Raw genomic sequence first — 57,135 nt, forward strand, 5'->3', positions numbered from 1 at the left:
TGGTCTCCAGCGACTGAATCGTCGGGTTCAGACCATAGCGGGTGTAGAGACTGCCGGCGACGCGACCTTCAACGACGTCGAGCACGGCCTGCGTCGAGGGAAAGGCGAAGGTGGTGGTCGTATAGATTGGCGTGTGCGGGCTGCCGTGGGCATCGGTCAGCTCGCCGGCGTGGACGCAGCGGGTGGCCAGGGCGGTCGAAGGAGGTGCGGTCATGGCGGACTCCTCGCGGGACGTCTGGTTGGTGATTCCATGCCTATCCGGTTAGCTCCCAAGATGGTCGATCTTGGGTAGCGTCACTCGTGCCAAACACGGAAATGTGTTCACCCCGCCTCGCAACGCCTTGCATTGGATGTAAGCTCCCGCCCCGCACGGCGGTCCCAAACACATGTCGAGTTCTGGCCATCCGCCAGAAACTTGGCTTGGGAGCTAACCGGATAGGCATGGGTGATTCGATGATGGGAAGGCGCCGATTCGGGCTTGGACCCCTGTCCTGAATTCGGTCACGATGACCGTTGATCAGGATACTGGCAGATCCGATCAAAACCATCAACCAATCGGTTGATGGATTTTGGCAACGAAGCCTGGCCGGTCTCTGGACGGATCTCGGCCGTTGCCGCCCGGAACTGATCGCTTCAGGCCGGATCACGCATCGGCGACCTCGGCTGGGAGTGCATTCGGTGCGTGGTCACTCCCGCCTTTGCCGTCGCGCGCCAGTCGTCATCGGTGCGACACCCGTTCGCTCGAGGGATCGGTCGCGCTAGGGCGCAGGTCCGGCAGATTTGCACACCCGATGACGTGCAGCACGATCCCGCCGCCGATGACGTCGACGAGGTTGCTCCATTCCCTGGCGCGGAGACCTAAACCGGCTCCAGCCACTGAAAGGGCTCGGCAGGCAAGGTCACCCGGATCGCGTCTCCCGTCACGATGGTTCCCCCGCGCATCACCACGCCCATGACCCCGGCCTTGCGGATGAGATGGCCGTCCGGCGCGCGGTCGAGCACGGCCGCCATGAGTCCGGGCCGGTAGGCATCCAGTTGGGAGCAGGGGCTGCGCAAACCCGTGAGCCGGATCACGGCGTCGGTCCCGATGGACAGCTCGGTGCCGCGCGGGTGCGACAGGAGGTCGATGCCCCGCGTGGTGATGTTCTCGCCCATGCCGCCCGAATCGATCAAGAATCCGCGCGCGGCAAGTTCCGCGAAGAGCTCGCTCTGGATCAGATGTACCTGCCGCAGATTCGGCCGGGCAGGATCGCGCCTGACATGGGAGCGGTGCCTGACGCTGGCCCCAGCGTGCGCGTCACCCTCGACCCCGAGTCCCGACAGCACACGAATACTCGGCCGGGTCTGCTTGGAGAATCCATGGCTTGCGTTTACTGCGACGGCGATGACGATACCCTGAGGCGGCTGCTCGATACCCATTGCATTCTCTGACTCGGCGATCAAGCTGGAATAAAAAAGAAGCCGGCAGGAGCCGGCTTTCAAAACGTCTCACTCTAACAGAGACGAGGAGGACGAAAGGTAAAGAGTCGACACCGCGCATGACCGGGCAAGGCGTCTTTGATGGCCTGCATCCGTGGTCTTTGGTGGGCCTCATCGCGACTGTCTAATCTTCTGGCTCCGGTTTGACCATCCGGCTGACCGCGATGTCCGAGGTGAAGACCACGCCCATGTGCCGGTCGAGGAAGGGCGCCAAGCCCTCCAGGATCGGGTCGACCAGACTCGGCGGGACGGCGCTGACGACCATCACCAGCACCGACTCGTCGTTGAACATCAGATGGCCCTTGTGCGCGCCGTGCGTCCCCTTGCCGGAGAGGTTGTGCAGGATGCTGTAGCCGCCCGCGCCGGCGCGTTCGAGCAGGTCGGTGATAAAGCCCTGGTGCTGGCCCTCGACGATGATCTCGATCTTCTTCATGGCGCTCATGGCGAGTGACTTCATGAGGATGTCTCCACGGGAATCGGACGTTTCCGGACTCTCTGGGCCGGCTGAGCGACGATTGGGGGGCTGTCCTCGGGCCGCGTCGCCCAGGGCCGCGCGATCCACTGTCCTTGCTCGAAGAGGTGCGCGGCGCCCTCGGCGCGGTCAATCACCAGCAGGCGAATCCAGCCGTTCTCGACCAGCTCGCGGACCTTGAAGACCCGGCTCAGGACGCTCTGGACGAAGGGCAGCGGGGCCTCGATGACGGTGATCAGGCGCATAGGCTGGTGGTAGGGCCGCTCGCCCTGGCGCACCGTCTGGGCCGGCAGCCCGGTGCGCAGGTCGCTGACGTTGCCGGTCATGACGCCGAAGCGCCCGACGACGTTGTGATAGACCTTGCTGCCGCTGCCGAAGACGGCGTTATCGACCACCGAGAAGTAGTGCTCCAGGTTGATCCACTGGGCGACGATCAAGGGGCCGGAGAGGATGGCTTCGAGCGCCGCGCCGCTCGCGTCCCGACGATGGTCATAGGAGTGCAGGAAGGCCCGCCCCGCGAGATCGACCGCGCGGGTGAGGTCGCGGTGGCCGACGATGAAACTGGCGTTGCCCGAGAGACCCCACTCCGGTCGGACCTGGGTCCAGTCGAGCGCGTTGCGCTTGACCCGGCGCGCGGCGGCCTCGGGTGAGTCGACTCCGGTCTCGCCCAGGGCCGTGCAGCGCTCGCGCGCGCAGAGTCGTCCGGCGGCGGCCAGATCCTCCTGGATGCGCGTCACCTGGGTCAGGCGGCCTGGCGGCAGTTGGTCGAGGTCGTGGAGCTGGGTCTCGTCGGTCGTGGTGTCGTGCAGGGCCGGGATGAACCAGGTGTCCTCCGGGATGCGGAGGCCCTGTCCGGCGAGCCGCTCGCGCACCTCGCGCCGGTTGGCCATGGCGGCGAAGAGGCGGGCGTTCACCAGGCCCTTGTCGCCCCCGCAGGCGCCGCAGTCGAGCGCCGACTCATAGGGGTTGTTCTGGGAGCGGCTGCCGTGGCCGACGACCAGGACGGTGCGGGCGAAGTCCTCGACCAGACCCATGGTGCTCAGTGTATTGCGCACCAGTTGCGCCTGATGCTCGATCCTAAAGCCGATCCGCGCCAGTTGTTCGAGCTGGAGGCGCGACTGGTCGGGGGTCAGCCGGTACTCCAGCCGCAGACGGGTGATGAAGACCGTTTCGGCGGCGCTGTCGAGGTCGAAGCGCCGGGCGAGCTGGCTCGGGGCCGCGGCCCTTCCCAGCGCGATCTCGCGCAGCTCCTGGATCATCCCGGTGGTGACGGCCTCGCGCTTGATCCCGAGCTGCCGATCAAGCGCCCGCACCACCAGCTCGTCCTGCAGGCTCGCGATCAGATCGCGCGCGTCCTCCTCGGAGAGCTTGTCGATCATCAGCCGCGTCGGTGGGCGGCCGTTGTCGAGCCGCTTGCGCCAGCGGTTGTAGAGGGTCGGCGCGAGGGTCTTGCCGACCATGTCGAAGCCGAACAGCAGACCCACCGCCTCGACCGTGATGTAGGGCGCCAGCACCGTGAACTTGAGGTCGTGGACGACCTCGGTGGCGAGATGGAAGAGCGACTGTCCGTGCGGCGCGTGCTCGTGCGGCATCTCCAGAACCACGTTGCGCGGCGTCACGATGGCCGGACAGAGCGCGGTCTCATGACCCTTTCCAAGCTCGATGAAGTTGACCGGAACGCCAAAGAATCCGGCGACGCCGAAGGTCTCGTAGTGGCCGAGTCCTTCGAGCTGGCGGCGCAGCCGCTCGGAGCGGACATCGATGCAGAAGAGCGCCTGGACCTTGGAGCCGGCGACCCCCGGAGCGGTCGCGCCGGTGCGCGCGAGCGCCTCGGCTGGGGTCTCGCGCGGGGCGGCGAGCCGGTCGAGCAACTGACGGATGTAGGTGCGTTCGAGCGCCTGCATCCAGAAGAAGCCCTCACACGCGCGCAGTCCATGGACCGCCTCGATCATCTGGCGGAGCGCCCCCGAGCGTTGCGTGGCCAGCTCCGCGCGCGGGATGCCGGCCAGCTCGCACAGCTCCCGCAGACGCAGGGCGCGACTGCTGGCCTCGCGCGCGGTCTTCTCGTGCTCGTAGTCGAGACAGAGCGCCTCGATCCGCTTAGCGTCGCCGCCGTCGAGCGCGACCTCGACCTGGTGCGCGTAGTCGGGAAGGATAGCCCCGGAATGCAGCTCACGGCGCAGCAGACATTCGTGCGGACGCTCGGTCATGCAACGCACCCAGGCCGGGTAGCGAAAGTCGCGCCGATTGCGGCGCTCCGCCTCCTCGATCAGGGGCAGCGACAGGATGAGACGGATGGCGATGAAGTCGACCAGATCCGCCGGGTTGCGCTCCTGCCAGTAATAGTCCCTGGCCTGGGCGCGCCAGCGCACGAAGCCGGCCCAGCCGTGGAGCTTGGACAGCTCGACGGCGAAGGAGTCCATCCACAGCCGCTCGGGGATCGCAAGCCGGGTCATGACCAGATCGATCGCCGCCTCCGGCTGTTCCACCCGCTCCAGGGTCGGACCCAGATCCAGCCCGCGCAGACGCCAGCGGCGGTTGCGCCGGGCGATTTGACACCAGGACTGGAACAGCCCCTGCCGACGTCCCGGCATCCGCCAGGCGGACTGGCCTTCGTCGAGGAAGTCCAGGCAGCCCTTGATCAGCCACTCGTTCAGGGTGGCGCCGATGCGCTCGCCATGGAGCTGGTCGATGAGGTCGTAGAGCGTCCAGCGCGTGCCGATCTCCTCTGCCGCGAGCCGTTTCATGGGGCCTCCGCCAGCGGGCGCAACCGCGCCAGGATGGCGTCGGTGCTCGGGAAGGCGTTGCCGACGCTGGGCTGATCCATGCGGGTCATGAGGGTGACCAGGATGCGGTGCAGGTCGAGCGCAACGCCGTCCTCGTCCTGGTGCTCCGGGGCGGAAAGGTCCGGGCCTTGGGCCAGCAGGAATTCGGCGACCAGCTCCTCGATCGCCGCCGGATCGATGTGTCCCTCGCGCAGCAGCGCCTGATACTCGGTGCGGCGCAGATAGCCGCGCGCGTGAAAGAGCGCGCTGGCCCGCTCGACCGCCTCCTCGAACGGCAGATGTTCCAGCCCGTGCAGGGGGTTGTGGTGGATGAAATTACGCATGGGCCAGACGAAGGGCAGGAACTCGCCGGCCATCGTGACCATGGAGCGGATCTTGAGTGCGCGCCCCAAGCCTGTCTCGCCCGGCCGCGTCCCAGACGGGTCGGAGGAGGGCGGATGCCGCTCGGGCGGGTTCCCGGTCATAGCGCCACCTCCACCAGCAGGATGCCGAAGAGTCCGAGGGCGATCATGCCCCCGCCGAGTCCGAGCGCCTGACGCGGTTCCAGGTCGCGGTAGGTCAGATCCTCCCTGGGAACGCCCCAGACGATGCCGCTCAGGAGGTTGACGCCGGCCCAGGTCCAGAGCAGCCAGGACAGACAGATCGGCAGCAGGACCACGACCGCGTCCGCCGCGACGCCGCCGAAGGCGAGTGCGGCGAGGGCGAAGAAGGACGGCGAGAAGGGCACGGCGATGGCCGCCAGCACGGCCAGCACGAAGAGGTGCGCCAGCCAGGGCAGGCGGCAGCAGAGCCCCGGATAGAGCCCGCTACGCGCGATGCCGAAGCGCCGGGTCAAGTGGTCCAGCAGGAAGACCAGCGGTAGCAGCGAGATCGACAGACCGATGGCGGGCAGCAGCGAGCTCACCCCGGAGCCAACACCGATCCAGATCAGGGCCAGCGCGGAGGAATAGAGGTGCGAGATCCAGATTTCTCCATCCTTCGCGCTCAGGAGCCGAAAGGCGTAGAGCACCGAGGTCAGTCCGCCCCAGACCGCGAAGAGGGTCGGCCAGCCATCCCCCGCACTCGGCTGGTCCATCGCCAGCGCGAGCAGGCCGATGCCGATGAGCGGAAAGACCAGGATCAGGGTGGCCTTGAATGCCGGGCCGCGCCGCCAATCGCCGTTCGGGAGCGCGCCGTCTTTCACCTGGCCTTGCAGGAGCGCGTTCGGCAGGGCGCTCAGTGGATAGAGCGGCAGAAAGAACCCGGCCATGAGTAGCAGGATCGGCGCCATCTCAGACCCACCGCAGCAGGGCGTTGAGCCGGCGTGAGCGCGCCAGCAGGGCGCTCGCCAGCCGGCCATGGAGGTCCGCGACATAGAACTCGCGCGACATCCAGGCGTAGAGCGAGAGATAGCCGTTACGGTAGCGGCGGGTGAGCGGCTCGCGCCGGGCGGCCGAGCGGAACACCAGCAGCCAGGCCCCCGCGATGGCGGCGACCAGGACCAGCATCAGTACCGTGAACAGCGGCGCCGGCAGGGAGGCCGCGTCGTAGATCGCTTCGCGGAAGGCCGGGTCGGGATAGAGCAGGGTGTCGATCATGTGTCCGGCGAGCACATAGCCCAGGATCACCAGGGCGAAGGAAAGGACCACGTAGCCCAGCAGCCTGAAAGGCCGCTCGCCGCCGATCTTGTAGACGAAAAAGAGGGTCTGGGCGCCGGTGATCCAGCCGAACAGCAGCAGGATCATGGCCCCCTGGTGGCTAAGGAAGCCTTCGTCGATCATCTGGTGGGCGCTGACCACGATCGCCAGCGGCACCGCGATGGTGATCCCGGCGAAGACGATCCAGGACAGCGGCGGCCGGGGCGTCCGGCGCTCGACCATGAACTGGTAGATTTCGCCCTCCGGGATGTTCGAATCCCGGCGCGCCCGGCCGATCAGGCTGCCTGAATCGAGAAACAGGGTCGCCTTGAAGATGCCATGGGCGATCAGATGGAAGATCGCCAGCGAGAAGGCCCCCAGACCGCACTCCATCACCATGTACCCCATTTGTCCCATGGTCGAATAGCCGAGCGAGCGCTTGATGTCGCTCTGCATCAGCATCATCACCGAGCCCATGAGCGTGGTCGTCAGCCCGACCAGCAGGGCGATCTGGAGCACCGAGTCGGTGTGGGCGAAGACCGGCGCGAAGCGATTGATGAGGAATCCGCCCGCGTTGACGATGCCGGCATGCATCAGGGCCGAGACCGGCGTCGGTCCCTCCATGGTGTAGGGCAGCCAGGTGTGGAAGGGGAACTGGGCCGACTTGGCGAAGGCGGCCAGCAGGATCAGCAGCCCGACGGTCTCGCTGACCGGCAACCCCAGGGCACCGGCGCCGTCGGGATCGGCGGCGATGGCCTCGAAGAGGACTGGGATGCTCAGGGTGCCGTAGCTGGAATAGAGCAGGGCGGCGGCGGCCATCAGCGGCAGGTCGCCGATCCGGTGAGTGATGAGGGTCCAGAAGGCGTAGCGGTTGGCGGCCTCGCGCCGGGTGTCATGGTTGAGCAGGAAGTAGAGGATGACGCCCATGGAATGCCAAGCCAGCAGCAGGGTCAGCAGATCTCCGGCCAGCACCATCAGCATGATCATGGCGTTGATGCCGTCGAGCAGCACGAAGAAGCGGGTATGCGCCGGATCCTCGCGCATGTAGCGCACCGAATAGAGATGCACCACCAGGCTGATGGCGCTCACGGCCAGGGCCATGAGGGCGGTGAGCGCGTCGAAATGAATGGTGAAGAGACTGATGCCAAGCGTCGCGAGCTGCCCCTGACCCAAAAAGATCTGTTGCGAGAAGAGACCCAGGGCCACGACGAAGATGACCAGGCTGAAGCCCACGCTCAGACGCGCCACGCGCTCGCCGATCCGCGGGGCTAGGAGCAGCACGGTCAGCGCCGAGATCAACCCCAGCAGCGGCAGCAGATAGGCGATAGAGGCAAGCAAGGCGGCGTGGCTCCCGGTCCGTGTCTGGTCACGAGTCTGAGATGCCACAAGCACATCACGCGCCAGAACGAGGGATGTAGGATGGGCAAATCCCGTGACAAGAAGCCGAGTCTGGCTGCGAGGCTGGTCGGGCGTTCCCATCCTCACCGCTCGGCGTCTCAAAAGACACGGATGGGAAGCGCCTGCCAAACCGAGGATTGGGACAAAACGCCCCGGTCGATGACCGGCGTCGAGACTCTTTGTCCCAGCACGGACGCCAGTTCCATGGGCCGACCTCGGTCGCGAATGGGGGCGCCTGCAACGGCACGGAGCCTGCAAGACGTCAGATGACCTGAGCGGCGCGGAGTCCTACGCGTGGCGCACCGGTCAGGGGTCGCGCGCCCTCCGCGCTCGTCAATCGCCATCAGGAGATCGCGTGAATCGACATCCAACCGCCACACCCGCCGACCCGATCGAACAGCCGGTCGCCAACCTGATCGATCGCTTCGGCCGCCGCATCACCTATGTCCGCTTGTCCGTCACGGACCGCTGCGATCTGCGCTGCGTCTACTGCATGTCGGAGAAGATGACCTTCCTGCCGCGCGCGCAGCTCCTCACCCTGGAGGAGATGGCGCGACTCGGCCGGTTGTTCAGCGAACTGGGCGTGACCAAGCTGCGGGTGACCGGCGGCGAGCCGCTGGTGCGGCCCAATGTGCTCTGGCTGTTCGAGCAGTTGGGCGCGCTGCCGGGGGTGCGGGATCTCACCCTCACCACCAACGCGACCCAGCTCGGACGCTATGCCAGCGCGCTCAAGGATGCCGGCGTGACCCGGATCAACATTAGCCTCGACACCCTGAGTCCCGAGCGTTTTCGTGCCATCACCCGGATCGGCGAGATTGGCAAGACGTTGAGCGGATTGGAGGCGGCGCGTCGCGTCGGCTTCCAGCGCATCAAGCTCAACACCGTGGTGCTCAAGCACCGCAATCATGACGAAGTGGTCGACCTGGTGCGCTTCGCCATCGAGCGCGGGATCGACATCAGCTTCATCGAGGAGATGCCGCTCGGGGTGATCGGCGATCACGATCGGGCCGAGGCTTACTATTCGAGCGACGAGATCCGGCGCGATCTCGCCGGGCACTTCGATCTGCTGCCGACCATCGACGGCACCGGCGGTCCGTCCAAATACTTCCAGATCGCCGGGGAGGAGACGCGCGTCGGCTTCATCTCGCCGCACAGCCACAACTTCTGCGGCGACTGCAATCGGGTGCGGGTCACGGCACTCGGGCGGCTACTGCTCTGTCTGGGTCAGGAGCATTCGACCGATCTGCGGCGTGTCCTGCACGCCAACCCCACGGACGACGAGCGGGTCAAGCGGGCCATCGTCGTCGCCATGGACCTCAAGCCCCGGGGTCATGAATTCGATCTCCAGGCCAAGCCGGTGATCTTTCGTCACATGAACATGACGGGCGGTTGACTGGCATGAGGACCGGGTCCAGGCCGGGCCAAGTCCGCCAGGGGTCGTGCGCGAGCGTCTCGGGGCGCTGGCAAGGTGACGCCGGCGTCACCTCGCGCCAACGCCAGGGCGGCTGGCACGGCCGCGCCTCCAGGCTCGATACCAGGGTCTGGGCAAGCCAATTGTCGTTCTCGTCGAAGACCGGCTCGCGCCGCACCCAGACGCGGAATTCGGTGCCCTGCGCGGAGGTCGACTCCAGCGTCAGCGCGCCCCCGTAGCGGCGGATGAGACCCGTGCTGACCGAGAGTCCGAGCCCCGTCCCGCGCCCCGCGCCTTTGGTCGTGAAGAAAGGCCGGAAGATCCGGTCGACGACATCGGGCGGCACCCCGGGGCCGGTGTCCCGGACTTCGATGAGGATACCGCGCGCGTCCAGATCACGGGAACGGATCTCGATCGTCCCCCGGTTGGCCTCGACCGCATGCACAGCGTTCACCACCAGGTTGATGATGACCTGACGCAGGTCTTGAAGGCTGATCCGCACCCCCAGGGTCGCTTTCAGATCGGTGCGGATTTCGACATCCGTGCGGCGCGCCTCCTGGAGCACAAGCGTCAGGCATTCCTGGATCAGGACCGCGATCTCGACCGGCTCCAGGACACGGATGTCATCCATGGGACGGGCGATGCGCAGCAGGCTGTCGATGATCCCGCGCGAGCGCTCGATCTGCCGGAGGATGAGATCGACCTCCTGGCGCACCGACCAGGTCTCCGGTCCCAGCTCGCGGGTCAGCAGTTCCATGTGGCCGAGCATGATGGCGAGCGGGTTGTTGAGCTCATGAGCGATGCCGGCGATTAGCTCGCCGACGGCGGCGAGCTTTTCGGTCTGGACCAGGTGCTCGTGGCGGGTCTCGCGCAGCGCGGCGGAGAGGGCCTCGATGCGCTGTTCGAGGCAGGCGATCTCGCACGCGCGGCCGTCGGTCTCCGTGCCTGAGCGATGCTCGGACTCGCTCGGTGGCAAGGCCCCGCCGAGCCAGGCGCGTAGCCAGGCCATGAGCGGGCGGAAGCCCTGGCGCGTCATCGGGGTGCCCGCGTCAGTCCGCCTCGCTCGGGTCGCCCGGCTGACCCCATTCCTTGAGCTTGCGCTCCACCGTCTTCCTCGACACTCCCAGCGCGCGCGCCGCGACCGTCTTGTTGCCGCCGGCGGCGGAGAGCGCGTTCAGGATATGCGAGCGCTGCACCCGCTCCAGCGAGGTCGGATTGGACACCAGGGCGCGCTCGCCCGCGTCCGGCTCCGAGGGCGGCGTGACGCAGAGCAGATGGGCGACCGGCTTGCCCAGAAGCAGGGATCGCTCGATGACATTGCGCAGCTCGCGGCAGTTGCCGGGCCAGTCGTAGCCCATGAGCTGCTCCAGATCCCAGGGGCTGAGTTCCGCGTTGGGCAGGCCCAGTTCGGTGGACAGGACGTTGAGGAAGTAGCCCGCGAGGAAGGGGATGTCGCCCTTGCGTTCGCGCAGGGGCGGCAGGCGCAGATCGACCACATTGATGCGGTAATAGAGATCCTTGCGGAAGCGCCCGGCGAGCACCTCGGCGGCCAGATCGCGGTTGGTCGCGGCGATCACCCGGGCGTTGACCGGGATCTCCTGGTTGCCGCCGACCGGGCGGTAACGCCGCTCCTCCAGTACCCGCAGCAGTTTCGCCTGCAAGGGCAGCGGCATCTCGCCGATCTCGTCGAGGAAGAGGGTGCCGCCATCGGCATGGCTGAAAAGCCCGTTGCGCGCCTGATGTGCGCCGGTGAAGGAGCCGCGCAGGTGTCCGAACAGCTCCCCCTCGATGAGGTCGGCGGAGATGGCGCCGCAGTTGACCGGGACATAGCTGCCGCGCCGGCCGCTGAGGTCATGGAGTGCGCGCGCGACCAGCTCCTTGCCGGTTCCGGTCTCGCCCTTGATCAGCACCGTCGAGGGCATGGGGGCGAGTCGATGAATGGTCCGCCAGATATCCTTGAGCGACTCGCTCTCCCCGACGATCCGCTTGGCGGCGGGCCGACGATCCTGCTCGCGCTGGATCAATGCCTGCTCGCGCGCGACCCGCCGCCGCTCCCGCGCGCGGTGGATCACGGCCAGCAGTTGGTCGCCGAGGAAGGGTTTTCTCAGGACATCGGCCGAGGCGTCCCGCAGTGCGTCGATTTCGTCATAGATGTCTGCGTAGCCAGTGATGAAGATCACGTCCAGATCGACCTGGTAACGGTCGCGAATCTCGCGCGCCAGCTCCAGTCCGCTTGCCGGACCGGGAAGACGGATATCGACGATCATGAGATCGAAATGGAGGTTCCGGGCCAGCGCACGCGCGGCACTGGCGTCGGCGGCCGACTCCACGCGCTCGAAATGGGGGGCGAGCGAGCGCTCAAGGAAACTCAGCATGCCGGGCTCGTCATCGACGACGAGAATGGAGTCGCCCGCGTCCGTCGCGGTCTTGGCATCGCGCGCGAGGTCGAGCCCTCGGCTTTCGAGTGGCTGGGATGTCATGGTCTCCTCCTCCGCGTTGGTCGGTGGTTGGCGCGTGTGCGCCAGTCGCCAACGGTCTTTTTTTGAATGGATGACGCGACGCGGCTTTGGCGAAACCTGATCGCGCTTTGGATGTTGGATAGGTCATTCCCTTGTCAAGACAGCGATCGAACGTCGTCAAACAGGGCTGCAAGAACTGACGACGATGACACTCGACAAGCGCGAACCAGCACCTATCGTGAAGAAGAATATCGGTTTTCTATACCGGCACAAACGGAATTTATTGGATTTTTGTATCGGGTTTCTCGATAGATAAACCGCTTTGATCCGTTTGTATGAATGAGTAATTGGGCGATTAACGAAAAAGCAATGCTGCTTTGCGGACGCGGTTAGAGCAGGCGATTGGAGTGGGAATAGATTTACCAGAAAACCCGCGTACCCGACTTGATTGCGGTCAAGGCAGGGTTTGCGGTTGTGATTAAGGACGTGGTGTAGCTGAGGTTCGATGGATCAACTGCGTTTTTCAGATGGAGGGTGCAGAGGCGGTTGCCCGCCTCCCGATACCCCGTCTTCAGATGTGGTTCGCCTCCTCGGCCACCGCTGGCTCGGGCTCGCCGGCTTCCCCCTGGTAGGCGCGGCGGAAAGCGTCGACGAAGGGCCGGAAATCCTTCACGGTGCCGTAGATGGCGACCACGCCCGCGCGCTGGCGGTCGTAGACCACGTTGACGCCTTCGGTGCGGCCGGCGGGGTTCGGGCGCGCCTCGCCGTTGTAGTAGATCCAGTGCCGGGCATGCACGGAAGCATAGATCAGATCCTGCTCGGCGTGGGTCAGCCAGAGGACGACATAGTTCCAACTGCCGATGCTGAGCTTGACCTTGTGGGTGGTCGTCTCGGGGGACTCGGGATCGACCTGCCACTGAAAAACCGGGATCGGACCTTCATAGGTCGGGTCCGCGTTGCCCTGCGGCCCTTCGATGAGCGGCGGCTCGAAGTCGGCGGGCGGCTCGGTCGGCGGTCCCTTCGACTTCGCCGGCTTGCCCTCGCCGGCCGCGAGCAAATCCTTCAGGTGCGGCGCGCCGCCGTGCCCGGGGTCGGGGATGGGATCCAGACCGTATTCGCGCAAATCTACTTGCAGCGGGTTGACGGAGGCTCCGCCGAGCAGTAAGGAGTCATCGTCATAGGGTGGCTCGGTGTGGATCTCGATCGTCTCGAAGCGCGCATTCCGCAGCAGTTCCTCGACTGCGCGCTCCATGGTCGCGACCTTCTCGGCGTTGATCGAGTCGGGTGTGATCTCGATTTCGATACTCGACCCCTCGACGGCGATGCTCTTGACGAATCCGAGCGAGACCAGGTCACGCGAGCGGCCGGGAAAGCGGATTTGGCGCAGGAGATCACGGACTTGTTCAGGCAGCATGGGCGACATCTCGGTTTTCCTCTGGGTGTGGTGGACTCGTTGGGAGTAAGCGAGATTCGAGCCAGGATGGAAGGCGAGTGGGCTCGCGACTCCATCGCGCGAGGCCAAGGCCAGCTTCGGCGTGGGATTGCGGCATGAGCGTCGCCAGGATCGGCGTCGCCGAATCCGCCCTTGGCGACTTGGCGGCCATCCAGGAGCGGTACACTGCGGAAGAGGTGCCGGAGGTCGGCGCATCGCCTCAACGGAGAAAACACCATGAAGCTTTTGACAGAACCCCGAGGGCGAGAAGATGAGATCATCGACCTCTTCACCGCGACCTTCACCGCGTCCGAGGGTATGGAAGAAGGCGCGCTGATCGGAAGCCTGGTGCTCAGCCTGCTGCGTGACACGGCGGAGACCGATCGCTTCGTCTTCACGGCCGAGGAAGACGGCAGGATCATCGGCGGTATCCTCTTCTCGCGGTTGACCTATGAGCAGGATGACCGGACGGTTTTCATTCTGGCCCCCGTCGCCGTCGCGACCGATCAACAAGGGAAGGGCATCGGGCAGCGGCTGCTGACCCATGGCCTGGCCGAGCTGCGCGGCGCCGGTGTCGACATCGCCATGACCTATGGCGATCCGAGCTTCTATGCCAAGGTCGGATTCCGGCCGATCAGCGAGGCGGATGCGCCAGCGCCCTTGCCGCTGAGCCGTCCCGAAGGCTGGCTGGGTCAGTCCCTGACGGACCGGACGATGGCCCCGCTGAAAGGCCCGTCCCGCTGTTTCGAGGCACTCAACGATCCACTGTTCTGGTAGGAGCCATTCCGATGGACCCTGACGACTTCGCCCGCTCTCATGACAGCGCGAGCATCGGACCCGCCAACCGCGATCCGTCGGCGCTCGCCGCACTGGGCTGGGGGCCTTTCTTCGCGCGGCAGACCGGCCTGGAGACGCTGGACGACACACCGGCGGCGCGCGTCGTCGCCGTCCATCGCAGCGGCCTTCGGATCCTTGGCGCTGGCTTCGTGGAGATCATCCCGCCGCGCGCCGATGCAACCGTGGGCGACTGGCTGCTGCTGGATCGTGTCCAGCCTCGGGCCAGTCGCGTCCTGTCCCGCAAAAGCCTGATCAAGCGCCGCGCGCCAGGTACTGGTCGGCAGGTGCAACTGATCGCGGCGAATATCGACCAGATCTTCGTCGTCACCTCCTGCAATCAGGATTTCAACCTGGCCCGGCTGGAGCGCTACGTCGCGCTGGCCCTCGAAGCGGAGATCGAGCCGGTCATCGTCCTGACCAAGGCGGACCTGGTGACGGATCTACTATCCTGGATCGAGGAAGCGCGCAGGGTCTCGGAAGGGATCCCGGTCGTCGGGCTCGACGCCCGCGGGGACGAGCCGCTTGAGGCGCTGTCGTCCTGGTGCAAGCCAGGCCGGACCGTCGCATTCCTTGGATCTTCGGGTGTTGGAAAATCCACCCTGACCAACGCGCTTGCCGGGACCGACGCGATCGCGACGCAGGCCATCCGCGAAGACGACGCCCGGGGCCGTCATACGACGACTCGCCGCGAGCTTCACTTGATCCCCGGAGGCTGCCTGGTGCTGGACACCCCGGGCATGCGGGAATTGCAGTTGGCGGACGCCGCGTCCGGCATTGCCGATATCTTCGAGGACATTCAGGCACGCTCGGCGCAATGCCGGTTTGGGAACTGCCGGCACGAAGGAGAGCCCGGCTGCGCCGTCCGGGAGGCGGTCGAGCATGGCGAGCTTGACGCCGCACGGCTTCTGCGCTGGCGCAAGCTGATGGCGGAGGACGCCTTCAACTCCGCGAGTCTCGCCGAGCGCCGGACAAAAGACCGGGCATTCGGGAAGATGGTCCGAAGGGTGATGAAGGAGTCCAAGTCGCGCCGAGACTCCTGATCGCTCCCTACCGATGCAGCCCGCATTCGCGCTTGAGGCCGAAGAAGCGGGTCTCTTCCTCCCGCATGCCGGGCAGGAGCCGCGCGGTGGTGTGGACGTCGCCGATGGAGACATAGCCCTGATGCCGTAGCGGGTGGTCCGGGAGGTCGTGGCGGCGCAGGTAGCGATGCACGTCGGACTCCCGCCAGTCGATGATGGGGTGGACCTTGAGGCGGCCGTCCTGTACACGCAGCACCGGCAGCTCGGCCCGGCTGCGCGCCTGCTCGCGCCGCAGACCGGCGAACCAGGCGCGGGCTTCCAGCTCGCTCAGGGCGCGCTCCATCGGCTCGACCTTGTTCATCCAGTTGTACTGGTCGATACCGCCCGCGCCCTGCTCCCACAGCCGACCGAGCCGCGCCTCCTGCCAGGCGGGGGAGAGCGCCGGGCGATAGACCTGAAGGTTGAGCGCGAGCCGGTCGTTCAGCGCGTCGATCAGACGGTAGGTCTCGGCGAACAGATAGCCGGTGTCGATCAGGATCACCGGGATGTCCGGTTTCAGAAGGGTCAGCATATGCAGCAGCACCGGCGACTGGGCGCCGAAGCTGGAGGTGAGGACATGCCGCTCCGGCAGTTCCTCCAGCGCCCAGAGCGCGCGATCCTCCGCCGGCAGGTTCTCCAAGCGCCGGTTGAGGGCGGCGAGCGCGGCCTGGTCGCCGGCCAGGATGGCGTCGAGAGGGGTGTCAGTCATGGAAGTCCTCCGCTGGATTCACCACCGCCCGGACGAGGCCGTCGCGGATCAGATAGTCGCCGAAGCGCTCGCCGGGCTGGCGGCTCTCGGCGAAGCGCCCGAACAGGCCGTCGATCTCGGCCAGGATGGCGGTCTCGTCGAGGTTCTCGCGATAGAGCCGGTTGAGCCGGGTGCCGATGCCGTCGCCGCCGAACATGAGGTTGTAACGGCCCGGCCCCTTGCCGACCAGGGCCAGCTCGGCGATATAGACCCGCACCGAGTCCCGCTCGCCGACCCGCTCCCCCAGGAAGCCCGAGGCCCCGCCGAGATGGTCTCGGCCGTGGGCCTGGTAGCGCCGCACCGCGACCGTGAGATGAGCCTCGTCCTCGCACTCCGCCTGACTGGAGGCGATCGAGTAGAGCCGCGGCTGGAGCGGGCGCAGCAGACCGGCCAGCGCCTCGGCCTCGACGCGGGCGGGATGGTCCGCGATCAGGTCGATGAGCTGACGCTCGCTCGCATAGGCCCGCAGAGCGGCGGCATCCGTCGCCAGCTCGGTCAGATCCGGCGTCTGCGCCAGCTCGGCCCAGGCGCGGACGCTCGCCGGATGCAGCTGCGTCAGCTCCAGCCGCTCGATCAGGGTCTGGCGCAGACCCAGCTCCGCGTCGGCTAGGCGCACCGGCGCTTCGCCGTCGAGTCCGAGCGTCGTCAGCACCGCGTCGGCCAGCGCCGGATCGTTGTGGAACCAGATCCCCAAGGCATCGCCCGGCTGGTAGCTCAGGACGCTGGGGTCGATCGACAGGGCCAGGTGGCGCACGTCCGCGACGGCGTCCTGGGTCGTGATGCGGCGATTCTCCAGCAGGGTCGCGGGGTAGGGGGTGTCCTTGGCGACAGTGGGCGGCGGGCTCGGACGGGCGCCCGGCAGGGACACCACGTTGCTCGGCCGGGCGGGCGCGAGCTGGGTCAGTCGCTCCAGGACATCCGCCGACCAGCGCTCGGAGTCGGCCGCGTAGTCCAGATCGCAGCACTGCAGCGGCAGGATGCGCCGCGCGCCCAGCTCCGCGAGCCGGTGATCGAAGTCGACCGCCGTGCGGCAGAAGTGCTCGTAGCTCGAATCCCCCAGACCCATGACGGCGTAGCTCAGCTGCTCCAGGCGCGGCGCGCGTGGGTCATGGAGGAAGGCGTGCAGGGCCTGGGCGCTGTCGGGCGGCTCGCCCTCGCCGTGGGTGCTGACGAGGAAGAGCACCAGGCGCTCCTTGGTCAGCCGGCGCGGGCCGAAGTCGCCCATGGAGCGCACCCGGATCTCCATCCCCTGGCCGAGCGCCCGCGCGCCGAGCCGCTCCGCGACCGCCTTGGCATTACCGGTCTGCGAGCCGTAGAGCAGGCTGACGGTCGCGGCCGGAGCGTGCTCAACGGCGGCGGGAGCCGCTTGACCGCTCAGGCCGGCCAGATAACCGCTGACCCAGGCGATCTGGGTCGGCGACAGATCCTTGAGCGCGATCTGGAGCGCGCGCAGTTGCCGGTCGTCCACCGGACTGGTCAGGGCGTTCAGGTGTGTCAGCGCCATCGTTCGGAATCCCCTGGCACCGGTCATGCGTCGCACTGGACGCCATTCGGGCGATTGCCCCCGTGCGCCGAAGTCTAGGTCGGGGTGCGAGACGACATAAAATGATGATTCATGAATCGTTATCGCGAGGATTGATATGGAGCTGCGGCAACTGCGATCCCTGATCACGCTGGTCGAGACCCACTTCAATGTCAGTCGCACGGCCGAGCGGCTGCACCTGGTGCAGTCGGCCGTGACCCAGCATCTCAAGCACCTGGAGACGGAGATCGGCGCGTCCCTGTTCGAGCGTCAGGGCAAGCGTCTGGTCGGGCTGACCGAGGTCGGCGGACAGGTCGCGCGCTACGCGGAGGAGGCACTGCGACAGACCGGTAATATCCTCGCGGTGGGGCGCGATCACGTCGAGGAGGCGCGGGGCGTGCTGCGGGTGGGCGCGACCCACACCCAGGCGCGCTATGTGCTGCCGCCGGTGATCCGGCGCTTCGTCAGCGCCTATTCGGAGGTGGAGCTACAGATCCATCAGGGGACGCCGGGGCAACTGGTGGATCTGGTCCTGCGCGATCGCGTCGACCTGGCGATCTGCACCGAGGCGCTCGGTGACAAGATCGGTCTCCAGGCCATCCCCTGCTACCGTTGGAACCGGGGCCTGATCGCGCCGCGCGGGCATCCCCTGCTCGACCTGGAACCCCTGACCTTGGCCAGTCTGTGCGAGCACCCGATCGTCACCTACGTCTTCGGCTTCACCGGGCGGGGCGGCTTCAGCGACTCCTTCGCCAAGGCCGGATTGCGCCCCAGGGTGGTGTTGAGTGCCGCCGACACGGATGTGATCAAGACCTATGTCCGCGAAGGGCTTGGCGTCGGCATCATCGCCGCCATGGCCTATCAGGCAGAGGAAGATGCCGATCTCGGCCTGCGGGATCTCAGCGCGCTCTTTCCGTGGGAGGTGACCAAGATCGCCCATGCGCGCGACAAGCACCTGCGCAACTACCATCGACACTTCATCGCGCTCTTCAAGGCCGAGACCAGTGGCCCTATCGATCGCGCAAAAACCGCCGCTCGACGGTTGGCGAACACACATCTTTCCTAATCTCGCGATCAGGCTCGACCGCGAGCGGATGCGACAAAGTGTCGCGTCTACGGTCGATCGCCACGCCATTTTGTCCCCGCCAACAGACGCCGAACCCCTGCCTGTCGTCCCTGAATCCTCCCGCCCGCCCGCACTGGCAATGCCGAAGGTATTTCCCTGTTCGATGGCCTGTTTTGTGCTGAATGCTGGAGCAGGCGGCGAGCGCGTCCTCGCCATCCGCCGTCATCCACCGCCGCACATTAGGAGGTCACCATGCCCGAGACTGCAATCCCGACGCACAGCGGGCGCGAGCCCTGGCGCCCGAACCTGATTCCGCTGTCGACCCTGATGGTCGCCACCTGCGCACTCAGCGTTTATTTTCTCGTCGATACCTACCTCCTCCGGGAGCCAAGCGCGAAATACACCAAGGACGGCACCGCCTTCATCCTGCGTCTTAAGGAACCGCTCGACACGGGGCTCGCGATCAAGGCGGGCGGGGCACGGCTGATTCAGACGATCGCCGTGGTTAAGCAACAGTCGGATGACCTCAAGACCGAGCTCGCCGAGCGCCTGACCCAGGATCAGACCTACCGGACCGATCTCGCGGACTTCATGACGCAGTTGGAGGACGCCGAGCGGATGATCGCCGGTCTCAAACAGGAAATCTCGGCGCTCCAACGGGAGCAGGCGGGCGCGAGCGGCGCGTCGACGGATGTGCAACGGATCAGCGGCGACTAACGCCGCAGCCTCCCCTTCACCATGCGCAAGTCGCGACGTCCAGTCGGCCGTCACTTGCGATCCGCCCATCGCAGCCATGAGGAGAGACCTATGTCCACGACCGCCGATGCCCTGCCGCGCGGCGCCACCGCCGCCGATGCACATCTGGAGACCAAGCCTGGCCGCTGGATCACCAACTGGAACCCCGAGAAGACCGCTCAATGGGAGTCGGTCGGCAAGCGGATCGCGCGCCGCAATCTTATCTGGTCCATGTTCGCCGAGTTCCTCGGCTTCGCCATGATGGGCGTCTGGGGCATGGTCGTCCCGCGCCTGCCGGACGCGGGGTTCACCTTCACTGCCGACGAGCGTTTCTGGTTGATTGCCGCGCCGGGTCTGACCGGCGCCCTGATGCGCTTCCTCTATACCTTCACGGTCCCGGTGGTTGGCGGGCGCAACTGGACCATCGCCTCGGCCCTGCTGCTCATGATCCCCTCGGCGGGTCTTGCCTACGCCGTCAGCGATCCCTCGACCCCCTTCTGGCTGCTCATCATCATCGCGAGCCTCGCAGGATTGGGTGCGGGTAACTTTACCTCCTCCATGGTGAATATCTCCTTCTTCTATCCGGAACGCGTCAAGGGTGCCGCGCTGGGGCTGAACGCCTCAGGCGGCAATCTGGGGGTCGCCTGGGTACAGTTCACCGTGCCGATCGTCATCATCACCGCCGGCGGACTGGCGCTGGATCGCGCCGGCCTGATCTTCATCCCGCTGTGCCTCATCGCGGCGATGGGTGCATTCTTCTTCATGAACAACCTGACCTGCGCGCGGGCCGACATCAAGAGTTTCGGTTTGGCGCTGGCGGAGAAGAACACCTTCATCATCGCCTGGCTCTACATCGGCACCTTCGGCTCCTACATCGGCTACGCCAATACCTTCGCGACGCTTCTGAAGTCGGAGTTCCCCGAGGTGTCGATGAAGGTCGTCTTCGTCGGCGCGCTGCTCGGCGCCCTAGTGCGCCCCATCGGCGGCTGGCTGGCGGACCGCTACGGCGGGGCGCGCATGACCATGATCGTGTTCACCCTCATGTGCATCGGCAGCCTGGGTCTGGTGCTGACGCTGGAGCAGTTGAATTTCCCGCTCTTCCTCGGACTCTTCCTACTGCTGTTCGTCGCCGCTGGTATGGGCAATGGGACCGTCTATCGCATGATCCCGGCCGCCTTCCGGGCGCGCGCCATGGATCCGGAGACCGGTCAGCTCGACCCCGCCAAACTGGTCTCCGCGCGCCGTCTCGCGGGTGGCTGTATCGGTGTTGCCGGGGCGATCGGCTCGCTCGGCGCTTTCTTCATCCCCCGCGTCTTTGCCGAAGCTGGCATCGTCGGCGGCTTCGGGGTCTTCCTCGGCTGCTATGCCTCGATGCTCTTTATGACCTGGTATTTCTATCTGCGGCGAGGCTCGCCGATGTCGATCGCCAATGTCTAACCACCGATTCCGGAGGGATACGACCATGTTCAAGCACATCCTGGTTCCGACCGACGGAACCGATCTTGCGAAAGAGACCTGCCGGGCGGCGGCCGCCCTGGCGAAAACGCTTGGCGCTCGGATCACCGCCTACCATGCCAGGGAGCAGATCGCCTCGACCACCTTCTCGGCGGCGATCTTCGACGGCGATCTCGTCGACGCGAAGACCCGCGGGCAATTCGAGAAGGCGGTTGACGCGGCGGCGCGCAGCAGTCTGGACTTCGCCGAGAACATCTGCCGCGAGGCCGGCGTGCCTTGCAAGACCATGACGACAGCGACCGATAGTCCGCACGAGGGCATCCTCGATGCGGCCGATCAGTGTGGGGCTGATCTGATCTTCATGGCCTCGCATGGCCGCAAGGGCTTCAAGGCCAGACTGATCGGCAGCGAGGCGCAGCGGGTTTTGACGGAGACTCGGATCCCAGTGTTGATTTACCGATGGGGAGATGCGGTCTGATCCGGTCCAGCGCTTCGCTATCGGAACCGCGAAGGCGCAAAGGACGCAAAGGACGCAAAACAGAACCGAAGATTACCCCAGGTGTGCCGCTCATCACTTGGCTGAATGCCATCGGGTGAACGATGCACTGAAATCCTTCGTGTTCTTCGTGCCCTTTGCGGTTCACCCCATCTTGCTTGGCTGAAACCAAGAGGCCATGACGCCCATGACGCCCATGACGACCGGACTCGAGCTGACATCTTTCGACGACTTCCTGAAATTGGCCCGGCAACAAGCCGAGCCGCAGCAATTGCTCTTCGTGTTTACGCGCAACGAACTGCCCGCCGACCACACCCCCGATCAGGCCGCGTGCTTCGCTGCCGGCCAGGGCGGACATCTGGCACCGATCATCTGCGTGGACAAGGCGTTGCACGAGATCCCCGGCTTTGCGGCATTCGCCAGCGAGGCCGATGCACACATCGACGACTGGGCGGTGATTTTCGCCGCCGCCCTGCCAGGCATCGGCAACCGACCGCCCACGCCGCTCGCCATCAACCAGGCGCTCGACCGCATGGTCGAGACCGTGCGCGGCGGTCAGGTCGCGAGCTACCTGGCGTTTGATCGCGAGGGGATACCGCTGCGACTGGCGACCAGCCATTGAGGATCCGAGTCGGATCCGGCCCACCCACGCAACGCGATGGACCAGTCCGCGGCTGGATTCGACCGCTTCGCCCACCATGAGTCAGACTGAGATCCATTGATGACGACACCTATCGATTTGCTCGACGAACCACACAAGCCGCAATTCCCCGACGCGCCGAATCAGGCGCGCAAGGCGGCAACGGTCGAGGAAGCCCTGGCCGCCGCCATTGAGCTCAAGCCCGGTGTTGGACAGGTGCGGAAGCTCGCCAAGGAGCGGCGCGCGCGTCTCGCCGCCATCGGTAAAATGGGATTGCCGCCGGAGGACTGGTGAGCCCCTTGGAAACGCATCGAAATGAGAACGACAAGCGTCCTATCGGTCATTTGTCCCGTGATCACGGCCGCTTATCCGCAAAGGGTGCATGCGATCAACCAGGCGCTCGACCGCATGGTCGAAACCGTGCGCGGCGCGCAGGTCGCGAGCTGCCTGGCGTTTGATCGTGAGGGGATACCGCCGCGGCTGGCGACGAGCCACTGAGGATCGGCGATGTGTCACCAGGGGTAAGCCAGGCTCCCTGTCCATGCGAGCTGGCCGGTCAGATGAGTTTGGGTCAGGTGAACATATCCGCCGTGATGTTGCGAAACCAGTCGTGGGCGAAGCGGGCCTCGACTGCTCGGATGCGGTCATCGGCGTCGCTCGGAGAAATTCCACCGGCCCCCTCGACCTCGACGATCCGTCCGTCCGCGAGCGCGTAGACCCCCGCGACCGAGATCCCGTGCTCGGGCGCGATGAGGCTGTAGCAGGTATTGACGTAGGAGGGCTCCGGCGTTGGCGCGCCGGAGACGGCGGCGACGATGGCGGCCGCGCACACCTTGGCTTGGGAGTTCGCCGCATATCCGGATTTCGGCATGGTGCCGGCGATGCAGGCGTCGCCGATCACATGAATGTCCGGATGCAGGGTCGAGGCGAAGGTCCGCTGATCGACCGGACACCAGCCGCTGGCGTCGGTCAGCCCCGCTGATTCGGCCAGCGTGCCGGCCTTCTGGTGCGGAATCGGGTTGATGACCTGCCCTTGGAACTCCTCTACTTGTCCGATCAGGGTGCCGGTCTTGGGATCGATGCCTTCGACGATTCCACCCGATGCCCCCGAGACCCATTCGATCATGTCGCCGTAGTGCTGTTTCCAGCCGGCCTGAAACAACCCTTGTTTGGAGAAGGCGTCCTTGGCGTCGAGGATGAGGATCTTGGATTTCGGCTTGTGCTTTGTGAAGTAGTGGGCGACCTGTGCGGCGCGTTCGTAGGGGCCTGGCGGACAGCGAAAGGGGTTCGGCGGGGCCGTGATGATGAAGACCCCACCATCCTCCATCGCCTCCAACTGCTGGCGGAGCTTCAGCGTCTGGGGACCGGCCTTCCAGGCGTGCGGGAAACGCTCCGCCACTTCCTGGGTCAGCCCCTCGATCCTGTCCCAGCGGAAGCTGACGCCCGGTGAGAGGATCAGCTTGTCATAGTTGTAGCGGCCGCCGCTGGCGCCGCGAATGAAGTGCGCAACGGGGTCGATCTCCAGGATCTCGTCCTGCACCACCGCGATGCCGCGCCGCGCCAGTCCGCGATAGCCGAAGGTCAGATCCTTGAGGTCACGCTCCCCGCTCAGCACCTCGTTGCTCATGGCGCAGGAGAGGAACACCGGATCCTTTTCGATGAGGGTGACGCGGATCGCCGGGTCGGCCATGGTCAGATACTTGGCGGCGATGGTGCCGCCGAACCCGCCACCGACCACCAGCACCCGCGCCTTGGGCGCCGCCGCCGACACGCCGGGCGAGACACCGAGCATGGCCGCGCCGAGCGCGACCGCCGAGGATTTGAGGAAGGCCCTGCGCTGCAAGTCAGTCATCTGGATCGCCCTCATTTCTCGCTCTCATAGAATCCGGCCAAGGCTTCGATCTCCTGGTCCGACAGGGCCATGACGCGCTCGCCCATCTTGTTGGGATGACAGCGTCGGCCGATGTCCCGACAGATCTCCAGCGCATAGCGCAGATAGCCGGACCACTGACCCGCCATGCGGGGCGACTCGTTGTGCTGCCCGCGCCCGCCGTCTTCGTGGCAGCTCTCGCATTGACGCTCATGGATCTCGCGGCCCGCGTGGATGCGGTCGGCGACCGCGACCTGATCCGTGGAGACCCAGGGTTGTTCGCCGAAAAAGGCCGCGATCGCCCAGATTTCCTGATCGGAATAGCCCTTCATGATACGGCCCATGATGGTGGAAGGGCGCACGCCGAGCTTGTAGTCGCTGAGGACCGAAAACAGATAGCCGTTGTCCATGCCGCCGATGCTCGGCATCTGCGCTCCGGCGCTGGTGCCGTTGGTTCCGTGACAGCCGGCGCAGGTATTGGCGAGCATGCTCGGCGAACGCACGCCAGCGGCCTGAAGGTTCAGGCTGGTCAGCAGCCCGAGCGCGCACAAGGACAGCGAGGCGCGATGTCGCATGAGGAGTCTCCTTTGGTGGGGCGGGCGCCGAGCCGACGCAGCGCGTGGTTCCGCCGCGGTGCTGACGCTCTTTTTTTCGTTGTGCCGACTCTCTCCGAGCCGGGCGATCCTGGCCTTGATTTGGATCAAGGCCGAGCGGCCAATCGATGGGCACCTTCACGCAGGCGACAAAATTAAGGTCCGTCGCGCGGGCAGGCCATTCAGCCCGCCCGGCAGGGCCACGGACAGATCAGCCGTGACGCCGGAACCGACAGGCTCCCGTTCGCCTCCGCTGACCGATCATAAAAAAACCAAAGAGGAATGCACCATGAAGCGACAGCCGCAAGGCTCCATCGCGGGCACGCTGATCAGGGTCGGTCTCGCCTCGGGTCTGTTGATCCTGGCGACCGCGGCCAATGCCGCGCGTCCAGGCGGCGAGTTGGGCGTCGACTGGGGCGATCCGCGCGGTCAGGAATGCGTGGACTGCCACATGATCGAGAGTCCCGGACTCTATCTGGAGTGGAACAGCAGCCAGCACGGTCAGGCCGGCGTGACCTGTCTGGATTGTCATCAGGCCAAGGAGGGCGAGATCGACGCCTTCAAGCACGAGGACGCGCTGATTTCCATCGTCGTCACGCCGAAGGACTGCTCGACCTGCCACAAGACCGAGTTCGAGGAGATGGACGGCTCGCACCACGCCAAGGCCGGTCAGATTCTCGCCTCGCTCGACAATCTGCTCGGCGAGGTGGTCGGCGGTCCGGCCGCGGTCAATGCCGGCTGCAAGCAATGTCACGGCGGCGAACTGGAATTCATTACCGAGGGCAAGGACAAGGGCCGTCCCACGCCCGGCACCTGGCCCAACACCGGCATCGGCCGCGTCAATCCGGACGGCAGTCTCGGCTCCTGCACCGCCTGTCACGGACGCCATCGCTTCTCGCGCGCCCAGGCCCGCACGCCCGATACCTGCGGCAAGTGTCACGTCGGCCCCGACCATCCGCAGATCGAGATCTATAACGAATCCAAGCACGGCATCATCTACCGCGCCAAGGTCGACGAGATGAACCTGGAGTCGGATAAATGGGTCGCCGGCGTCGACTACAGCGCAGCCCCGACCTGCGCGACCTGCCACATGAGCGCCGGTCCAGGCATCGGTAAGACGCATAACGTCGGCGAACGGATCTCCTGGACCCTGCGCCCGCCCATCTCCACCAAGATCAATCTGGTCCGGCTGGAGAACGGCCAGGAATTCGACGTGCCCGAAGGCAAGGAGATCCCCAAGGTCGGCGACGCGGCCAAGGACTCCACCGTCATCGAGGTACTGACCTGGAAGGACCGCCGCGCCAAGATGGAGGCGGTCTGCTTCGGCTGTCATTCGACCAGCGTGATCGAGGGGCATTACAAACAGTTCGACGATGTCGTCGATCTCTATAACGAGAAATTCGCCAAGCCGATCGCCGCCGTCATGGACGAATTGAAAACGGCCGGCTACATCACGCCCGCGCCCTTCGACGAGAAGATCGAATGGGTCTGGTGGGAGATCTGGCATCACGAGGGACGCCGCGCCCGTCATGGCGCCTCCATGAACGGCCCGGACTACACCTGGTGGCACGGCATCTACGATGTCAGCAAGAACACCTACTTCGAGTGGATCCCCGAGCTGAAGGAAGTCGTGCACAAGAAGGACGGCAACGAAGATTTCGCCGACGCCATGCTAAAGAAGCACTTCGCCTCCAACGAAGGGCATGACTGGTACTTCAACGGCATGAGCACGGAGCAGCTCGACAATGTACGCAAGGGCTTCGAGGCCCGGTATGGGAAGGGCTCCATGAAGTAAGCCCTGGGAGAGCCGAGTGGGACTCGACCCTCCGGCCCACGGTCCGAACTCAGTAAACCGCGTACAACTCGGCGATCCCAGGTGCTCGACCGCGCGTTCCTGGGATTGCCGCCGCTCGCTCTATCCCGAGGAACCCTTATGCGTTTCACTTTTTCAACGCTCATCGCGCTCGCGATCCTGTCCCAGATGGCCGCTGCCACCGATGTCGCCGGACTCATCCGCGAGGGCGAGTCCAAGCTCCAGACCGGCGAGATCGATACGGCGGTGCGGGTGCTGGAACAGGCCGTCGCCCAGGATGCCCGTTCTCCGCTGGCCCACACCCGACTCGGCGGCGCCCTGCTCCTGAAACAGGATCAGACCGCCGCGATCGGCCAGTTCCGCGAGGCGATCATGCTTGACCCCCGCAACGCCCAAGCCTTCATCGGCATGGCCGTCGCCGAGATCCATCTCGGTCGCTACGGGTTGGCCCGCGCCGCCCTGGTCGAAGCGAAAGGCATTGATCCCGCTAAAGGCAAGGAGATCGACCGCCTCGTCGTCTGGCTCGATGGGCGTGGCGGTGCTGGATCAGGTGGCGAGTCGACGCACTGAGATTGGCTCATTTGATCTAGATCCAGGGAATGTGGTGCTCTGGCATCATGCCTGTGCCGTCGCCGAATGATCGGTAGTGACTTTACGCGGTTATGTGAAGCTTCACATAACCGCGTCCAACGGTCGCTCGGGTCAGCGGTGTGAGTGACGGCTCATGTCAAACTCCGTCCGATCCGCTTCCTGGGGCGAGTGATAGGTCATGGGTCATAGGACGAATCCACCTCTGAGTGCGAGGGGCGACTGTCGGTTCTGAGTCGTAAAAGGCCCCAGGTTCTGCCTGCGTTCGCCAGAAAAAAAGCGTGAATAAGTCGAGCGTGGCTGAAGTCTAGGCGGTTATCGGTAACCAGGCGCCATCGGTCAGCGAATCTGTTTGCGGTGGGCTGAAGCAGTCTGCCGAGGCCCTTCGTTTGGAAGGACGTCGAATGGATAAGAGCGTTTCGCAATGGATGTGGGAAATAGGTGGTTGGACGCCCGAGGTGCCATCAGCAGCGTCTTTTGTGGTGCTGGGGCACAACGAAACGCGGTAGACATCATGCCTTGGGCGTCTTCGCCGCCCAGACCACCGCCTCCACCCGGCTTTTCAATCCCAGCTTCTTGAGGATGTGCTTGACGTGGACCTTGATGGTGCCGACCGCGAGGTCGAGCTCGCGGGCGATGAGCTTGTTGCTCCAGCCCTGGGCGAGCAGCTCCAGGATCTCGCGCTCCCTGGGGGTCAGGTCGGCCTGGTCCGGGGTCTTGGGCAGCGGGGCGTCGCGCAGCGCGCGGGCGAGCAGCTCGGTGAGCTGGGGGCTGATGACGAGCCGCCCGCGCATGGCCTCGCGCAGCAGGGCGAGGATGTCCTCGGGCTCCATGTCCTTGAGCAGATAGCCGTCCGCCCCGGCGCGCAGCGCGGCGACGACATCGCTCTCGGTGTCGGAGACGGTGAGCATGACGACGCGGGCGTCGAGTGCGTCGTCGGCGCGCAGCCGCTTGAGCGTCTCGATACCGTCCAGGCCCTTCATGTTGAGGTCGAGCAGGACGAGATCGGGCTGGAGCGCGCGGGCGAGCCGCAGTCCGCTTTCGCCGTCCGCCGCCTCGCCGACCAGGCGCAGCGAGGGCTCCATGGCGATCAGGTCCGCAACCCCCTTGCGGAAGAGCGGGTGGTCGTCGATGACCAGGACGCGGGTGTCAATGGCCTCGTGCATGCTTCTTTAGCCTCCGGCGCCGGTTGCGACGCGCTCGTCCAGGATGATCACGGATGGGATGATCGCGGCTGTCTTCAGCCGCCCCCTTCAAGCCCGCGCGGGCGAAACGCCAGGCTGACGCGGGTACCTTCCGCCGGGCGGCTCGCGATCTGGAGTTTGCCGCCCAGCGTCTGGGCGCGCTCCCGCATGATGGTCAGGCCGTAATGCCCCCGCTCGGGGGGTGACTCGTCGAGGCCCTTGCCGTCGTCGGCGATAGTAACCTGGATCTCGTTCCCGGCGGTGTCGAGCTGGATCTGGCAGTGTCTCGCCTCGGCATGACGCACCACGTTGGACAGCGCCTCGCGGATAATCTGCATGACATGCACCTCTTCGTTCGGCGAGAGCAGCCCAGCGGGCAGGCTGTCGTCGAGCGCGATGGCAATGTCGCCGCGCCGGCGAAACTCCTCGGCCGTTTCGGCCAGTGCGTTGGCGAGCCCGCGCCCGTCGATGCGAAGCCGAAAGGTGGTCAGCAGCTCGCGGAGCTGGCGGTAGGCGCTGCCGAGGCCCTCGCGGATCTCGCTCAGGATCTCGGCGGGCGTGGGCAGGTTGCGATCGCTACCGCCGCCGGATTCGCGCAGTGCGGCCTCCAGGCGCGCGACCTGGATCTTGAGATAGGACAGCGACTGCGCCAGCGAGTCATGCAGCTCGCGCGCGAGGATGCCGCGCTCCTCGTGCAGGGCGAGCCGCCGGCTCTCATGCAGACGGCACATGAGGTGCAGGGCGTTGGCCAAGTGCCCGGCCAGCGCTTCGAGCAGCGGCTGCTGCCAGGGCTCCAGGGCGCCGCCGGGGGGAAGGGCGACGCGCAGGGTTCCGTAGACGCGGTCCGGGTCGCGAATCGCGAAACTAACGATCGGGGCGGCGTCGAAGTCGGGTGGCTCGGCCAGTGCCGGACCCGCGCAGAGACCGCAGTCGTCCACCGGACAGGAGGCGCCTGGCCGTCGGATGGGCGCGGTGCCGATACAGTCGCGGCCATTCACCCGCAGATCGTCGCGCAGACAGATGGCGACCCCCGCGAGCCCGAGCTGCTGGCGCATGTCCGCGATCACCTGGCCCAGCGTGGCGTCCGAGAGCGGCGACTCGTCGAGCGCGCGGCTGGTCCGATAGAGCAGGGACAGGGAGCGGTTGGAGCGCTCCAGGTCGCGGGTCTTGTCCGCCACCCGCTCCTCCAGCTTGCCGTAGAGGCGCGAGAGCCCCTGGGTCATGAGGTTCATGGCCGCGCCGACCCGTCCCAGCTCGTCGCTCCCGACGAAGCGGGTGTGGCCCGAGAAGTCGCCGCGACGGGCGCGGTCGGCGCCCTCCAGCAGCGCCCCGAGCGGTGCGACCACGCGGCGCCTGACCACCACCAGGCTGACCAGCACGAGCGCGATGATGAGGACCAGCGCGCTGGCCTGAATCCAGCGCAGCAGGTCGATGTGATGCTCGGCGCGCTCTTCCAGCACCCGTACCAGGGTGTGGATGTCGTCGACGAAATCGTCCACCTGGTCCAGATAGGCGAGACGCTCGGCGCGGATCGCGGGGGTGGGCTCGGGGGTCTCGCTGAAGCGGCGCAGGGTGTGGCGCATCTCGTGGGTCCAGCGCCAGCGCACCCGCTCGTAGGCGAGCCGCACCGGATCGCTCGCATCCAGCGGCAGCGCCGCCGTCAGCCGGGCGCTGATCAAACGCTGCTCGTATTCCGCCGCCAGTCGCTCGACCTCGGCGCGCCGCGCCGGCCAGGGGACGCGCTCGTCCGCCAGCGCCATGCCGATGCGGTAGGACTGCATGCGCAGGGTGCCGGACTGGTTCACCGCCGTCGCCATCCCCCGATTGATCTCCGCGATCACGAGCGAGCTGACCATGCCGGTCACGCCCAGGGCGACGACCCCGGCCAGCAAGAAGCCCAGGACGACCAGGATCGGCCGTCGCCGGGATGGATCGCGCGATCTGTTCATGTGGATGGCATCAGGCACCCTGGGATTGATGACTCGATTAGGTTATGCCTCAACTGGAGGCTTGAGAATCTGATATTTTTGGTTATAGTTATTACTGTATGTTTTATATGTTACAAATATATCCCTTGCTTACATCGGAGTCCGGATTTGAGCTTTCTCGCCCTTTTCATCAGCTTGCCCAGCAAGGCTTCGACCGGCCGCATGCGTGTCTGGCGCGCGCTCAAGGCGCTGGGTTGCGCCACCCTGCGCGACGGTGTCTACCTGCTGCCTGAGTCATCCGAGCATGCAACGGCCCTGGAGGAAGTGGCCGGGGAGGCGCTGGACGCTCAGGGCAGCGGCGAGGTCTATCGCCTGTCGGGATGCGACGATGCTCAGGAGGCCAGGCTGCGGTCTCTGTTCGACCGTGGCGAGGACTATGCCGCCGTCGTCGAGGATGCGCGCCGCCTGCGGGCCGACCTGAAGGGCACCGACGGCGCCGCGGCCGTCGGGCGTAGGATGCAATCCCTGACGCGCCGGTTCGAGCAGGTGGTGCGGGTGGACTTCTTCCCTGGCGAGTCCCAGCGGCAGGCGCTGGCGGTCGTGGACGAGTCACGCGAGGTGCTCGCCCGGCATCTTTCCCCCGACGAGCCAACCGCTCGGCAGACGGCGATTGCGAGCCTGGATCGCACCACCTACCGCAATCGCACCTGGGCCACGCGGGCGCGTCCCTGGGTCGACCGGCTCGCCTCGGCCTGGCTCATCCGGCGTTTCATCGATCCGGACGCGCACATCGTCTGGCTGGCCAGCCCCGCCGACTGCCGGGCCGACTGGCTCGGCTTCGACTTCGACGGTGCCGCCTTCAGCCACGTGGGGACGAAGGTCACCTTCGAGACGCTGCTGGCGAGCTTCGGGCTGGAGTCCGACTCGGCGCTCGCGCGGTTGGGTGAACTGGTGCATTGCCTGGATGTGGGCGGGCTGCCGGTGCATGACGCTCCGGGCATCGAGTCGCTGCTTGCGGGATTGCGGGCATCCGAGTCCGACGACGACACACTGCTGGCGCGGGCGTCCGAGGTCTTCGACTGGCTGCTGCGAACTTACAAGGAGCAAACCCAATGAACGCCCCGCCCCCGTCACAATCGCGGCCCGCCTATCCCTCCTTTTCGGATGCCTTCGTCTACTGGCTGAAGCTCGGCTTCATCAGCTTCGGCGGCCCGGCCGGGCAGATTTCCATCATGCATCAGGAACTGGTGGAGAAACGCCGCTGGATCTCCGAGCGCCGCTTCCTGCACGCACTCAACTACTGCATGGTTCTGCCCGGTCCCGAGGCCCAGCAGCTCGCCATTTACATCGGCTGGCTGCTGCACCGCACCTGGGGCGGCATCGTCGCCGGAACACTGTTCGTGCTGCCATCCCTGTTCATCCTGGCGGCCTTGACTTACGTGTACATGGCCTTTGGCGACCTCACCTTCGTCCAGGGCGTGTTCAACGGCATCAAGCCCGCCGTGGTGGCCATCGTCGTATTCGCCGCCTGGCGCATCGGCTCGCGGGCCTTGAGGAACAGGGTGCTGTGGACCCTGGCGGCGGCTTCCTTCGTCGCCATCTTCGCCTTGCAGGTGCCCTTCCCCTACATCGTGCTGGGCGCCGGCATGCTGGGCGTCATCGGCGGCAGGCTCATGCCGGACAAGTTCAAGATCGGCGGCGGCCACGGGGCTTCCAGCCAGCAATACGGTCCGGCCGTGCTCGACGACGATACGCCCGCGCCGGCGCACGCCAGGTTCAGACACCTGTACCTGGCCCTGCTGCTGGCGGCGGCGCTGGTCATCTGGGGCGCGGCCATGCTGACCCTGAGCGACCCGGTGCTGAAGGATATGGGCGAGTTCTTCACCAAGGCCGCCCTGGTCACCTTCGGCGGTGCCTACGCCGTGCTGCCCTACGTCTACCAGGGCGGCGTGGAGACCCATGGCTGGCTCACCGCCACCCAGATGATCGACGGCCTGGCCTTGGGCGAGACCACGCCGGGGCCGCTGATCATGGTGGTGTCTTTCGTCGGCTTCGTCGGTGCCTGGACGAAAGAGATCTTCGGCCCGGACGCCCGGCTCCTGGCCGGCCTCGCCGGTGCCTGCGTGGCGACCTTTTTCACCTTCCTGCCCAGCTTCGTCTTCATCCTGGCCGGCGCGCCGCTGGTGGAATCCACCCATGGCGATCTCAAGTTCACCGCGCCACTGTCCGCCATCACCGCTGCCGTGGTCGGCGTCATCCTCAACCTGGCCCTGTTTTTTGGCTGGCACGTGATCTGGCCGCGCGCCAGCGAGGCGGCGCCGTTCTCCGGCGGCTTCGAGTGGTTCTACGCCCTGATCTCGGTGGCCGCCTTCATGGCCCTGTGGAAGTACAAGCAGGACGTCATGAAGGTCATCGGGGTCTGCGCGGTCATCGGCCTCGTTTACACCCACGTCGTTTGATGCGCGAGACAACGCCGGCCGCAAGGAGAGACCCATGAAAACCCGCGATGCTTTCACCACGCTTGCCGCGCCCAGGGCCAGTAAAGCGAAGCTCAAGGCCGATCCGTTCACGGGCAAGGTGAGCCTGACATGACTCAGGCGGCGCCCCTGCTGTCGGTGCGCGGGATCAGCAAAGGCTACGGCGAGGCGCTGGTGCTCGACGATGTCGATTTCGATCTGTCGCACGGCGAGATCCTCGGCATCATCGGCCCCAACGGCGCCGGCAAGACGACGCTGATGGAGTGCCTGGTCGGTCTACTGGCCGCCGACGGCGGCGACGTCAGCCTTGGCGGCACACCGATCCCTGTCAAGCGACGGCGCGAGGCGATGTTCTACCTGCCCGACGGCATCGCACCGTGGAGCGATCAGCCGGTCTGGCGCGTCACCGGGCTGTTCCGCGAACTGCATGGCTTTCCCCTGGATCGGGAAGCCAGGGTGCTTCGTTGGCTGGAACTGACGCCGGTAATGGCCAAGCGGGTGGACGCGCTCTCCAAGGGCTACCGGCGCCGTCTGCTGCTGGCGCTGGCGCTGCTCACGCCGCAGCCAATCCTGATTCTCGACGAGCCGTTCGACGGCTTCGACCTGCGTCAGACCCTGCACGTCATGGACCTGCTGCGCGAGGTGGCCGCCGAGCGGGCGCTGATCCTCTCCATCCATCAACTGAAGGACGCCGAGCGCATCTGCGACCGTCTGCTGCTGCTCGATGCCGGCCGCCGCCTGGGGCTGGGCACGCTGGCGGAACTGGCGGAACTGGCGAGCGCGGGCAAAGCCGATCTTGAGGAGGTGTTCCTTGGTCTCACCGCATGAGTCCGTCGCCGTGGTACGCCCGCTGGCCGCGCTATTCCGCCACGAGCTGCGCCGGCTGCTCGCCGGCCGCGCCTTCTGGGCGCTGCTGCTGATCCTGGCGCCGCTGGCCGGTTACGGCTACGTCGAGGCGGCGCGTCTGTTCGGCGAGGCCAGCCGCACCGCGCTGCAATTTCCGGAAATGGCGCGCGCCATGACACCGCTGGACGGCATCCTGGTGCCTACCCTCGGCGCCTTTTATCTGGGCACGACGCTGCTGTTTCCCTTCGTCGCCATCCGCGCCCTCGGCCAGGACCGGGAAAGTGGCGCCCTCAAGCTGGCGCTGCAATGGCCGCTGCCCCTTGCCTTGCAGGTTGCGGCGAAGCTCGCGGCGGTGGGGACCGCCTGGTTCATGAGCCTCGTCGTGCCGCTCTCGGCACTGGCTTTCTGGCGGTTGTCCGGCGGTCATCTGGCTTTTGCCGAGACCGCCAACCTTTTCCTCGGTCACGCCCTCTACGCGCTGGCGGTGGCCGGCATCGCCTTCTTCGCGGCGGCGCTCGCCGAATCGGCGGCCACCGCCGCCATCGTGACGCTAGCCTTCACCCTCGGCTTCTGGGTGCTCGATTTCGCCGCCGCCACCGGCCCGGAATGGCTGAAGGCGCTGGGCGATCTCTCGCCCACCCAGGCGCTCAAGTCCTTCGAGCGCGGGCTGTTCCCGGTGGGCCAGGCCGCCGCTCTGGCGGTGATGGGGCTGGGTCTGGCGGCGCTCTGCACGCTGATCCTGCCACCCGGCTTGTCCGCGCGCGCGCGATGGATGCGTGGCAGTGCCGGAGTTGGCGCGCTGCTGACGCTTCTGGCGGCGGCGTTGACGCCGCAGTCGGTCGATCTGGCCGAGGACCGCCGCAACAGCTTCAACCCGGCCGACGAGGCGGAGCTCGCCCGCATGGACCGGGGGTTGACGATCACGCTGCATCTTGCACCGGAAGATAGCCGTGCCCGCGAATACGCGAGCAACCTGCTGGGCAAGCTCAAGCGCCTGGTGCCGGGTCTGACCGTGCGCTGGGCGGAAACTGGCAAGACGGGCATCTTCGGTGCCGCCCAGGACGACCGCTACGGGCTGATCGTCTACCAGTACGGCGAGCAGCGCGCGGAAAGCCGCTCCAACAGTCCGCGCGAGATCCTGCCGCTGCTGCACGAACTGGCCGGCGTCCAGGTGACGCCGGTGGCGCTTGAGCCCTATCCGGGCCACCCGCTGGTGGCCGATGCGCGGATGGCTGAAATCTGGTTCTACGCACTGCTGCCGATCCTGATCCTGCTGGCCGCCGGGCTTCTCGCCCGACCCGGCCGGCTTCCGTCCCATCTTCGAGCGATCCAAGGAGCGCCGCCATGAAACGACACGTTCTTCCCCTACTGCTCGCCGCCCTGGCGTCCCCCGTCCTCGCCGCGCCATCGGTGCAGGGTTTCGACAGCGAGACCGTCGGCGCCGAGCCCAAGTCCTTCGCCGCCGCCGTGGGCAACTGGATCGTCGTCGACGACGGCGGCAACAAGCGCCTGTCGGTCAACGGCACCAAATGGGCGCGCGGCCAGACCTCGGCCGGGCTCGCCGACAAGGCCCGCGCCCTCTACGGCGAGCGCTACGCCGAATTCCTCGACAACGTTCAGTCCTATGCCTACTACCCCATCGCGGTGATGAACGACGTGGCGGATTTCAAGGAAGGTACGATCACGCTGCGCTTCAAGGGCGTGGCCGGACGCATCGACCAGGCGGCGGGCATTCTCTTCGACGTTCAGCCCAACGGCGACTATCTGACCCTGCGTGCCAACTGCCTCGAAGACAATCTGGTGCTGTTCAGAACTCAGAAAGGCAAACGCTCCTCGGTCGAATGGGTGCGCAACACGCCGACCCCCAACGACCAGTGGCACGAACTGAAACTGACCGTCACGGGCAACAGGGTCGAGGGCTGGCTGAATGGCAAGCGCTATCTGGAGCACAAGCTGTCCGGGCCGGTCTCGGGCCGCGTCGGACTATGGTCCAAGGCCGACAGCCTGGTGTATTTCGACGACTTCCGAGTCGAGCCGTCGGGCCGGTAGCGGGACAGCACGGCCACTACCTGGCGCTACCTGCCAACGGCCCCAGGCACGCCTTGAAGGTGGGTGTCGCGGATCGGCGACGGGCCAAAGGGAGTACCACCAAATCGCCAAAGCGAGAATCCCGGCGCGCCGCGCGCTGGATGTTTGGATGAAAGAGCCATGATTTCAGTCGCTTGGGTTCAATGGGCGACTACCACCAAGGAGGTATCTAGGAGTCTTTCGCTTGGTCTTTCAACGGCTTGCGCTACTTCAGGGAAAGCCTAGTCTTGCGCTAAATCAAGAATTTTGGCGGACCGTGACCGCCATGCCACCGAGAGGACCGCGCCGACGTGAATCGCCCAGACCTCGAGAATGCCTCTCTTCCGCTGCTTGAGACGGTTCCCGGTTTCCGGTCTCTGCCGCGCGAGGCGTTGCGCGCGATCGCGGGCGGCTGTCGCGAGCGCTCGGCGACGCGCGATCAGGTGCTGTGCGAGAAGGGCCAGCGGCTCGATGGGTTCTACGTGCTGCTTGAGGGGCGGGTCAAGCTTGCCGTGCTCTCGTCCGATGGCGCGGAGAGGGTGCTGGATATCGTGCTGCCGGGTCAGACCTTCGCGGAGGCGGCGGCCTTTCTCGGCGAGCCTTATCCGCTCCATGCGCAGGCGTTGACCGACGCGCGTCTGCTGCATGTGCGGCTGCCTCGGGTGCGCCGTGCCATGGAGCGCTGGCCGGAGGTCGCCTTCCGGATGCTGACGCTCATGGCCCAGTGCACCCAGCGGCTCACCGCCGATCTGGAGGCTTGCTGTCTGCATTCGGCGGGGCAGCGGGTCGCGGGATTCCTGCTGCGCGAGGCCCAAACCAGCCGGGCGGCGGCGGATCAGGCCAGCCTCACCCTGCCGGCCGCCAAGTTGGTCGTCGCTTCCTGTCTCAACGTATCGCCCGAGACCTTCTCGCGCGAGCTGCACGGACTGGCGCGGCGGGGGCTGATCGAGGTCGAGCGACGTCAGATCCGCATTCCCTCCCTGACGCGGCTGCGCGCCCTGGCCGGGATCGACGGATCCCAGTGGAGCGCAACGGCGCGCTGGGAGAGGAGACCCCTTGCCATGGGAGTCCAGTCAGCATGAATCCGATGCCAGAGGCCAGTCCGGTCGAGCCGGTCGATGAGCCGACCGATGGGGACATCCTGAGCTGCGTGGTGCAGGTCAAGCCTGGCCGTGGACAGGCGGTCGCCGCCTACCTGGAGGCGCTGCCCGGCGTCGAGGTCCATGGCGGGATGGATGTCGACAGGCTGGTGGTCAGCATCGAAGACCAGGCCGGACACCTGGCGGCCGATCGGCTCGGGGCGCTCAACCTGATCGAGGGGGTGATCAACGCCATCCTCATCTATCACTGCGACGGACGCGCCCTGCGCGCGGACCCGTATGCCTCCCCAGTCCACGCGAACGCACATTGAACACCCCAGGAGGAACCGCCCGTGACCATGACCCGGCGTGAATTCATCAAGTCCCAGGCGGTGCTGGCCGCCGCCGCCGCAGCTGGCGTGGTACTGCCCGGCGGGGCGTCGGCCCAGGCCCCGGACCCGGCGGCGGATCTGGGTATTCGCTGGGACAAGGCGCCCTGCCGCTTCTGCGGCACCGGCTGCTCGGTGCTGGTCGGCGTCAAGGACGGCCATGTGGTCGCCAGCCAGGGCGATCCGGACGCGCCGGTCAACCGGGGGCTGAACTGCATCAAGGGCTACTTCCTGCCCAAGATCCTCTATGGACAGGACCGCCTGACCCAGCCGCTGCTGCGCAAGAAAGACGGCCAGTTCCACAAGGACGGCGAGTTTGAGGCGGTGAGCTGGGACGAAGCCTTCGACGTCATGGCGGAGCAGTGGAAGAAATCCATTCGCCGCTCCATGGCGGAGAACCAGGACAAGACGGTCGACGAGATGACCTCGCGGGTCGGCATGTTCGGCTCCGGTCAGTGGACGGTCTGGGAAGGCTACGCCGCCTCCAAGCTGCTCAAGGCCGGGCTGCGCTCCAACAACCTGGACCCCAACGCCCGGCACTGCATGGCCACCGCCGTGGTCGGCTTCATGCGCGCCTTCGGCATCGACGAGCCCATGGGCTGTTACGACGATCTGGAGCATGCCGATGTTTTCGTGCTCTGGGGCGCCAACATGGCCGAGATGCACCCCATCCTCTGGTCGCGTCTGACCGATACGCGCCTGTCGCGGCCGGGCTGCGAGGTGCATGTGCTCTCGACCTACGAGCACCGCTGCTTCGAGCTGGCCGACAACCCCATCGTCTTCACGCCTCAGACCGATCTGGCGATCCTCAACTACATCGCCAACTACATCATCGAGACCAAGTCCTATGACCAGGCATTTATCGACAAACACGTCCAGTTCGAGACCGCGACCACCGATATCGGCTACGGACTGCGGCCCGAGCATCCGCTAGAGAAGCGGGCCGCCAACGCGGGCGTCGACAAGAAACTCCCGTCGAGCTTCGAGGAATTCGCCAAACAGGTCGCGCCCTATACCCTGGAATACACCTCGGAGCTATCCGGCGTGCCCCAGGAGAACCTGCTGCGCCTGGCACGGGCCTATGCCGACCCCAACAAGAAAGTCAGTTCCTTCTGGACCATGGGCTTCAACCAGCACACCCGGGGCGTTTGGGCCAACAACGGCTGCTACAACATCCATCTGCTGATGGGCAAGATCTCCGAGCCCGGCAACAGCCCCTTCTCGCTCACCGGCCAGCCATCGGCCTGCGGGACCGCGCGCGAGGTCGGCACCTTCGCCCACCGGTTGCCGGCGGATCTCGTCGTCACCAAGCCTGAGCATCGCGCCTTCGCGGAGAAGATCTGGAAGCTGCCGAGCGGAACGGTCCCCGGCAAGGTCGGTTATCACGCCGTGCTCATGCACCGCATGATGAAAGACGGCAAGCTCAACTGCTACTGGCAGATGTGCAACAACAACATGCAGGCCGCCGCCAATCTCAACGAGGAATCCTATCCCGGCTGGCGCAACCCGGAGGTCTTCGTCACCGTCTCCGATCCCTATCCGACCGTCTCCGCCCAGGCCGCCGATCTGGTGCTACCCACCGCCATGTGGGTCGAGAAGGAAGGCGCTTACGGCAATGCCGAGCGGCGCACCCAGTTCTGGCGCGAGCAGGTGTCGGGTCCGGGTCAGTCCAAGTCAGACCTCTGGCAGATCATGGAGTTCGCCAAGCGCTTCAAGGTGGAGGAGGTCTGGCCGCCAGAGTTGATCGAAACGATGCCCAAGTACGCCGGCAAGACCCTCTATCAGGTGCTCTACACCAACGGTCAGGTCGACAGGTTCCCCTTCGATGGCAAGGTCGTCGACGACCGGGGCAACGAGTACGACAACCACGAGAGCAAGGACTTCGGCTACTACGTCCAAAAGGGTCTGTTCGAGGAGTACCGGATGTTCAACACGGGTCCGGACATCCTCAAGCGGGGCCATGAGATGGCCGAGTTCGGCGCCTACCACCAGGCGCGCGGTCTGCGCTGGCCGGTGATCGACGGCAAGGAGACCCTGTGGCGCTTCCGCGAGGGTTATGACCCCCATGTGCGGCATTACAACCCCGAGGTCACCAAGGGTGACGTCTATTTCTACGGCAACGCCAACGGGCGCGCGAACATCATCTTCGCGCCCTACGAGCCGGCCGCCGAAAGCCCGGACGCCGAGTTCGACCTCTGGCTCTGCACCGGCCGGGTGCTGGAGCACTGGCACTCCGGCTCCATGACTCGCCGCGTGCCGGAGCTGTATCGCGCGGTGCCCGACGCGGTCATCTACATGAGCAAAGAGGACGCCAAGGAGCGCCGGCTGCGCGACGGCCAAGTCGCGGTCATCTCCACCCGGCGCGGCGAGATCAAGGCCCGCGTCGAGACCCGAGGCCGCAACCGCCCGCCCAATGGTCTGGTCTTCGTCCCTTGGTTCGACGCCAACCGCCTGGTGAACAAGCTGACCCTGGACGCCACGGACCCGCTATCGAAGGAGACGGATTACAAGAAATGCGCCTGCAAGGTGGTGCGGGCCTGATCGCGCTTTCTGGTCACGAAGCTCCAGCTTCGTGACCCGAGCGATGAAGCTCTGCTTCACGTCTGCGCGGGCTAGGTGAAGCAGAGCTTCGTCTCGCGGGTGACGCAGCTAGAGCTGCGTCACCAGAGGCGTGGTTGGCTGGGCGTAAGCCGATCCACCCGCAGTCTGCCAACTGCCAACTGCCAACTGCCAACTGCCAACTGAAACCATCCCTATGAGCACCGAACGCCAAAAGTCCGGCAAGACCTTGGACCGCCGCCAGTTCATCGCAAGCGTGATGAAAACGGCCTGCGGCGTCGGTCTGCTCGGGCTCGGGCTGGGCCTCTACAGCCAGGGCGCGACCAGCCTGCCGGCCTGGGCAATCCGCCCACCGGGCGCGCTGCCGGAGGACGATTTCAACGGGGCCTGTATCCGCTGTGGTCTCTGTGTGCGCGACTGTCCGTTCGACATGCTGCACCTCGCCAAGCTGGGCGAGGAAGTCCCGACCGGGACGCCTTATTTCATCGCCCGCGAGGCCGGCTGTGAGATGTGCGAGGACATCCCTTGCGTCTCGGCCTGTCCGACCAACGCGCTCGATCACGCCCTGACCGACATCCGCGAGGCCGACATGGGGCTGGCGGTGCTCATCGATCAGGAGAGCTGCATCGCCTTCCAGGGGCTGCGCTGCGAGGTCTGTTTCAACGTCTGTCCGGTCCGGGGCGAGGCGATCACGCTCGACATGCAGCACAACGCGCGCTCCGGCAAGCACGCGCGGTTCGTCCCTGTGGTCCACTCGGAGCATTGCACCGGCTGCGGTAAGTGCGAGGAGGCGTGCATCCTGGACGTGGCGGCGATCAAGGTGCTGCCGCGCCATCTGGCCAAGGGACAGCTCGGGGCGCATTACCGTTTGGGCTGGGAGCAGAAGCGCGAGGCCGGCGGGGCACTGGTCACGCCGGACGCCGAGCATCGCTACAACCTGCCCGAGGGCATGGAGTACGAGCATGGCGGTCGCGGATTGATCCCGGAGGTCGTGCCCGGGCAACCGGCGAGCCCGGTCCCGGACAACCCGCTGGACGTGCTCAACCGCAAGGGGGCGCTTTAGATGAACGCCTTTCCCGGTCGGACCGCGCGCGCGGAGCAGGGCTGGTTCAAGGCGCACAAGTGGCTGTTGCTGCGGCGCGCGAGCCAGCTCGGTATCCTGGTGCTCTTTCTGGCCGGTCCGCTGGCCGGGATCTGGATCGTGACCGGCAACCTGTCCGCCAGTATGACTCTGGAGGTTCTGCCGCTTACCGATCCGCTGCTGTTGGCGCAGTCGATGCTCTCGGGCGCCTGGCCGGTCATGAGCGGTCTGATCGGCGCGCTCATCGTGCTCGTCTTCTACGCCCTGGTCGGCGGACGGGTCTTCTGCGCCTGGGTCTGCCCGGTCAACCTGGTGACCGACCTGGCCGCCTGGCTGGGTCGCCGCCTCGATATCCGCGCCAGCGGGCGGATTCCACGCGATGCGCGTTATTGGCTGCTCGGTCTGGTGCTGCTGTTTCCGCTGGCGACCGGCGTCATTGCCTGGGAATACCTCAACCCGGTCTCCATCGCCCATCGCGGTCTCATCTTCGGCATGGGTTGGGGCTGGACGCTGCTGCTGGCGGTGCTTCTCTACGATCTCTTCGTGGTGCGCCGCGGCTGGTGCGGCCACCTCTGTCCGGTCGGCGCCTTCTACGGGCTGATCGGCGTGAAGCCCGCCGTGCGGGTCGCGGCGGCCGGGCGGGAGCGCTGCGACGACTGCATGGACTGCTTCGCCATCTGCCCGGAGCCGCAGGTCATCAAGCCGGCCCTGAAGGGCGCCGCCCAGGGTATCGGCCCGCTCATCGCGGACATGCACTGCACTAACTGCGGACGTTGCATCGACGTCTGCGGCAAGAACGTCTTTGGCTTCACGCTCGCGTACCGGCGCGCTGGCCTCGGCCTGAGCGAGCCAGTCGGCGACGGAGCGAGCGCGGTGGCCGCGACGCGACACCCCGTATCCAGTCAACCGGGAGGATAGAGAAAGCGATGAATACAGCGACGGCAGCCATGCGATTGGGGTTGGCCGCGGCCTGCCTGGCGAGCGCCATCTGTGCCGCGGACGAGGCGTTGCTGCCGGGCGACGCCCTGCGCGACGCCTCGGGTCCGACGCCAAGCAAGCCCACCCTGGCCGTGCCTGGCGGGTTCGAGCGCGGCTGGGAAAAGCAGCCGCCGATGATCCCGCACCCGATCGACAAATACAACATCGACCTGCGCCAGAACGGCTGCCTCAAGTGCCACAGCCCGGCGACCTTCGAGGTCGCCAAGGCCCCGAAGGTGGGCGACAGCCACTTCCTGGATCGCGACGGCGTCAAGCTCGACCATCTGGCGCCGAGGCGCTACTTCTGCACCCAGTGCCACGCCGCGCAGACCGGGGCAATTCCGCTGGTCGACAACGTTTTCGAGGGAGGCTGACCCTCTAAGGTTAGCGCAGCGCACCCATCAGCGATTCGGGAAGGCCATCATGTCCGAGCACAGCAAGACCCCAGCACCCAAGTCCCCAGTCCGTCGCGCGACCTGGCTCATCCTGTCGGTGGGCATCGTCATCGGCATCCTCTTCTGGGGCGGCTTCAATACCGCCATGGAGGCGACCAATACCGAGCAATTCTGCATCTCCTGTCACGAGATGAAGGTCAACGTCTATCAGGAATACACCGACACCATCCACTACACCAACCGCACTGGGGTGCGGGCGATCTGCCCGGATTGCCATGTACCAAAGGATTGGGTGCACAAGATCGTGCGTAAGATTCAGGCGAGCAATGAGCTTTACCATCACTTCAAGGGCGATCTGGACACGCCCGAGCAGTTCGAGGCGAACCGGTTTCGCCTGGCACAGAACGTGTGGCGAACCATGAAACGCACCGACTCACGCGAATGCCGCAACTGCCACGAGTTCGACTCCATGGACTACAACAAGCAGGAATCCCGCAGCTCGCAGGGACACCAGGATGCCGAGGAAGCCGGACTGACCTGCATCGACTGCCACAAGGGCATTGCCCACAGTCTGCCGACGGAGTACGACCCTGAGCAGGATGTTCCGGGGAAGAGCATTTTCTATACGCGGAGCGAGTGAGGCGGGTCGGATTCAGGCCACCCTCGAACTGGTTGGCGGCTCCAGGCGCGAGTCTGTGTCCCGCAGGCACCGCGCGTGAAGGATTCAGGAATCGAGCGCGGCGGGTTCGAGGATGCGCTGGGTCCAGGTGCTGTGCGCCGTCAGTTCGCATCTCAAACCCTCAAACTTGAAAACGGCGCGGTCCTCGACCCATGATGCGGCGAGCCGTGCTGGCATGAGCGTGTAACAAGTCGCCGATGTACGAGCCGTCAGGCTCGCCGATGAATTGATTCCAGCCAGAAAGCCACTCCAGAAGGGGACGTACCGACACGAATTCGCGTCCTTCAAGGACATGGACAGATTCGCCCACCCCTACCCGCATCGCGGGAACAAAGTGTCTCAGTCGCCATTCCCTCGCTCCCCGCAACGCCTCTAACTACGCGGCTTCAGCCCCTCTCCGCCCCTTGGCATAGCCATTGCGAAAGGTTCTCTGTCGAGATCATCTCTCCAGGACGGCGCTGCGGATCTCATCCGCGCCGCCGCCCCTGGGCCTGATAACGGAGACTGAGGAGTGAAGACACGATGATGAATGCGCAGTCGCAACAGGTGCGCGAGTTGCTTCGGGAGGTCCATTACCCTGGCTTCTCGCGCGACATCGTTGCTTCGGGGTTCGTGGGGGAGATCCTCGCGATCGGTCCCATGGTGGAGGTCGAGTTTAAGCCCGATACGCGCGATCAGGAGAAGGTCGCGACCATGGAGCGTGAGATGCGCGCGGTGTTGCAGCGCGCCAATTTCGCGGACGTGCAGATCCGTCGTATCGCCCCCTACGTCCATGAGGTGCCCCTGCGCACCGCCGAGGATCTCGCCAAAGAGCTGAAGCGGGTCGCCGGGGGCGGGACCACGGAGCCCAACCGGCTCATGACCCCCTTGCAGGCGGAGTATTTGGAGGATGGCGAGCTGCCGGAGCCGGATCTGCTCGCGATCGCGCTCGGGCGTCCGGACATGGCGCCCGCGGCCGGCTATGGACCTGGGGGGCCAAAGCCGCTCAGCGGTCCGCGCGAGGCGATCAGTTACGACATCGGTGTTTCGGTCCTGCAATGGGACATCGACCCGCACGATCCCCAGGCCCGCACCGTTCAGCGCGAGATCGAGCTGGACGGCTGGGATTACCGCGTCTGGTGGCAGGCCCACCCGAGCGGCGATCTCCTTTACGTCTCGATGCAGGCGATGAAGGAGGACTGGGTCGACCACGACAACAACGCCGTGCCCCATCCGATCGGCCGCTCCGAGGCGGTGAATCTCGTCTATGACGAGCGGCGCGCGGCGGTGGTGGCGATCTACGGCACGGTGCGGGATTTCCGCCCCTTCGTGAAGGCGTTCTCACTGGCGCATGCCAGCGAGACCGGCGCGCAAGACCAACCGGACACCCAAGAGGCAGCACGGCCATGAGCAAGACCAAAGACGACAGCACAGAGAACGCCGGCTCCCGCTGGTTCCGTGAGCTGGACGAGCCGCGCAAGTGGGAGGACTTCTACCGGCGCCGCTGGCAGTACGACAAGTCGGTGCGCACCAGCCATAGCGTCAATTGCTCCGGCTCCTGCTCCTGGGAGGTCTTCGTCAAGAACGGCATGATCACCTGGGAGCTGCAGAAGACCGACTGGCCCCAGATCAACGATCACACGCCGAACTACGAGCCGCGCGGCTGTCAGCGCGGAATCTCGGCCTCCTGGTATCCCTACAGCCCGGTGCGTCCCAAATATCCCTACGTTCGTGGCGTGCTGCTCGATTTCTGGCGCGCCGAGCGCGAGGCGGGCAAGGACCCGGTCGCGGCCTGGGGCGCGATCGTCGAAAACCCGGAGCGCACCACGGCCTATCGCAACGCGCGCGGCAAGGCCGGCTGGCGTCGCACCAGTTGGGACGAGGCGACCGAGATCATCGCCGCCGCCAAGGTCTACACCATCAAGGAATACGGGGCGGACCATCTGGCGTCTTTCTCGCCGATTCCGGCGATGAGCATGGTGAGTTTTCTCTCCGGGCACCGCCTGTCCAATCTGCTCGGCGGCACCATGCTCAGCTTCTACGAGTGGTATCACGACCTGCCGCACGTCATGCCCATGATCTGGGGCGATCAGACCGACGTGCACGAGTCCGCCGACTGGTACCAGAGCGCCTACTGGATCGTCATGGGCTCCAACCTGCCGATGACGCGCACGGCGGACGCGCACTTCGCCTCCGAGCACAAGTACAACGGCGGCAAGCTGGTTAATCTCTCGCCGGACTACTCGGACGTCACCAAGTTCGCGGACCTCTGGGTGCCGGTACGTCCGGGCACGGACACCGCCTTCATCCTCTCCTGCATCCACGTCATCCTGCAGGAGTTCCACGTCAATCGCCGCTCCCAGTACTTCCACGACTACGTGGGGCAGTACACCAATCTGCCCTTCCTGGTGATCCTGGACGAGGAGGGCGACCACTATGCGAGCGGCCGGTTCCTGCGCGCCAGCGACCTGGAGGCTTACCAGGACGAGGAGCTGGGCGACTGGAAGATTCCCTGTCTCGGCAAGGACGGCGAGCTGCACCTGCCGGGCGGCTCGCTCGGCTTCCGCTGGGAGGAGCAGAACACCGGACGCTGGAACCTCAAGAACGAGGACGCGGTGACGGCCCAGCCGTTCGAGCCCATGCTGACCCTGATGGACGGCGAGTACGAGGAGGTCATCGTCGAGTACGCCGACTTCACGCACACCTTCAACGTCGAGTTCGGCACCACCGCGCTGCGGGGTGAGAAGGCGCAGAAGAGCCTGCGCGGCGTACCGAGCCGGATGATGACGAAGAAGGACGGCACCAAGGTCCGGGTCTCCACGGCCTATGACCTGCTGCTCGCCAGTTTCGGCGTGAACCGGGGGCTCTCGGGCGCGGGCTATCCCAAGGACTATGACGACGCCTCCCAAGCCTATACCCCGGCCTGGCAGGAGCAGGAGACCGGCGTCGACCGCAACCTGGCGATCCGGGTGGCGCGCGAATGGGCGGACACCGCCGAAAAGACTCAGGGCAAGTGTCTCTTCATCACCGGCTCGGGCATCCTGCACTGGTACCACGGCGGCTCCCTGACTTATCGCTCCGAGGCGGTCATGGGGATTCTGACCGGCTGTCAGGGGCGCAACGGCGGCGGCTTCGCGCACTACGTGGGCACCGAGAAGATCCGCAACATGGCCGCCATCGGCACCATCGGCAACGCGGCCGACTGGGGCAACGTCGGGCGGCAGATGAACTCCACCTCCTACTTCTACTTCCACACGGATCAGTGGCGCTACGACGGCATGAGCCTGGACCCGCTCTGGGCGCCGCGTGCCAAGGAGATGCCGGCCAAGGCCAATCATGCCGCCGATATGAACGCGGTCGCGGTGCGCAACGGCTGGCTGCCCTTCTTCCCGCAGTTCGACGAGCGCAATCCCACGGATGTGATGCAGGACGCGCGCAAGGCCGGCTGCGAGAGCCTGGACGAGGTCAAGACCTGGGTCGCGAAGCAGTTCAAGGAGCGCAAGCTCAAGTTCGCGCTGCCCAACGTGGACTCGCCCAGGAACCACCCGAAGGTGCTCTGGATCTATCGCGGCAATCTCATCGGCACCAGCATGCGCGGGCACGAGCTGAACCTGAAGCACATGCTCGGCACCCACAACAATGTGCTGGGCGGCGAGACCCGCGCCAAGGACATGGTCAACGAGATCGACTGGACCGAGAACGCGCCGCTCGGGAAGCTGGATCTCATCTACAACGTCAATCTGCGGATGGACTCCTCCGCCAACTACTCCGACATCGTGCTCCCCACGGCGCACTGGTACGAGAAGTTCGACCTCACCTGCACGGATCTGCATTCCTTCCTGCATCCCTTCACGCCGGCGCATGACCCGGCCTACGAGTCCAAGCACGACTGGGAGGCCTTCCGGATCATCGCCGAGAAGGTCAGCGCGCTGGCCAAGACCCATCTGCCGGACCCGATCGAGGATCTGGTGATGACGGCGCTGAGCACGGACACGCCCGACGAGATGGCGCAACCCATGGGCGAGCTGCGCGACTGGTGGACCGGGGAGAGCGAGCCGATTCCGGGCAAGACCTTCCCGAACGTCAGCGTTGTGACACGGGACTACACCAAGATTCACGACATGTACACCACCCTGGGTCCGGCGGTCACCAAGCCCTACGGCTATGGCGCCAAGGGGATCAAGGGCGATCTCGCCGAGGCTTACGAGCAGATGAAGGAGAGCTATCTGGTCGGCGAGAAGCAGGGCCGGCCGAACATGGAAACGGCGGCAAAGGTGTGCGAGGTCATCCTGCGCATCTCACCGGAGAGCGACGGCGAGCTGTCCTACCAGATCTTCAAGAACCTGGAGAAGCGCTGCGGGGTGCCGCTCGCGCACATCGTCGAGCCGGAGCGCGAGACCGCCTATCACTACCCGGATCTCATCTCCCAGCCCCGGCGCGCCCTGACCTCGCCCCATTGGTCCGCGATCGAGACCAAGGGCCGGACCTACTCGCCCTGGACGCTCAACATCGAGGCCCTGAAACCCTTCCACACCCTGACCGGACGGCAGGAGATCTATTACGACCACCGCATGTTCCGCGACCTCGGCGAGGACTTCCCGGTCTACAAGCCGCCCGTGGACATGGTGTCGATCGGCGATGTGGCCCAGAAGGACATCCAGATGAAAGGGGCCAAGCTGTTCCGCTTCATCACCCCGCATCAGAAGTGGGGCATCCACAGCATGTTCGGCGACTCCTGGCAGATGCAGAACATGTTCCGCGGCGGGCCGACGGTTTGGATCAACGACGACGACGCCCGCGACATCGACGTCAAGGACAACGACTGGGTGGAGATCTTCAACGAGAACGGCATCCAGGTCGCCCGCGCCGTGGTCAGCCACACGGTCCCGCGCGACATGTCGATCGTCTATCACCAGACCGAGCGGCATGTGAACGTGCCCTTCTCCTCGCTCGCCAGGGAACGGGGCGTCAGCGATCTGCGCGGCGGCAATAACAACGCCACCACCCGGATCATGATGAACCCGGCCACCATGGTCGGCGGCTATGCCAACTGGACCTATTGGCTCAACTACCAGGGCACCAGTCCATCGGAGCGCGACTGCGTGGTGCTGATCCGCAAGAAGCCGATGGAGACGCGCGGGCGGAAGGTCATCTATCAAGAGTCGCAGCTCAACGTCGGGGCATAACCTCATGCGCATCAAGCAACAGATGGGAATCGTCTTCAACCTGGATAAGTGTCTGGGTTGTCAAACCTGCACCATTGCGTGCAAGAACGTCTGGACCAACCGCGAAGGCGCGGAATACATGTTCTGGAACAACGTCGAGACCAAACCCGGCGCGGGTTATCCCAAGCAGTGGGAGAACCAGGTGAAGTACCGGGGCGGCTGGAAGCAGGACCCGGAGGGCGATGTTCCCAAGCTCAATCAGGCGTCGCGTTTCTGGGAGATGATCAGTCTCTTCTACAACCCCGTGCTGCCGCAGATGAATGATTACTACGGCAAGGGGCCTTTCACCTTCACCTACGAGGATCTGCATTCGGAGCAGCCGACCAAGTATTCGCAGCCGGTCGCGCGTCCCAAGTCGCAGATCACGGGCGAGGAGGACATTGAGCTGACCTATGGGGTCAACTGGGAGGACAACGGCGCCGGCACGCACGAGGAGGGGACCGGCTCGCTCGACTACAACTTCAGCGACATGACACCGGAGGCCCGCAAGGCACTGCTGAAGTTCGAGCAGTCCTTCATGATGTACCTGCCCCGGATCTGCAACCACTGCCTCAATCCGGCGTGCGTCGGCTCCTGTCCCTCGGGGGCCAACTACAAGCGCGAGGAGGATGGCATCGTCCTGATCGACCAGGATCGCTGCCGGGGCTGGCGCTATTGCGTTTCGGGCTGTCCCTACAAGAAGACCTACTACAACTGGCGCACCGGCAAGTCGGAGAAGTGCATCCTCTGCTTCCCGCGCTTGGAGACCGGCCAGCCGCCGATGTGCTTCCAGGCCTGCGTCGGGCGCATCCGCTATCTGGGGCCGCTGCTTTACGACCTGGATCGGGTCGCCGAGGTGGCCAACACCAAGGACGAGAAGGATCTGGTGGCGCGCCATCGCGAGATCATCCTCGACCCCTTCGATCCGGAGGTCATCGCCGAGGCCAAGCGCCAGGGGATCTCGGACAACTGGCTGGACGCTTGCCGCCGCTCGCCGGTCTTCAAGATGGTCAAGGAGTGGGAGATCGCGCTGCCGCTGCATCCGGAGTTCCGCACCCTGCCCAGTCTCTTCTACATCCCGCCGGAGAGTCCGGTGCAGACGGCCAAGCCGAACGAGCGGGGCACGCTCGACATGGTCGATGGCGGAACGGTGCTGCCGGACCTCAAGGAGTTCCGCATCCCGATCGAGTATCTGGCGCGTCTGCTGGCGGCCGGCAATACCGAGCTGGTCGAGACGGCGCTGCTGCGTCAGCTCGCGCTGCGCGAGTTCCGGCGGCAGGAGCGGGTCGAGGGCCGCACCGACGACAGCATCCTCAAGGCCGTCGGGCTGACCGTCGAGCAGGCGCGGCACATGCACCGGCTGCTGTCGCTGGCGCATTTCCACGAGCGCTTCGTCATCGCCACCTCGCGCACCGAGGACACCGACAACGCGCCCTATCTGGAGCGCGGCTTCACCGGGTACGACCTCTTGGCTCCGGAACAGAGTCCCAAGCGGCGCACCTCCTTCCACGGCAACAAGATGGGTGTGGGGAGCTGACCATGAGCGCCGTCCGACTGACTGAATCCTTCGCGCAGGAATTGGGATCGACGGGGTCGGCGGGCTGGGATCTCGGGGCCATGTACGGGGTGATCGCGGAGCTGTTGCTCAATCCAGCCGTCCGGGATGCCGGACGGCTGGAGCGCTACCTCGAAGCCCTGCCACGGACGCCGATGCGTGACAGCATCGAGCGTTTCCTGGACTCCCCAACCGCGCACGACGTCGATGAATACACCCAGACCCTGGAGCTGACGCCGCCCTGTCCGCTCTATCTGGGGGCGCATCTCTATGACGAGCCCAACTCCTGCCGGGGCGCGGGGGCCTGCGGGCGCAACCAGTACATGATCGAACTCAAGGCCATGTACGAGCACTTCGGGTTCGACCTGGCGGGGGCGGAACTGCCGGATTTCCTACCGGTGATGATCGAGTTCCTGGCGATCAGCGCCGACCACCCGGAGCGCGACGGTATCGGTCTGCGACGACGCTTCGTCGACCAGTATCTCCTGCCGGGCATTCCACCGATGCGCAAGGCGCTGCAGAAATACGAGAGCGTCTATGACCTGTTGATGGAGGCGCTGGAGTCGGTTGCGGAGGAAGACCAGGAGCGTCTCGCCGACGACCCGGTCTGGCTCGATCCGGAGGTCAAGGCGACCATCCCGGTGCGCATGGGTAGCCCGGCCGAAGTGCCGTCTTCTCAAGGTCTGTCAATGACAGGGTGGGAACGCTGATGAACGACTATCTTGGTTCGAGTTATCTGATCTGGGGCGTCTTTCCCTATGTGGCGCTCACGCTCTTCTTCGTGGTGCCCTTCATCCGCATGGTCTACCGGCCCTTTGGCATGAGCACCCGCGCCAGCGGGATCTTTCTCGGCCGCGACATCCTGGGCCTGGCGGCGCACCTGCTGCACTGGGGCATCTTCCTGGTCTTCTTCGGCCATCTCGCCGGGCTGATCGGCGGCATCCTGGGCTGGGGCGCCTGGGTCGGGGCCTTCTTCTGGATGGCGACGCTCGGCGGCCTGGCCGCCATCGCCGGCTCCATCATCGCCCTGGCGCGTCGAATCCAGGTGCCGGAGATGCGCGCCATGAGCCAGCCGGACGACTATGCCGTGCATCTCTTCCTGATCGCGATCCTCGGCATCGCCATCTATCAGGCGCTGGTCCATCGCATCTGGGGCGTCTCCTTCACCGCCGGACCCTGGTTCGCAAGCCTCTGGCGCTTCTCGCCGCAACCGGAGCTGATGGCCTCCGCGCCATTACTCACCAAGCTCCATGTGCTGCTGGCCTTCGCCTTCGCGGCCTATTTCCCCTTCACCAAGCTGATCCACGCCTGGACGCTGCCGGTCAACTATTTTGTCCGGCCCTATCAGGTGCTGCGCACGGCCGCCAAGAAGTTCCAGAACGGCTGGGTGCTGGGGTGCTGGGAGTTCAAAGGAGTCACGGATAAGTCCTATATGACCTATCTGGCGGTCGGCGTCATCCTGGTGCTGGGCCTGATCGGTCTCACCCTGCCCGGACCCAACCTGGATGGACTGGTTCAGGAGGCGCAGGCCAAGACGACCACAGCGGAGCCATCGGAGGCGACGCCTGGTCGGACGGTGCTCGACGGCTATCCGCTCTATGTGAGTCAGTGCGCCCGCTGCCACGGCCTGAAGGGTCACGGCGATGGCCCAGGGGCCAAGTCGCCGACCTTCAGCGCCGTGCCACGCGACCTCACCGCCGGACACTTCCAGTTCATCTCCACGAGCAATGGGGTCGCTTCCAACATCGATCTGCGCCATGTGATCGTCAATGGACTGCACGGCTCAGGCATGCCGAATTTTGGCCGGCTCTCCGAACGACAAGTGGCTTCACTGATCGAGACGGTCAACTTCCTCTGGAAGGATCGCCCCGAGCCTGGCGAGCGGATCGCCATCCCGGAGCGTCCGGCCACGACGGCGGCCATGATCGCCCAGGGCAAGCAGGACTATGCCAGTCTCTGCACCGTTTGCCACGGCGACACCGGCGCGGGCGACGGGGTCTTGACCAAGCTCCGAACGGATGCCGTCGGTCACGTCATTCCACCACGCAATCTGCGGACCGAACCGCTGAAGGGCGGCGCCAGCCCGACGCAGTTGTATTACCGCATCGCCGCCGGGATGCCGAGAGCGAAAGGCGAATGGCTCATGCCGCATTACGCCAGTATCGGGCCGGAGCGGATTTGGGCATTGATCGCCTATCTGGAGCACGACATCCTGCCGAAAGGGCAGGTCGCAAGTGCTCAACGGCCGTAGATGGGTAGAGCGAAGCGAAACCCATCTTCCCAACGCCGAACCTCAAGCGTGAGTAGGGTGCGGTCAGGGACGAACCGCACCAGCCGGTTGAGGAACGTACCGGGGCCTTTGACATCTTTACGGGTCCGCGTCCCTTGGCATTCCAACTCCTGGCGGAACAAGAGTCATGCGCTACCCAACCGCTGCGTGGGCCATGCCGAGTCTGTTTGGGAATTGGATCGCGAACCTCCCTCCAGCCTCGTTCGCGCTCGTGATGGCCACGGGCATCGTGTCCATTGCGAGCGAGACGGTGGGGCTGTATTGGGTCGCGATCCCCTTGTTTCTCATCAACCTCATCGCTTTCGCTGTTCTGTGGGTCATGACCCTGCTGCGCCTGTTCCTCTACCCGGTCCGCCTGATGGGCGATCTGCGGGCGCACGCCCTGGGGCCGGGCTACTTCACCATGGTTGCGGGAACCAGCGTGATCGGGGTCCAGATCCTCACGTTCACCGGCCAAACGGACCTGGCGGCGGGGTTGTGGGTTCTGGCGCTGGCGCTCTGGCTGCTGATCACCTACGCCTTTTTCACCAGCATCATCGTTCAGCCGGAAAAGCCTTCGTTGGTGACGGGCTTGAGCGGCGTCTGGCTGATCGCGTCGGTCGCGACCCAGTCCATCGCGGTGCTCGGGACACTGGTCGCCGAGCGCCTCCCGGATCGACAGGAGAGCATCCTTTTTCTCTGTCTGCTCTTCTATCTGATGGGCTGCATGCTCTACATCAACATCATGAGCCTGGTCTTCTACCGGCTGACCTTCAAGCCCGTCGAGCCCGTCAACATCACCCCCCCGTACTGGATCAACATGGGCGCGACCGCGATCGCGACCCAGGCCGGCGCCATTCTGATCCTGCACGCCGGGGCCTCGCCGCTGCTGCTCGATCTGAGCCCTTTCGTGAAAGGCTTCACGCTCTTCTTCTGGGCTGCCGGCACCTGGTGGATTCCACTGCTCATCGGTCTCGGAATCTGGACCCATGGTGTTCGGCGTGTCCCCATCGTCTACACACCCATGCTCTGGGGCGCGGTCTTTCCGCTCGGGATGTATACGGCTAGCACCTATCAGTTGGCGCTGGCCCTGGACCTGGAGGGACTGACGCGGCTCCCCGCGATCACGCTCCCGATCGCGCTTGCCGCCTGGGGGCTGACCTTTTTCGGCCTGCTGCGGCGTCTGATCCGAAACCTCCGCGCGCTGGCCCAAGGCTTCGCGGACTGTTCGCGGACTGAATGACCCTCGGAGTGACGCGCCCTTTCGGTTCACAGGAGCCATCGCCCATGCATGAGATCCGTGGTTATTGCCCGCTCTGCATTTCACGCTGCGGAGCCATTTCCAGCGTCGAGGACGGGCGCTTGATCGGGGTGCGTCCCGATCCCGAGCACCCGACCGGCGGTAGCTTCTGCATCAAGGGGCGGGCGGCCCCGGAGCTGGTGCATAGCGAGCGGCGACTGCTGCATCCGCTGATGCGCACGCGTCCGAAAGGGGAGGGCGACCCCGGCTGGCGGCGCGTCTCCTGGGAAGAGGCACTGAGCTTCACGGCGGAGCGGATGCGCGCGAGCGCGGATCGGCATGGCGCGGAATCGGTCGTTTTCGGGGTCACCACACCGAGCGGAACCGCCGTCGCGGACGCCTTCGGCTGGATCCATCGTCTGGCCCATGCCTTCGGCAGCCCGAACGTCCTCTTCGCGACCGAGAACTGTAACTGGCATAAGGACTTCGGCAGCGCCCTGACGTTCGGATCGAACATCGGCGTCCCGGACTTCGAGCACACCGGCTGTATGCTCTTCTGGGGATTCAATCCGTCCACCTCTTGGCCCGCCTTTGCGCGGGAGGCGGCGCAGGCCCGGCGTCGCGGCGCACGGCTGATCGTGGTCGATCCCCGTCGGGTCGGGCTCGCGGCATCCGCCGACCAGTGGCTCGCGGTGCGCCCCGGAACCGACGGCATCCTGGCGCTCTCGATCGCCGGGGAACTGATCGAGCACGGCTGGTACGACGCGCAGTTCATCGCGCGCTGGTCGAATGGCCCTCTGCTGGTGCGCGCCGATAACGGTCGCTTCGTGCGCACCGATGGCGATGCCCTGATGGTCTGGGATTCCGGCCGGCAACGGCCGCTGGCCTATGATCCGACCAGCGGTCGCTATCCGGACGGACCGCCGGCGCGCGCGGCGCTCTTCGGGGACCGGGTGGTGCGGGAGCGCGGCCATCCGGTGCAATGCCGGCCGGCCTTTCAGTGTCTGGCCGAGCGCTGCGCCGAGTATCCGCCAGCGCGCGCGGCGGCCCTCTGCGGCCTTCCCGAGGACCAGATTCGCGAGACCGCGCGTCTCCTGCAGACGTCCGGACCCGTCAGCTTCTTCCATTGGGCCGGGATCTGCCAGCAGGCGGACGCCACCCAGACCGGCCGCGCGATCGGGCTGCTCCATGCGCTGACCGGCGACTTCGGGGCTTCCGGCGGCAACCGGCGCTTCGCCGCGCCGCCGCTCAATGACATCATGGGCCTGGATCTGCTGCCGCCAGACCAGATCGGCAAGACCCTTGGGCGTGCGGAGCGGCCCCTCGGTCCACCCGCCAGGGGCTGGGTCACGAGCCGGGATTTCGCCCGCGCGGTGCTCGACGTCGAGCCCTACCCGGTGCGGGGTCTGCTGAGCTTCGGCGCCAATCCGCTGCTCACCAAACCCAACACGCCAACCCTCGTGCCGGCCTTGCGTACCCTCGATTTCCATGTCCACGCGGATCTGTTCCTCAACCCCACGGCGGATGAGGCCGATCTGGTGCTTCCGGTGGCATCGCCCTGGGAGCGCGATGGCCTGGCGGCCGGATTCCAGCTCGGCGAGCGAGGCTCGGCCTGGCTGCAGTACCGTCAAGCGGTGCTCCCCCCGATGGGCGAGAGCCGGTCGGATACCGCCATCGTCTTCGCGCTCGCGGAGCGGCTTGGTCTGGGAGACCGCTTCTTCGACGGCGACCAACGGGCGGGGATGCGCCATCAGATCGCCCCGACCGGAATTTCGCTTGAGGAGTTGGAGCGCCATCCTGAGGGGGTGCTGCTGCCGCTCGCGACGGAAGATCGCTCCTATCGGCGCCATGGCTTCGCAACGCCCACCCGGCGACTCGAACTCTATTCCGAAGCCCTGCTGGACGTGGGGCAATCCCCGCTTCCGGCGTTCGAGATCGACAGGCTACCCGTGAGCGATCCCTATCCACTGCGGCTCACCACGGGGAAATCGCCCTATTACTGTCACAGTCAACACCATGCCTTGCCGGCGCTGCGCGGCAAGCTACCCGAGCCGCTGGTCGAGCTGGATCCGGAGCTGGCCGAACGCGCGGGGATCTCGGAAGGGGATTGGGTCCGGATCCAGTCAGCGGTCGGCTCGATGCGCGCGCGCGCCCGCATCACCGCCGGGATCGCGGCCAACACCCTGTGCGCGCAATACGGATGGTGGGAGTCCTGTCCGGAACTCGGTTTGCCGGACTACGCCATCGACCGCTTCAACTACAACGCGCTGATCGACGACGCACGTTTCGATCCGGCCAGCGGCTCCAACGCGATGCGCGGTTATCCCTGCTCGATCGCGCTCGACGGCCCGTCCCCAACTGCTGTCACCACACTTGGAGGTTCGTCATGAATCCATTGCATTCGATCAAAGGGGTCTGGATTGCAGGGCTGCTCATCTCCCTGCTGCTCGCCATGATCGTCCATCTTATCAGCGGCGATGGGCTGCTGGATTTCGATGAGCTGGCCTTCGTGCGCTGGGCGCACATCGTCGCCGGCATCCTTTGGGTCGGGCTGCTCTATTACTTCAACTTCGTCCAGATGCCCGCGATCGCGGCGGCCACCGCCGATCCGAGCGGACCGGGACCCGCCGCGATCGGCAAGTACATCTTGCCCAGGGCGCTGCTCTGGTTCCGCTGGGCGGCACTGGCGACCTGGTTGAGCGGCGCCTGGTATCTGGCCCGCACCGACCAGTTGCTGGCCGCCTTCACTTTGGGTCTGAGTCGCGGCGGCGATACCGCCTACGGACTGCCCATGGGGATCGGCGTCTGGCTGGGGACGATTCTGCTGATCAACGTCTGGCTCGTGCTCTGGCCGAATCAGAAGAAGGTCATGGGGCTCGCGAAATCGGAAGGCGAGGCGGATCTCGCCCGGGCCAGGAAGACCATCGCCACCGTCGCGCGGATCAATGCCGTGCTCTCGATTCCCATGCTGATGTTCATGGTCGCCGGCGGTCACGGGGTCGCCTTGTGACCAGCCCGCGACACTGAGCGGGGGCGATGCGGATCCGCGCGCCCATCGAGCGGATCGCGACGGCGCGGGGTGCCCGGAGACGGCATGACCTAAGTCAAGGAAAGCGTCCCTGGGGCGGACCGAGAATCCACGACAGCCGCGTCCGGTCGGCGCCGTTCGCGTCGCCGCCCATCCCGACCGCCAATCCTGACCCGCTCCTGACCGCCGATCCAGACCAAGAGGAACTCCCATGTCCGCGTCCTCCGCCATCACCGATACCCTGACCGCAGATCATCGCCGCTGTGACCGGTTGCTCGCCGCCGTGGAGGTCTCCGGGCGCGCGGTCGACTGGTCCCAGGTCGCGCGCGAGACCGACGCCTTCCGCGCGGCGATGGAACGCCATTTCGTCTTCGAGGAAGAGGTGCTGTTCCCGCCGTTGGAAAACGTCTCGCCGCTGTCGGCGGGTCCCACTGAGATGATGCGCCAGCAGCACACGCAGATCCGCCAACTGCTCGCCGACCTGGGCGAGGCCGCGAGCGCCGGGGACGCCGCCGAGTACGCGGGCCTCGGCGAGACGCTCCATTTCATGATCCAGCAGCACAATGCCCAAGAAGAGGGCATGCTCTATCCGCTTGCGGATCGCGCCCTGGGCGAAGAGGGCGCGCGCCTGGCCGCGCGGCTCGGGATCTGAGTCCCGCCATGGACCAGCGTCTCGACGTCTCCGACCTGCCAGCGCCCGAGCCGCTGGAGCGCGCGCTGGACGCGCTGGCGGCGCTCCCCGCGGGCGATCGGCTGCTCCTGCGCCATCGCCGTCAGCCCTATCCGCTCTATGACCTGCTCGGGCGCATGGGTTATCGCTGGGAGGTGACGGGGACCGAGGGGGACTGGCGCATCCTGATCGAGCCGGCCGACGCGGACCCGAGTCCCGCCCGATGATCGCGACCGCCGGACTCAGCCTGGAGCAGGCGCCGCCGCTCAATCTGCCGCTGCGGCTGTTCCTGACCGCGCCGCTGTTCGCGATCGCGGCCGGCGTGCTGTTGATGCTCGACGCCGACGCGGTGCTGGCGACGCGCTGGAGCCCGACCGCGCTGGCCGCGACGCACCTGATCACGGTGGGATTCCTCGGTCCCGTCATGATCGGCGCGCTGCTGCAGATGCTGCCGGTGCTCGGCGGGGTGCCGTTGCCGGTGGTGCGGCCCGTCGCCATCAGCGTGCACTTGCTGCTCGGGCTCGGAGCGGGGCTGCTCGCCGCAGGCTTCCTCGGTGGCGGCGCGACGGCGCTGGCCAGCGGCGCGATGGCGGCGGGGCTCGGCTTCGCGCTCTTCGCCATCGTGATGCTGGTGGCGCTCGGGCGCGCCTGTGGCGGTTCCGCCAACCTACACGGCTTTCCCCTGGCCGGACTCGCGCTCCTGATCACCAGCGGGCTCGGCCTGCTGCTGACCCTGGCGTTGCTCGGCCGGGTCGCCGTGCCTCGCCTGCTGGACTGGGTGCAGGTCCACGTCGCCTGGGGGCTATTCGGCTGGGTCGGTCTGCTGATCCTGACCGTGAGCGTCCAAGTGGTGCCGCTGTTCCATGTCACCCCGGCCTATCCACGCTGGCTGACGCGGGCGCTGGCACCGAACCTCTTTCTGGTGCTGTGCGCTCTCACGACCCTGCCCTTCCTGGCGCCCGCGGTGGCAACCCTGGCGGGCCGCGTGGCGCAGGACGCGCTCGCGCTGGGCTTCGCGCTCTTCGCCCTGATCACGCTGAGCCTGCAGGTCCGG

The 57,135-nt window shown here is 65.9% G+C and carries 51 protein-coding genes (1 of these 51 only partly in view); 35 read left to right on the forward strand and 16 right to left on the reverse strand.

What is annotated here, in order from left to right; all coding sequences use genetic code 11:
- The 7 genes from CCR95_RS10735 to CCR95_RS10765 all read right to left on the reverse strand — a co-directional run.
- A partial coding sequence (locus tag CCR95_RS10735) for a PLP-dependent transferase (protein WP_201094217.1) occupies positions 1-214 on the reverse strand: 214 nt, incomplete at its 3' end.
- A gap of 644 nt (positions 215-858) precedes the next feature.
- Positions 859-1,419: an MOSC domain-containing protein gene (locus CCR95_RS10740; protein WP_242523177.1), complete on the reverse strand. Its 561-nt coding sequence runs from the start codon at positions 1,417-1,419 to the stop codon at positions 859-861.
- A gap of 184 nt (positions 1,420-1,603) precedes the next feature.
- Positions 1,604-1,936, reverse strand: coding sequence for a P-II family nitrogen regulator (locus CCR95_RS10745; RefSeq protein ID WP_201094218.1), 333 nt, complete (start codon positions 1,934-1,936; stop codon positions 1,604-1,606).
- Positions 1,933-4,698 carry a DUF2309 domain-containing protein gene (locus CCR95_RS10750; protein ID WP_201094219.1) on the reverse strand — a complete coding sequence of 922 codons (2,766 nt, stop codon included), beginning with the start codon at positions 4,696-4,698 and terminating at the stop codon, positions 1,933-1,935. Before CCR95_RS10750 ends, CCR95_RS10745 begins: the two co-directional genes overlap by 4 nt.
- Positions 4,695-5,201, reverse strand: a complete 507-nt coding sequence (locus CCR95_RS10755; protein WP_201094220.1) for a putative inorganic carbon transporter subunit DabA — start codon at positions 5,199-5,201, stop codon at positions 4,695-4,697. Before CCR95_RS10755 ends, CCR95_RS10750 begins: the two co-directional genes overlap by 4 nt.
- Positions 5,198-6,007: a hypothetical protein gene (locus tag CCR95_RS10760; protein WP_201094221.1), complete on the reverse strand. Its 810-nt coding sequence runs from the start codon at positions 6,005-6,007 to the stop codon at positions 5,198-5,200. Before CCR95_RS10760 ends, CCR95_RS10755 begins: the two co-directional genes overlap by 4 nt.
- Before the next feature lies 1 nt (position 6,008).
- Positions 6,009-7,691 carry an NADH-quinone oxidoreductase subunit 5 family protein gene (locus tag CCR95_RS10765; protein ID WP_242523178.1) on the reverse strand — a complete coding sequence of 561 codons (1,683 nt, stop codon included), beginning with the start codon at positions 7,689-7,691 and terminating at the stop codon, positions 6,009-6,011.
- A gap of 415 nt (positions 7,692-8,106) precedes the next feature.
- Between CCR95_RS10765 and moaA the strand changes: the two genes are divergently transcribed.
- Entirely contained in the window at positions 8,107-9,144 is a 1,038-nt protein-coding gene (gene moaA, locus CCR95_RS10770) for a GTP 3',8-cyclase MoaA (protein WP_338115381.1), read from the forward strand.
- On the opposite strand, the gene CCR95_RS10775 is transcribed toward moaA, so the two are convergent.
- From CCR95_RS10775 to CCR95_RS10785, 3 genes are all read right to left on the reverse strand, one after another.
- On the reverse strand, positions 9,068-10,198 hold the full coding sequence (locus CCR95_RS10775) for a sensor histidine kinase (protein WP_201094223.1): 1,131 nt from the start codon (positions 10,196-10,198) through the stop codon (positions 9,068-9,070). The two genes, moaA and CCR95_RS10775, sit on opposite strands and share 77 nt — an antisense overlap.
- A 13-nt stretch (positions 10,199-10,211) precedes the next feature.
- Positions 10,212-11,642, reverse strand: a complete 1,431-nt coding sequence (locus CCR95_RS10780; RefSeq protein WP_201094224.1) for a sigma-54-dependent transcriptional regulator — start codon at positions 11,640-11,642, stop codon at positions 10,212-10,214.
- A gap of 550 nt (positions 11,643-12,192) precedes the next feature.
- A complete protein-coding gene (locus CCR95_RS10785) occupies positions 12,193-13,035 on the reverse strand; it encodes an iron-sulfur cluster assembly protein (protein WP_201094227.1) in 843 nt (280 codons plus the stop codon).
- 255 nt (positions 13,036-13,290) lie between these two features.
- Between CCR95_RS10785 and CCR95_RS10790 the strand changes: the two genes are divergently transcribed.
- Positions 13,291-13,830: a GNAT family N-acetyltransferase gene (locus tag CCR95_RS10790; RefSeq protein ID WP_201094229.1), complete on the forward strand. Its 540-nt coding sequence runs from the start codon at positions 13,291-13,293 to the stop codon at positions 13,828-13,830.
- A gap of 11 nt (positions 13,831-13,841) precedes the next feature.
- Complete coding sequence (gene rsgA, locus CCR95_RS10795; protein WP_201094231.1) at positions 13,842-14,930, forward strand: ribosome small subunit-dependent GTPase A; 1,089 nt, start codon at positions 13,842-13,844, stop codon at positions 14,928-14,930.
- A gap of 7 nt (positions 14,931-14,937) precedes the next feature.
- Here the strand turns inward: rsgA and CCR95_RS10800 are convergent, their stop codons facing one another.
- Positions 14,938-15,657 carry a phosphoadenylyl-sulfate reductase gene (locus tag CCR95_RS10800; protein ID WP_201094232.1) on the reverse strand — a complete coding sequence of 240 codons (720 nt, stop codon included), beginning with the start codon at positions 15,655-15,657 and terminating at the stop codon, positions 14,938-14,940.
- Positions 15,650-17,200, reverse strand: a complete 1,551-nt coding sequence (locus CCR95_RS10805; protein ID WP_201094233.1) for a diflavin oxidoreductase — start codon at positions 17,198-17,200, stop codon at positions 15,650-15,652. The genes CCR95_RS10800 and CCR95_RS10805 overlap by 8 nt, the downstream gene beginning before the upstream one ends.
- Positions 17,201-17,336: 136 nt before the next feature.
- Here CCR95_RS10805 and CCR95_RS10810 point away from each other — a divergent pair, with 136 nt between their 5' ends.
- From CCR95_RS10810 to CCR95_RS10840, 7 genes are all read left to right on the forward strand, one after another.
- Positions 17,337-18,284: a LysR substrate-binding domain-containing protein gene (locus tag CCR95_RS10810; RefSeq protein WP_201094234.1), complete on the forward strand. Its 948-nt coding sequence runs from the start codon at positions 17,337-17,339 to the stop codon at positions 18,282-18,284.
- 252 nt (positions 18,285-18,536) lie between these two features.
- Entirely contained in the window at positions 18,537-19,001 is a 465-nt protein-coding gene (locus CCR95_RS10815; protein WP_201094235.1) for a hypothetical protein, read from the forward strand.
- A 90-nt stretch (positions 19,002-19,091) separates the two neighbouring features.
- Positions 19,092-20,456: an MFS transporter gene (locus tag CCR95_RS10820; protein WP_201094236.1), complete on the forward strand. Its 1,365-nt coding sequence runs from the start codon at positions 19,092-19,094 to the stop codon at positions 20,454-20,456.
- A gap of 25 nt (positions 20,457-20,481) precedes the next feature.
- Positions 20,482-20,952, forward strand: coding sequence for a universal stress protein (locus tag CCR95_RS10825; RefSeq protein ID WP_201094238.1), 471 nt, complete (start codon positions 20,482-20,484; stop codon positions 20,950-20,952).
- Positions 20,953-21,157: 205 nt separating this feature from the next.
- Positions 21,158-21,592 carry a ribonucleotide reductase subunit alpha gene (locus CCR95_RS10830; RefSeq protein WP_207188588.1) on the forward strand — a complete coding sequence of 145 codons (435 nt, stop codon included), beginning with the start codon at positions 21,158-21,160 and terminating at the stop codon, positions 21,590-21,592.
- Positions 21,593-21,691: 99 nt separating this feature from the next.
- The gene (locus CCR95_RS10835) at positions 21,692-21,904 is read left to right on the forward strand and encodes a hypothetical protein (RefSeq protein WP_201094240.1); all 213 of its coding nucleotides are present in this window, start codon (positions 21,692-21,694) and stop codon (positions 21,902-21,904) included.
- A 57-nt stretch (positions 21,905-21,961) separates the two neighbouring features.
- Positions 21,962-22,108 carry a hypothetical protein gene (locus tag CCR95_RS10840; RefSeq protein ID WP_201094241.1) on the forward strand — a complete coding sequence of 49 codons (147 nt, stop codon included), beginning with the start codon at positions 21,962-21,964 and terminating at the stop codon, positions 22,106-22,108.
- A 73-nt stretch (positions 22,109-22,181) separates the two neighbouring features.
- Here CCR95_RS10840 and CCR95_RS10845 read toward each other — a convergent pair whose 3' ends face one another.
- Positions 22,182-23,462, reverse strand: a complete 1,281-nt coding sequence (locus CCR95_RS10845; RefSeq protein WP_201094242.1) for an NAD(P)/FAD-dependent oxidoreductase — start codon at positions 23,460-23,462, stop codon at positions 22,182-22,184.
- Between the two features lie 11 nt (positions 23,463-23,473).
- On the reverse strand, positions 23,474-24,055 hold the full coding sequence (locus tag CCR95_RS10850; RefSeq protein ID WP_201094243.1) for a c-type cytochrome: 582 nt from the start codon (positions 24,053-24,055) through the stop codon (positions 23,474-23,476).
- Between the two features lie 307 nt (positions 24,056-24,362).
- Here CCR95_RS10850 and CCR95_RS10855 point away from each other — a divergent pair, with 307 nt between their 5' ends.
- The gene (locus CCR95_RS10855; RefSeq protein WP_201094244.1) at positions 24,363-25,868 is read left to right on the forward strand and encodes a multiheme c-type cytochrome; all 1,506 of its coding nucleotides are present in this window, start codon (positions 24,363-24,365) and stop codon (positions 25,866-25,868) included.
- A 138-nt stretch (positions 25,869-26,006) separates the two neighbouring features.
- Entirely contained in the window at positions 26,007-26,456 is a 450-nt protein-coding gene (locus CCR95_RS10860; protein WP_201094245.1) for a tetratricopeptide repeat protein, read from the forward strand.
- 530 nt (positions 26,457-26,986) lie between these two features.
- On the opposite strand, the gene narL is transcribed toward CCR95_RS10860, so the two are convergent.
- Complete coding sequence (gene narL, locus CCR95_RS10865; protein ID WP_201094246.1) at positions 26,987-27,640, reverse strand: two-component system response regulator NarL; 654 nt, start codon at positions 27,638-27,640, stop codon at positions 26,987-26,989.
- A 74-nt stretch (positions 27,641-27,714) separates the two neighbouring features.
- Entirely contained in the window at positions 27,715-29,607 is a 1,893-nt protein-coding gene (locus tag CCR95_RS10870) for an ATP-binding protein (RefSeq protein ID WP_201094248.1), read from the reverse strand.
- Positions 29,608-29,754: 147 nt separating this feature from the next.
- Between CCR95_RS10870 and CCR95_RS10875 the strand changes: the two genes are divergently transcribed.
- The 23 genes from CCR95_RS10875 to CCR95_RS10985 all read left to right on the forward strand — a co-directional run.
- Positions 29,755-30,702, forward strand: coding sequence for a chromate resistance protein ChrB domain-containing protein (locus CCR95_RS10875; protein ID WP_242523179.1), 948 nt, complete (start codon positions 29,755-29,757; stop codon positions 30,700-30,702).
- Positions 30,699-32,045, forward strand: a complete 1,347-nt coding sequence (gene chrA / locus CCR95_RS10880; RefSeq protein WP_201094249.1) for a chromate efflux transporter — start codon at positions 30,699-30,701, stop codon at positions 32,043-32,045. The genes CCR95_RS10875 and chrA overlap by 4 nt, the downstream gene beginning before the upstream one ends.
- 129 nt (positions 32,046-32,174) lie before the next feature.
- A complete protein-coding gene (locus CCR95_RS10885; protein WP_201094251.1) occupies positions 32,175-32,891 on the forward strand; it encodes an ATP-binding cassette domain-containing protein in 717 nt (238 codons plus the stop codon).
- Complete coding sequence (locus CCR95_RS10890; protein ID WP_201094253.1) at positions 32,860-34,257, forward strand: ABC transporter permease subunit; 1,398 nt, start codon at positions 32,860-32,862, stop codon at positions 34,255-34,257. The genes CCR95_RS10885 and CCR95_RS10890 overlap by 32 nt, the downstream gene beginning before the upstream one ends.
- Positions 34,254-34,958 (forward strand): 3-keto-alpha-glucoside-1,2-lyase-like domain-containing protein, encoded by a 705-nt coding sequence (locus tag CCR95_RS10895; RefSeq protein WP_201094255.1) that lies wholly within the window; start codon positions 34,254-34,256, stop codon positions 34,956-34,958. The genes CCR95_RS10890 and CCR95_RS10895 overlap by 4 nt, the downstream gene beginning before the upstream one ends.
- Positions 34,959-35,287: 329 nt before the next feature.
- Complete coding sequence (locus CCR95_RS10900; RefSeq protein WP_201094256.1) at positions 35,288-36,058, forward strand: cyclic nucleotide-binding domain-containing protein; 771 nt, start codon at positions 35,288-35,290, stop codon at positions 36,056-36,058.
- The gene (locus CCR95_RS10905) at positions 36,055-36,387 is read left to right on the forward strand and encodes a chaperone NapD (protein WP_201094257.1); all 333 of its coding nucleotides are present in this window, start codon (positions 36,055-36,057) and stop codon (positions 36,385-36,387) included. The genes CCR95_RS10900 and CCR95_RS10905 overlap by 4 nt, the downstream gene beginning before the upstream one ends.
- Before the next feature lie 27 nt (positions 36,388-36,414).
- Positions 36,415-38,985, forward strand: a complete 2,571-nt coding sequence (gene napA / locus CCR95_RS10910) for a nitrate reductase catalytic subunit NapA (RefSeq protein ID WP_207188590.1) — start codon at positions 36,415-36,417, stop codon at positions 38,983-38,985.
- 214 nt (positions 38,986-39,199) lie between these two features.
- On the forward strand, positions 39,200-40,066 hold the full coding sequence (gene napG, locus CCR95_RS10915; RefSeq protein ID WP_201094259.1) for a ferredoxin-type protein NapG: 867 nt from the start codon (positions 39,200-39,202) through the stop codon (positions 40,064-40,066).
- Positions 40,067-41,002 (forward strand): quinol dehydrogenase ferredoxin subunit NapH, encoded by a 936-nt coding sequence (gene napH / locus CCR95_RS10920; RefSeq protein WP_201094260.1) that lies wholly within the window; start codon positions 40,067-40,069, stop codon positions 41,000-41,002.
- 8 nt (positions 41,003-41,010) lie between these two features.
- Positions 41,011-41,436 carry a nitrate reductase cytochrome c-type subunit gene (locus tag CCR95_RS10925; RefSeq protein ID WP_201094261.1) on the forward strand — a complete coding sequence of 142 codons (426 nt, stop codon included), beginning with the start codon at positions 41,011-41,013 and terminating at the stop codon, positions 41,434-41,436.
- Between the two features lie 49 nt (positions 41,437-41,485).
- Positions 41,486-42,097: a NapC/NirT family cytochrome c gene (locus CCR95_RS10930; RefSeq protein ID WP_201094262.1), complete on the forward strand. Its 612-nt coding sequence runs from the start codon at positions 41,486-41,488 to the stop codon at positions 42,095-42,097.
- 561 nt (positions 42,098-42,658) lie between these two features.
- Positions 42,659-43,525, forward strand: coding sequence for a hypothetical protein (locus tag CCR95_RS10935; protein WP_201094264.1), 867 nt, complete (start codon positions 42,659-42,661; stop codon positions 43,523-43,525).
- Complete coding sequence (locus CCR95_RS10940; protein ID WP_201094266.1) at positions 43,522-47,301, forward strand: nitrate reductase subunit alpha; 3,780 nt, start codon at positions 43,522-43,524, stop codon at positions 47,299-47,301. The genes CCR95_RS10935 and CCR95_RS10940 overlap by 4 nt, the downstream gene beginning before the upstream one ends.
- A gap of 4 nt (positions 47,302-47,305) precedes the next feature.
- Entirely contained in the window at positions 47,306-48,856 is a 1,551-nt protein-coding gene (narH, locus tag CCR95_RS10945; protein ID WP_201094269.1) for a nitrate reductase subunit beta, read from the forward strand.
- Between the two features lie 2 nt (positions 48,857-48,858).
- Entirely contained in the window at positions 48,859-49,584 is a 726-nt protein-coding gene (locus CCR95_RS10950) for a nitrate reductase molybdenum cofactor assembly chaperone (RefSeq protein WP_201094271.1), read from the forward strand.
- On the forward strand, positions 49,584-51,125 hold the full coding sequence (locus CCR95_RS10955) for a respiratory nitrate reductase subunit gamma (protein ID WP_201094273.1): 1,542 nt from the start codon (positions 49,584-49,586) through the stop codon (positions 51,123-51,125). The genes CCR95_RS10950 and CCR95_RS10955 overlap by 1 nt, the downstream gene beginning before the upstream one ends.
- A gap of 166 nt (positions 51,126-51,291) precedes the next feature.
- Complete coding sequence (locus CCR95_RS10960; protein WP_201094275.1) at positions 51,292-52,386, forward strand: tellurite resistance/C4-dicarboxylate transporter family protein; 1,095 nt, start codon at positions 51,292-51,294, stop codon at positions 52,384-52,386.
- A 44-nt stretch (positions 52,387-52,430) separates the two neighbouring features.
- Entirely contained in the window at positions 52,431-54,773 is a 2,343-nt protein-coding gene (locus CCR95_RS10965) for a molybdopterin-containing oxidoreductase family protein (protein ID WP_201094276.1), read from the forward strand.
- Complete coding sequence (locus CCR95_RS10970) at positions 54,770-55,393, forward strand: hypothetical protein (RefSeq protein ID WP_242523180.1); 624 nt, start codon at positions 54,770-54,772, stop codon at positions 55,391-55,393. Before CCR95_RS10965 ends, CCR95_RS10970 begins: the two co-directional genes overlap by 4 nt.
- Positions 55,394-55,622: 229 nt before the next feature.
- Complete coding sequence (locus tag CCR95_RS10975) at positions 55,623-56,063, forward strand: hemerythrin domain-containing protein (RefSeq protein ID WP_201094277.1); 441 nt, start codon at positions 55,623-55,625, stop codon at positions 56,061-56,063.
- Between the two features lie 8 nt (positions 56,064-56,071).
- The gene (locus tag CCR95_RS10980) at positions 56,072-56,308 is read left to right on the forward strand and encodes a DUF2249 domain-containing protein (RefSeq protein WP_201094278.1); all 237 of its coding nucleotides are present in this window, start codon (positions 56,072-56,074) and stop codon (positions 56,306-56,308) included.
- Positions 56,305-57,135, forward strand: partial view of a hypothetical protein gene (locus tag CCR95_RS10985; RefSeq protein WP_201094279.1) — the 5' portion only. Its footprint extends 609 nt past the window's final position; only the first 831 of its 1,440 coding nucleotides appear in the window; its start codon is at positions 56,305-56,307; the stop codon falls past the right edge of the window. Before CCR95_RS10980 ends, CCR95_RS10985 begins: the two co-directional genes overlap by 4 nt.

It is taken from the genome of Thiocystis minor (assembly GCF_016653465.1).
In the GTDB taxonomy this organism is placed as follows: domain Bacteria; phylum Pseudomonadota; class Gammaproteobacteria; order Chromatiales; family Chromatiaceae; genus Chromatium; species Chromatium minus.

Excerpts from the sequence above, each read along its gene's own strand:
- CCR95_RS10870 (WP_201094248.1), bottom strand. The coding sequence starts at position 29,607 with ATGAACAGATCGCGCGATCCATCCCGGCGACGGCCGATCCTGGTCGTC.
- napH (WP_201094260.1), top strand. The coding sequence starts at position 40,067 with ATGAACGCCTTTCCCGGTCGGACCGCGCGCGCGGAGCAGGGCTGGTTC.
- CCR95_RS10750 (WP_201094219.1), bottom strand. The coding sequence starts at position 4,698 with ATGAAACGGCTCGCGGCAGAGGAGATCGGCACGCGCTGGACGCTCTAC.
- CCR95_RS10975 (WP_201094277.1), top strand. The coding sequence starts at position 55,623 with ATGTCCGCGTCCTCCGCCATCACCGATACCCTGACCGCAGATCATCGC.
- CCR95_RS10755 (WP_201094220.1), bottom strand. The coding sequence starts at position 5,201 with ATGACCGGGAACCCGCCCGAGCGGCATCCGCCCTCCTCCGACCCGTCT.
- CCR95_RS10965 (WP_201094276.1), top strand. The coding sequence starts at position 52,431 with ATGCATGAGATCCGTGGTTATTGCCCGCTCTGCATTTCACGCTGCGGA.
- CCR95_RS10935 (WP_201094264.1), top strand. The coding sequence starts at position 42,659 with ATGATGAATGCGCAGTCGCAACAGGTGCGCGAGTTGCTTCGGGAGGTC.
- rsgA (WP_201094231.1), top strand. The coding sequence starts at position 13,842 with ATGGACCCTGACGACTTCGCCCGCTCTCATGACAGCGCGAGCATCGGA.
- CCR95_RS10790 (WP_201094229.1), top strand. The coding sequence starts at position 13,291 with ATGAAGCTTTTGACAGAACCCCGAGGGCGAGAAGATGAGATCATCGAC.
- CCR95_RS10825 (WP_201094238.1), top strand. The coding sequence starts at position 20,482 with ATGTTCAAGCACATCCTGGTTCCGACCGACGGAACCGATCTTGCGAAA.
- CCR95_RS10780 (WP_201094224.1), bottom strand. The coding sequence starts at position 11,642 with ATGACATCCCAGCCACTCGAAAGCCGAGGGCTCGACCTCGCGCGCGAT.
- CCR95_RS10905 (WP_201094257.1), top strand. The coding sequence starts at position 36,055 with ATGAATCCGATGCCAGAGGCCAGTCCGGTCGAGCCGGTCGATGAGCCG.
- napG (WP_201094259.1), top strand. The coding sequence starts at position 39,200 with ATGAGCACCGAACGCCAAAAGTCCGGCAAGACCTTGGACCGCCGCCAG.
- napA (WP_207188590.1), top strand. The coding sequence starts at position 36,415 with ATGACCCGGCGTGAATTCATCAAGTCCCAGGCGGTGCTGGCCGCCGCC.
- narH (WP_201094269.1), top strand. The coding sequence starts at position 47,306 with ATGCGCATCAAGCAACAGATGGGAATCGTCTTCAACCTGGATAAGTGT.
- CCR95_RS10860 (WP_201094245.1), top strand. The coding sequence starts at position 26,007 with ATGCGTTTCACTTTTTCAACGCTCATCGCGCTCGCGATCCTGTCCCAG.
- CCR95_RS10760 (WP_201094221.1), bottom strand. The coding sequence starts at position 6,007 with ATGGCGCCGATCCTGCTACTCATGGCCGGGTTCTTTCTGCCGCTCTAT.
- CCR95_RS10980 (WP_201094278.1), top strand. The coding sequence starts at position 56,072 with ATGGACCAGCGTCTCGACGTCTCCGACCTGCCAGCGCCCGAGCCGCTG.
- CCR95_RS10830 (WP_207188588.1), top strand. The coding sequence starts at position 21,158 with ATGACGCCCATGACGACCGGACTCGAGCTGACATCTTTCGACGACTTC.
- CCR95_RS10810 (WP_201094234.1), top strand. The coding sequence starts at position 17,337 with ATGGAGCTGCGGCAACTGCGATCCCTGATCACGCTGGTCGAGACCCAC.
- CCR95_RS10950 (WP_201094271.1), top strand. The coding sequence starts at position 48,859 with ATGAGCGCCGTCCGACTGACTGAATCCTTCGCGCAGGAATTGGGATCG.
- CCR95_RS10800 (WP_201094232.1), bottom strand. The coding sequence starts at position 15,657 with ATGACTGACACCCCTCTCGACGCCATCCTGGCCGGCGACCAGGCCGCG.
- CCR95_RS10940 (WP_201094266.1), top strand. The coding sequence starts at position 43,522 with ATGAGCAAGACCAAAGACGACAGCACAGAGAACGCCGGCTCCCGCTGG.
- CCR95_RS10850 (WP_201094243.1), bottom strand. The coding sequence starts at position 24,055 with ATGCGACATCGCGCCTCGCTGTCCTTGTGCGCGCTCGGGCTGCTGACC.
- CCR95_RS10745 (WP_201094218.1), bottom strand. The coding sequence starts at position 1,936 with ATGAAGTCACTCGCCATGAGCGCCATGAAGAAGATCGAGATCATCGTC.
- CCR95_RS10955 (WP_201094273.1), top strand. The coding sequence starts at position 49,584 with ATGAACGACTATCTTGGTTCGAGTTATCTGATCTGGGGCGTCTTTCCC.
- CCR95_RS10970 (WP_242523180.1), top strand. The coding sequence starts at position 54,770 with ATGAATCCATTGCATTCGATCAAAGGGGTCTGGATTGCAGGGCTGCTC.
- CCR95_RS10930 (WP_201094262.1), top strand. The coding sequence starts at position 41,486 with ATGTCCGAGCACAGCAAGACCCCAGCACCCAAGTCCCCAGTCCGTCGC.
- CCR95_RS10820 (WP_201094236.1), top strand. The coding sequence starts at position 19,092 with ATGTCCACGACCGCCGATGCCCTGCCGCGCGGCGCCACCGCCGCCGAT.
- CCR95_RS10925 (WP_201094261.1), top strand. The coding sequence starts at position 41,011 with ATGAATACAGCGACGGCAGCCATGCGATTGGGGTTGGCCGCGGCCTGC.
- CCR95_RS10805 (WP_201094233.1), bottom strand. The coding sequence starts at position 17,200 with ATGGCGCTGACACACCTGAACGCCCTGACCAGTCCGGTGGACGACCGG.
- CCR95_RS10855 (WP_201094244.1), top strand. The coding sequence starts at position 24,363 with ATGAAGCGACAGCCGCAAGGCTCCATCGCGGGCACGCTGATCAGGGTC.
- CCR95_RS10845 (WP_201094242.1), bottom strand. The coding sequence starts at position 23,462 with ATGACTGACTTGCAGCGCAGGGCCTTCCTCAAATCCTCGGCGGTCGCG.
- CCR95_RS10960 (WP_201094275.1), top strand. The coding sequence starts at position 51,292 with ATGCGCTACCCAACCGCTGCGTGGGCCATGCCGAGTCTGTTTGGGAAT.
- chrA (WP_201094249.1), top strand. The coding sequence starts at position 30,699 with ATGAACGCCCCGCCCCCGTCACAATCGCGGCCCGCCTATCCCTCCTTT.
- CCR95_RS10775 (WP_201094223.1), bottom strand. The coding sequence starts at position 10,198 with ATGACGCGCCAGGGCTTCCGCCCGCTCATGGCCTGGCTACGCGCCTGG.
- CCR95_RS10835 (WP_201094240.1), top strand. The coding sequence starts at position 21,692 with ATGACGACACCTATCGATTTGCTCGACGAACCACACAAGCCGCAATTC.
- CCR95_RS10885 (WP_201094251.1), top strand. The coding sequence starts at position 32,175 with ATGACTCAGGCGGCGCCCCTGCTGTCGGTGCGCGGGATCAGCAAAGGC.
- CCR95_RS10895 (WP_201094255.1), top strand. The coding sequence starts at position 34,254 with ATGAAACGACACGTTCTTCCCCTACTGCTCGCCGCCCTGGCGTCCCCC.
- CCR95_RS10815 (WP_201094235.1), top strand. The coding sequence starts at position 18,537 with ATGCCCGAGACTGCAATCCCGACGCACAGCGGGCGCGAGCCCTGGCGC.
- narL (WP_201094246.1), bottom strand. The coding sequence starts at position 27,640 with ATGCACGAGGCCATTGACACCCGCGTCCTGGTCATCGACGACCACCCG.
- CCR95_RS10785 (WP_201094227.1), bottom strand. The coding sequence starts at position 13,035 with ATGCTGCCTGAACAAGTCCGTGATCTCCTGCGCCAAATCCGCTTTCCC.
- CCR95_RS10740 (WP_242523177.1), bottom strand. The coding sequence starts at position 1,419 with ATGGGTATCGAGCAGCCGCCTCAGGGTATCGTCATCGCCGTCGCAGTA.